Raw genomic sequence first — 57671 nt, forward strand, 5'->3', positions numbered from 1 at the left:
TCAAGGACGTGCGCGAGAAAATGGCTGACCTGGCGCGCATGGAGGCCGTGCTGTCTGAGTTGGTGTGCGCCTGCCATGCGCGAAGGGGGAACGTTTCCTGCCCGCTGATCGCGTCACTACAGGGTGGGGCAAGCTTGGCAGGTTCGGCTATGCCTTAGCGTGCTTTATTTTCCGTTTTCTGAGACGACCCCTGGTGGATCGAGGTGCACGGCAAAGGCGGCAAGACGCGCCTGGTGCCCGCCACCGATGAACTGATCGCGGAGCTGGCGCGCTATCGGCGCATCTGCGGCCTGCCGCCGTCACCGCAGATCGGCGAAACACGCCCTTTGCTGCTGCCCGTGATCGGCCCGGAAAAGCCGTTATCGCGCGCGGCGATTCACCTGATCGTCAAGGAGGTGTTCAAGCTCGCGGCCGACCGCGTGCGTGCACAGGGTCCCGAGTTTGGCGCGCAGGCTGACGTGCTCGCCAGCGCATCGTCCCACTGGCTGCGCCACACGGCCGGCTCGCACATGTCCGACCAACAGGTGGACCTGCGCTTCGTGCGTGACAACTTCGGCCATGCGTCGCTCGCCACGACGAGTGTCTACCTCCACGCGGAAGATGACGCACGCCACCAGGCAACGCAAGCCAGCCACCGGCTTGGCTGGAACTGAGCGTACCCAATTCTCGATGGCATGCTCCACGCGCGGCGGCTGCCGGCATCACCCACGAAAACGGGCAAATCGCCATGGCAGCCAGCGCATCGAAGGCGCCACCATGAGCTGGCCAACGAAGCGTGGCGACGCCTTCTACGTTGGCTTTCGGGCCGAATGGCTCGGCTAGTCGGCTGGGCTCAGGTGTTCCAGTGGCTCCAATGATTGGCGCATCCGCTCCAGTGCCGCGAGCCAGTCGCCAAGCTCCATCAGCACCGCGTCGACTTGTTCAACCAGTGTCGGTCCATCCGTGCTGTAGGCTAGGCTCGCGTCGTTAATCACGGTATGAGCCATGCCGTGCAGGCGCAGCAGATCGTCGCGCAACCCGTCCGGCGCGCATCGTGCTCGAATCCCATCGAGCAACTCCACCGCATGCAGAATGGTGCGGGTATCGAACGACTGCCGGAGCCCCTGCAATGCTTCGCTGTCGACATCCCCGTAGGGGGTCTTGGTCTCAGGCATGGCGAGCCCTGCGGACAGCGCGGGCGGGTCCCGCGAACAACCCATCGCGAATCCAGGCCTCCGGTACGCGCTCTAGGTGCAGCTTGTAGTCACCAAAGCGCTTGATGTTGTGGGTCAGATAAGGACTCAGGAATTCGATGTCGGCGACGTTCACTTTGATGCCCTCGCTGACCATCGTGCGTAGGGCCTGCATCAGGTCTGCGGTGTTCTGGAGGATCACGGCCGAGGCGATCAGGTCGTTGTAGCGCAGGCGTTTCTGCTGCTCCTCGGGCTCGTTTTCCGCGATCACGTCACCACCGAACGAGAACCACTTCGCAAAGCCGTTGTACGACTCGATCTTGTTGGTGGTGGCGGTCACTTCCTGGCGCAGCTCGCGACTGCCGACCCATTCGAGCAGGTACACGGTGCGCACGACGTTGCCCAGTTCTCGCGCGGCCAGGTAGAGGCGGTTCTTGCGGCTCTCCGAGCCCAATCTGCGCAGCAGCAGCGGCGAAGAGATGGTGCCGGCCTGGATCGACAGCGCCACCTGCATCAGGTCCTGCCAGTGAAAAGCGATCAGATCCCAGTCGACCACCGCCGAGAACAACGAATCGATGTGCTTGTATTTGACGCCGGCATCGGGCTTGTACAGATCCAGTTCCTTCCAGTTGCGAATGCGGGGCATCAGATTGATGCCAAGCAAGTGGGTGAAAGCGAAGACCGCCGCCGACTGCCCCTGCGTGTCGGCGTGCACGGTGTCGGCCTCGACGCTCAGGTTGGCCTTGAGCAGCCCTTCGATGACATAGATGGCTTCCCACACACCAGGCGGGATGAAGTGCCGAAACACCGCGATGTAATTGTCGGCCACATGCCGGTAAGCCACGGCGCCCATCTTGTGGTAACGAAAATGATAGCCGGCCAGCAGATTGTTGTCGTAGAAGTCGTATTGGGTACCGTCGGCGGCCACCGTTTTGCCGTCGCCCCAGTGTTTAGGCAAATCCAGGCGCAGGTACAGCTCGATCAGCTCGCGCTGCGCGGTCTCCAGCTTCTCCAGGCTCATGTGCCGCCGGTTGACTAACGACATCATATGGGGGGTGACGCGATCGCCCATATGGCGCGCAGCTTGAGTGGGTCCGAGATTGCAACCCATCGCGAAGATCGTCAGCAGATAGCGTTCGGCGGCGTTGCGGATCTTAGGATCGTTGCCGGAGAGCGGCCCGAAGTGCCGGGTGAACTGGGTCCAGTGCTCGATATTGGCCAGCACGTCGAGCAGGTTGCGCGTCGGCATGCGGCGGATCAGCGCCTGCTGCAAGGCAACGGCCGAGGGCGGAGTTTCGCGCGCAGCGGTGCGCTTGAGTAAGGGTTCGCCGTCAGCGCTGATGGTGACGTGCTGGCGCTTGTCCGGAAAACTTTTGTCCAGCGTCTGCGCGGCGTCGGCCAGCCACTGCTTGAGGTGCGCGACGAACTCCTGCGCGTTGGCCGGCAGATCCAGCTTGGCGCAGTACTCTGGCAAGCGCCGCTCGCACTCGCGCCACGGCAACAGGTGGCCCCGGTAGTCGGCAAAGGCGTCTGACCCCACCACGCACAGATCACCCGAGCGCAACTCGTTGACCATGTGGGACAGCACGCACAACTCCAAGTAGCGCCGGTTGGTGGGCGGACCCTCGTGGTGCGCTCGCCGGACCAGCTTGCGCCAGCGCTCGGAGGCAAAACTGAGATCGACTTCAGCAGCGATCCACTCCCGGTGCAGTGATTCGTTTTCCAGCGCGACCTCCAGCCCGGCTAACAACGTGCGTGATTGGCTGGTCGACTCCCACTCCAACACGCGGGCGAGGCGCAACATCACCGAACGGTGGGCGCGGAAGTGCCGCCACAACAGCGGCAGATAGTTGTTGCCGCTGAAAGCCCGCACTTCGGCGCAGCGCTCGCGCAGGGGCTCCAGGTCGCCATTGGGAGCCAACAGCTTGCGCACCTGCGCGCCGATTCGGGCATCGTCACCGCCATCGGCGACGATATCGACGACACCGTCCAGCACGGTGACAAGGCCTTCGAGCTTGGCGCGCTGGCGAGACTGGATGTATTCCAGTTCGTCCTGGGCCCGCTTGTGGATCGCGCCCATACGCCGGATAAACATTTCGGCGAGATCGTCGCGACTGCGCACGCGCATGTGAGCAAGCAAGGCCACGATCAACGTATAGCGCTTCTCAGGCAGCGTTTCCTTGAGGTTGGCTGCGTCCAGGCCCATGGCCTGGTTGGCCAGCGAACGTAGCTTGGTGGCAGGCACGCCTTCCAGGACGCCGGATAGGTCGCCAAAAGAATCCAACCACTCCAGATGCTCGATCAGCAGGTTCAGGTGTTTGCGCGAGGGCCGCCGGGCATGTCGCTTGATGTTGTTGTAGGCGGTCTGCCGGTTGGCGAATTCGCGCGTGAGAAGCTTGTCCAGGCGCTGCCGATCCTCTTCAGAGAGCCGGCGTGCGACCCGCCTGAACATTGCGTTTTGGGTGCGGGCATGGATTTGCTCGACGATGGTGTCGAGCGTTGAGAACGCAGGCAGTTCAACCTGCTGCAAGATCAGCGCATCAATAGTCGCGTTGATAATGTCCACCGGCTGATCCATCGTCTCGGCCGCTTCACGTGCAGCGCGGATGGTGACCTCATTGGCGTCGGTGCCAATGTAGGGTTGCACGCCGAGGAATTGCCGCACGACGACGTAATGCCGGAACAGCGTGGGAGAGACTTTGCGGTCGTAACCGAACGGCGTATCGGGGTCCAACCCCGCGCAAACTCGCACGTGATCGACTACGGCGGTGGGAATCGCATCAAGATAGGGGAAATAGTGCAGTTGCTGGAAGATCTTGAGCAGCACCAAGAGACCTAGGCGCGGACTCTGGCCGCGGGTCGAGCGGGTTGCCCAGTCCAACTCCTCAGCGGTCGGCGTGTAGCAGGCCTGCAGCTCTTTCGTGGAGAAGACCTTTGGGAAACGCGGGTAGGCAGTGCGCTCGACGGTGGCCATACAGGGATCTCCACAATCGCTGAAGGGCCGGCCAGTCTAGCCGACGGCAAAGGCGGAAATCCAGAGGCTCTTTATAACCAAGAGGCATGCATGCAAACTTCTACATAACTGGCGGGCTTATGATAGCGAATTGGCCTTATCTTGGCATGACCCCGTTTTGAGCCGCCGGTACAGCGTCCGCTCGCTCATGCCGAGATGTGCCGCCAGTTCGCTGCGCGTGCCGCGGAATTCGGCGGCGATGTTCGCAAGCGCCGCTGTCGACAAGTGACGAACCGCACTTGGCGTCAACGGGAACGGCGCCGGTGGAATGACGGCTATTTGGGCGCCGAACCCTTCCGGAAGGTGTTCGGGCCGGATGACGCCGTCATCGGTGAGAATGCTTGCTCGCTCGATCACGTTGCGCAGTTCACGGATATTGCCTGGCCATGGGTACGCTCTCATGAGCGCCAACGCCTCATCTGACAGAATCATCTTGCGAGAGACGTCCGGCCTGCCGGACGCCACGCGTTGCAAGATCGAGTCTGCAAGGATCGGCAAATCGTCGAGGCGCTCGCGTACCGGAGGCAAGTGGACCGGAAATGCGCTGATCCGGAAGTAGAGGTCGGCACGAAATGTGCCCTCCTCGATCATCTCCCGCAGCGGCTTGTGCGTCGCTGCGACGAGGCGAAAGTCGGCACGCTGTGTTTCCGTGCTTCCGACGCGCCGGAAGGTCCCCGTCTCAATGAGACGCAACAGCTTGACCTGGATCGCCAGCGGCACGTCCCCTATCTCGTCGAGAAACAGCGTCCCGCCCTGTGCCGTCTCGACCAGCCCATGCTTTCGCCCCGTGGCTCCCGTGAACGCGCCCTTCTCAAAGCCGAACAGCTCGCTCTCGAAAAGCGTCTCCGTAATTCCCGAACAGTCCACGATGACGAATGGCCCGTGAGCACGAGCACTGGCTTCATGCAGCGCGTGCGCGAAGAGTTCCTTGCCCGTTCCCGACTCGCCCAGCAACAGCACCGGGAGCATGGACGGGGCGACACGCTGTAGCGACAACATCGCTTCGTTGAACGCTTGCGATCGTCCGACCAGCCCGTCGGCGCTCGGTCGCGCAGAGGCGCCCCGAACCGTGGCGAGTCGCTCGACATAGGCCACGATCTGCGCATCCCGATCGAAAATGGGCCGCAGTTCGACGTCAACATGCTCCGGTCCCCGCGGCGTATGGTGAATGTGCAGAACGCGGTCAGCCCCTTGTGTCTCTGTCGCGCGCTTCATGGGGCAGTGCTCGCCGGCCTGATCGCAAGGCACTTCGTAATGGTGGGACACCTGGTAGCACTTGCGCCCGACATGCGCCTGGCCTTGCACGCCGTACTGACGCTGGTAAGCCCGGTTGGCCGCCAGAATCTCGTATTGCGGATTGAGCACGATGGCCGGCTGACGATCGTACTCGAGATACGACACCAGCGCGGCAACGTCTAGCGCGCTGTCCGGCGTGGACGATGTCGAGGCCGGCGACGATGACGAGGCTGGCGAGACTGGCGACGATGGCGACGATGGCGACGATGGCGACGATGGCGAATGGATCGAATTCATGGCAGTGGCGCTCCTTGCCGCAAGTGTACTCGCTGACTGCCATCACTGCCACATCTGCCATATCTGCCAATTGGCAGTCATTGCCAGTGGAGAAACCCATCGTCACGCTCGAAAGCGCCCTCTGAAACGAGAATAAAACCTATTAAAATCATCCGATTAGTAAGACATCGAACGCCAATGGATGATTTGGCACGAGTTATGCATGGATTCGTCTCACACAGATAGAAGATCGTGAGGAGATGGCAGCATGGACACTCGATTCGCCGTTGAGGGATTTTTTGACCCCGCGACCTGGACCGTCAGTTACCTTTTGATGGACACCGTCTCGCGGGACTGCGCACTGATTGACACCGTACTCGACTACGATCCGAAGTCTGGACGTACGAAGACCGATACGGCAGACCGGCTGGCGGAGCGCGTCGAATCGTTGGGCGCCCGAGTGCAGTGGATTCTGGAAACGCACGTCCATGCCGATCACCTCAGCGCCGCCCCTTATCTCAAGGCGCGACTCGGCGGTCAGGTTGCCATCGGGGCGGAAGTGACGCGCGTTCAGCACGTATTCGGCGATCTGTTCAATGTCGAGGCGGAGTTCCGCCGCGATGGCTCGCAGTTCGACCGGCTCTTCGTCGACGGCGACACTTTTCAGGTGGGCGGCGTCAATGTGCGCGTCATGCATACGCCCGGACACACCCCGGCGTGCGTGACGTATGTCGTGGATGACGGCAATCGCCAAGTCGCATTTGTTGGCGACACGCTGTTCATGCCCGATTACGGCACCGCACGATGCGATTTCCCCGGCGGCGACGCCTCCACCCTCTACCGGTCAATTCAGCGTGTGCTCTCGTTGCCGCCGGACACCCGCCTGTATATGTGCCATGACTATCAGCCTGGCGGCCGGCCGGTGCAGTTCGAGACGACGGTTGCGCAGGAGCGCGACCACAACGTTCACGTGCATACCGGCGTCGACGAAGCAGCATTTGTCGCGATGCGCCATGCGCGGGACGCCACGCTGGACATGCCCGTGCTGATCCTGCCTTCTGTGCAAGTCAACATGCGCGCCGGTCATCTTCCGCCCCCTGAGAGCAACGGCAAGTCCTACATCAAGATACCTGTCAATGCGCTTTAACCGAGCCCATCAGAACATTACGGATCAGCCATGAACATCAAACAGCTCTCGGATTCATTCAGCGTATCCCCGCAGGTGCTGGTCACGGACATTCCTGCCGTGGCCGAAATGGGCTTTCGCACGATCATTTGCAATCGTCCCGATGGAGAAGGACCGGATCAGCCGACCTTCGTTGAGCTCGCGGATATTGCGCAACGGCATGGGATCCAGGTCCACTACCTGCCGGTCGCGTCGGGTCAGGTCAGCGACGCGGACGTCAGCGCGTTCGGCGAGTGTCTGCAAAACGCGCCCCAACCCGTGCTCGCCTACTGCCGCACAGGCACGCGCTCGGCCACGCTCTGGGCACTCTCGGGTCTCTCCGGCCTGTCCGTCGTCGACCTGCTTGCCAAGGGCAAATCGGCCGGTCTGGACCTGAGCGGCCTGCTGCGCCGAATGGCAGGCCCGCAAACGGGGCCGGACGAACACCACGATATCGTGATCGTTGGCGCCGGTTCCGCCGGCATCGCAACGGCAGCGAGCCTGCTTGCGCGCGCGCCGGATCTGGACATCGCGATCATCGATGCGGCAGACGTCCACTATTACCAACCGGGATGGACCATGGTCGGCGCGGGCGTGTTTCAGCCGGAGACGACCGCACGGCCGATGCAAACCGTGCTGCCGAAACAGGTGAAATGGATCAAGGCGGCCGTCGCGGGTTTCGAGCCCGCAGGCAATGCCGTGATCCTCGAAGGTTGTCGCGCCGTCAAATATCGCCAGCTCATCGTTTGCCCGGGCCTGAAGCTCGACTGGAACGCCATCGAAGGATTGCCGCAAACGCTGGGGCGCAACGGCGTCACCTCAAATTATCGCTACGACCTCGCGCCCTACACCTGGGAACTGGTTCAAGGGCTCAAACGTGGTAAGGCGCTGTTCACCCAGCCCCCCATGCCCATCAAGTGCGCGGGCGCCCCCCAGAAGGCCATGTATCTCTCGTGCGATCACTGGCGCCGGATGGGCGTGCTCGATCAAATCGACGTCCAGTTCTTCAACGCAGGCGCAGTCCTGTTCGGCGTTGCCGATTACGTGCCCGCGTTGATGCAGTATGTGGAGCGCTACGGGATCGATTTGAATTTCGGCTTTAATCTGAGCGCCATCGACGGCAATGCGAAGACGGCGACGTTCACGCGTACGCTCGCAGACGGCGTCAAGGAGACGGTCGCGACCGATTTCGACATGATCCACGTCGTGCCGCCGCAGCGAGCCCCGGATTTCATTCGGGCCAGTTCGCTGTCGGACAGCGCGGGGTGGCTGGACGTCGATCAGGCGACCTTGCGGCACAAGACGCACGGGAACATTTTCGGCCTGGGAGACGCGACGAACACACCCAATGCCAAAACCGCTGCGGCGGCCCGCAAGCAAGCGCCCGTCGTTGCCCACAACGTGCTGGCAGCCCTTGGTCTCGCCAAAGGCGTTGCCAGCTATGACGGTTACGGCTCCTGTCCCCTCACCGTGGAGCGCGGGAAGATCGTCCTTGCGGAGTTTCTATACGGTGGGAAGGTCGCGCCAACGTTCCCTTCCTGGCTGGTCGACGGCACACAGCCATCGCGCCTTGCCTGGCTCCTCAAGGAGCGCGTCCTTCCGCCGCTCTATTGGCGCGGAATGCTCAAGGGGCATGAATGGCTGGCCCATCCCCAGATGGCCGATTGATCGAGGACCTTACCGGTAGCACGGTCGACAACGCACAATGATCCTCTCTCTTTTTCTTGGCGCAATGGTCGGGGCAATACTTGGCCTCACGGGCGCCGGCGGCGGCATTCTGGCCGTTCCCGCCCTTGTCTTTGGCATGAACTGGCCGATGCAGCAAGCAACGCCTGTGGCCTTGATCGCGGTGGCGGGAAGCGCCGCGATTGGCGCGCTCGAGGCGTTCCGCAAACGGTTGGTGCGGTATCGGGCAGCGCTTTTCATGGCCGCAGCAGGCGTGCCGACGACGGTCGTCGGCGCGTTTCTCGCCCGGTCGCTGCCGCAACGGCTCTTGCTCGGCCTGTTCGCTGCGGTCATGCTCATCGTGGCCGTCCGGCTGCTTCGGCAGACCGTGCGCGGCCGGACTGCCGCGCCCGTCCCGTCACACTTGTGCGTTGCCCGCTTGAATCCGGCCACCGGCCGCTTCGACTGGACATGGAAGACGGCGGTCGCTCTCGCTGCAACGGGCTCGCTCACGGGCCTGATGACAGGCATGCTCGGGGTGGGCGGCGGTTTCATCATCGTTCCGATGATGCGCAAGCTCACGGACGTGTCGATGCACGGAATTGTCGCGACCTCGCTGATGGTCATCGCCCTGGTGGGCAGTGGCGGGGTCGTTGCCACCACCCTGCATGGCGGCGCATTTCCGATCCAGATCGCCCTTTGGTTCACGGCGGCGACTGCGGTTGGCATGCTTGGCGGGCGTCTGGTTTCGCATCGCGTCGCGGCCCATCATGTGCAGATCGGCTTCGCCTGTACGCTGGTCTGCGTCGCAACGGGGCTGATGGCCAAGGCGGTCATTGCCTGAGGCACCATTCGGCCACGGCGCTTTCATCGCAAACGTTTGCCAGGCGCGCACCGCCAACGCGGTGCGGTCCGGTGCAGCGCGCGTCGATGGCGAGCGCCCGCCCCATTTCTCAACGACTGCGACACAAGTCGACTATTTCACCGAGACGACTTGCCCGTCTTTCGTCTGTACAGCCGGATAGGCGATTCCTGTGCCGGACGCTCGCATTGCGACGAGGCACAGGACGTGCAAGCGCCACATCCCGATGCGGCGGCCGAGACATCGCGCCACCGGCGAGGAATCGCAACGCCTCGTCGGACAAGCCAGTCCAGCAAGCGCTGCGTCACGCGACGCATCTGCTGCGGCAACATGTGCCTGGCCACGGCCAGCACGCTGGCCGCAACCACCGCACCGATAACGACGTTTTGAACAACATGAGACATCGTGCTACTCCAATAACTTAAAGCAGCCACAGCGCCAGCCGGTACGTGACGAACGACGCGGCGTAGGCGAGACCGAACATATAGCTGAACGAGATCAGTACGTAGCGCCACGATTGCGTTTCACGACGGATCACCGCCAGGGTCGACATACACTGCGGCGCGAACGCAAACCACGCCAGCAGCGAGAGCGCCGTGGCGAGCGAGACGCTTGACGATAGCGCTGCCGCGAGGCCTGCCGCGTCGTCGGCTCCGCCAGCGACCGAATAGACCGTTGCGAGCGCCGTGACCGCCGTCTCGCGTGCGGCAAATGCCGGCACCAGCGAAATGCTGATCTGCCAGTTGAAGCTGAGCGGCGCGAAAATCACTTCCAGTGCCCGCCCGATATAGCCTGCAAACGAAAAGTTGATCGCCGGCCCCGTTGCGCCGGCCGGCGGCGCAGGGAAGGTGGAAATGAACCACATGATGACGGTCAGTGCGAGGATCACGCCGCTCAGGCGCCGCACAAAGATCCAGCCTCGCTCCCAAAGCCCGAGCGCGAGATTGCGTACCTTTGGCATGCGGTAAGACGGCAGCTCCATGAGCAACGGCGGTTGCGAGCGCGCTCCGCGAAGGCGCTTGGCGACCCAGCCCACGGCCATCGCGCCCACGATCCCGCTCAGGTACATGGCAAAGAGCACCAGCCCGGGCAGCTTGAAGATGCCGAGTACGCGGCGATCCGGAATGAATGCGCCGATGAGCAGTGCATAGACCGGCAGGCGCGCCGAACAGGTCATGAGGGGCGCGACAAGAATCGTGGTGAGGCGCTGGCGCGGATCGGCAATGCTGCGCGTGCCCATGATGCCCGGGATCGCGCAGGCGAAGCTTGAGAGCAAGGGAATAAAGGAGCGTCCGGTCAGCCCCACCTTGACCATCAGCCGATCGAGCAAGAACGCGGCACGAGGTAAATAGCCAGATTCCTCCAGCACCAGGATGAAGAAAAACAACACCAGAATTTCGGGCAGAAATCCGAGTACGGTGCCCAGACCGCCGAAAATGCCATCGACAACCAGACTTCGCACGGGACCATCGGGTAGAAATGCGCTGGCCTGTGCACCGAGCCAACCGAAACCGTCGCCAATGGCGTCCGTCATCGGCTTACCGATGAAGTAGACCGCCTGAAAGATCAGGAACATGATCGCCGAGAGCACCAACATTCCGATCACCGGATGCAGCGCCAGCCGGTCCAGGCGCTCAGTGAGACTATCGGTCACGTCAGGCACGCTTACCGAAGCGCCCATGATGCGGCGTACGTCCGCGTGCAGATCCCGCTCGGCACGCACGGGCGCGAGCGGCACGGCGGAACCGTCGGCGCGCGCCCCAGCAGCGCCGGTCGCGTGGGCCATGGCGTCCAGCGTATCGATGAGCGCACGCACGCCGGTTCGCGCAATGGCGACTGTCTCGACAACGGGGATGCCCAATTCGCGCGCCAGCGCGGGGACATCGACCTGAATGCCCCGGCGACGCGCGGCGTCCGTCATGTTCAGCGCCAGCACCGTGGGGCGGCCCAGCGCGAGAATCTCAAGCACGAAACGCAAATGCAGGCGCAGATTGGTCGCATCGACCACACAGACGATCAACTCAGGCACGGACTCGCCGGCATAGAGGCCGTGAAGTACGTCATGCGTGACTTTTTCGTCCAGACTGGTGGCAGACAGACTGTAGGTGCCCGGGAGATCCAGCACGCGGATCGTTTTGCCTGCGGGCGTAACGAACGCGCCCTCTTTGCGCTCGACAGTCACACCTGCGTAGTTCGCCACCTTTTGGCGAGCGCCGGTCAACTGATTGAACAGTGCCGTTTTGCCGCAGTTCGGGTTGCCCACCAGCGCAATTCTCAAAGACGTCGCAACCATCCGATTTACCCCAACTTGACCTGAACACGCGCGGCTTCATCGCGTCTGAGCGCAAATCGGGTTGCGCCGACCTGAACGACCATCGGACTGCCGCCCCATAGGGCGAGCGCGACCACGCGCACCGGCTCGCCTGCCACGAACCCCAGTTCGCGCAGTCGATGAGCCACCGCATCGGGCTGCGTTTGATCGACGACCGAGACGACGGTCGCGGTGCTGCCCTTCTTCAACGCCGACAAGTGCATGGAAGACTCATAACGAGAACGATAATTATTCGTAGTGTACGTAGAGTCTGACATCTTCCCAAGCGCTGCACCTGCCATCCACACAGGTTCCGGTGCCCGGGGAATCCCGCAAAATCAATCCCAACGGGGAATTCAGGCCGCGTGACGTGCAAACGCCTGCGTCCAAATGCCGCATCCGTTTCCGCCAAGTCGGTGCGCTGGGTAATGCACCGGTCGCACGGAACAGCGCGTCGCGAACCGGGTATTCGGTCGGGTTCGGCGTCTGCCGATCGGATCGACAGGACCGTTTCCAACGCGTTCTCGCTGACTTCTCGCTGACGGGAAGCACACGTGCGAACATTGCGTTCGATTATCGAATCCGTCTCCAACGTGATACGATCCCGGCGAAATTCCGGCTTCGGCGATTCTGTCTGACGAGACTTCCGTCTTTCCCTATGCTCACCCGTTCACGCAAACGCTTCAGCGCATGGCTTGGCTTGACCGCCATGTGCCTTGCGCTTTGCGTTCCCGTCGTGAGTCAGTGGTTGGCAGCACACCGGGACAGTGTTTCTCAGATCGACGCGACGTTGTGCACCGTCGCCGGATTGACGCAATCGCTTGTGCCAACCGTCGCGTCGAGCGATTCGCGCGCGACCTCGCACCATTCGCAAGTGGCCGATCATGGCGATGCGTGCGGCTACTGTTCGCTGCTTGCGAATCATCCGCCGCTAGTGACGCCGCCACACGCGAGCGCTGTCGCATTCGTCTGGATCGCTCGGGCCGGCCCCGCCGCAGTCGCCACCGTTCAGACACGTTCTCTCGCCTACACACCGCCCGTCCGGGCACCGCCGTTCGTCTCCTGATACTCATTCGCGTCTGTTAAGCCATTGCGTTGCGATGGCCTGCCGGTTGTCATGCGCTCCCGCCTCGCACGCAGGATCGCGCGGGTCGATGGTGTTCACGAAAGCGATCGCACAGGTCGACGTCATCGACGCGAAATTCACCGACAAGCCGACGGCACGCCCGCAAGTCGGTAGTGGCGCGGACAACCTGCGCCACACGCGCTACTTCGTTTATCACCCATGCGCTGGCAGGACCTTCTTTATCGAAGGCAAGTTCGCTATCCGGGTGTTGCGACCAGGAGATTACGAATCATGGAAATACCTTACACACCTGCGCGCGAGACGCCATCGGCGCATGCCGCCGGCCGTTACCGCACGCTTTGGCGCTGGCATTTCTACGCCGGCTTGTTCGTCATGCCGTGGCTCATGGTGCTCGCCGTGACCGGGACGATCTACGTGTTTCAACCGCAGATCGAACCGTGGCTGTATCACGATCGCATGGTGATTGAAGCCTCGGACGCGCCGCGTCTGCCGCAGCAAATGCTCATGGAACGCGCAGGGGCGTCGTTGCCGCCAGGCGCGACGATCAGTTCGGTCGAGGTCAAGCGAGATCCGCAACGAAGCGCAGAGTTCATCTTCCGGCTCCCGGGCGGAGAGCGCGAGAGCGTGTACGTCAACCCCTACTCGGGCGACGTGTTGGGCACGCTCAGCGTCGAGCATCGATTGATGCAGCAGGTTCGTCAGTTGCATCGCGCACTCATGCTCGGCAAGCCGGGCGAGCTGCTCATGGAACTGGCGGGCTGCTGGACGCTGGTCATGCTCGCCACGGGCGTCGCACTTTGGTGGCCGCGCGGCCGCACGACGTGGGCGGGCGCGCTCAAACCGCGTCTGCAACTACGGGGCCGGCTACTATTGAGAAATCTGCATGGTGTCGCCGGCCTCTGGCTGGCGGCGGGCGGGCTCGCCTTCGTGCTCACGGGCCTGCCCTGGTCAGGTTCTTGGGGCAAGCAGTTCAAGGCCATCGCCACCCAGGCGGGCATGGGCTACCCAGCCGGCGCGTGGGGCGAAGCCCCGGTTCGCTCGCGCGTGCCCATGACCATGGACGACCTGCCGATTGCGCAAACACCTTGGGCCGTGGGCGATACCACCGTGCCAACGTCCACGACATTGCCGCACGCCTTGCACGGGGCTGGTGGTATGGAGGATATGGACGGCATGAAAGGCATGGAGGGCATGTCGCAAGCCGGTGTTTCGCACGTCGCCGGGGCACATGCGGGACATACCGGCGCAAGTGCAAAAGGCATGACGATCGCTCAGTTGCGCGCAGAAGGCGCGCTGTCCGTCGACCGCGTGATCGATATTGCGGCACGCCACGGGGTAAAGCGCGGCTACAGTCTGGTCGTGCCTTCTCGCCCCGAAGGTGTCTATACCGTCTCCTACTTCCCCGCCGATCCGCGCGACGAACGCACGCTGCACATCGACCAGTACAGCGGCGAGGTGCTGCGCGACATCGACTACGACGCCTATGGCCGCGTGGCCCAGGCGATCTCGTATGGAACGTCTCTGCACATGGGCCGATATTTCGGCGTGGCGAATCAGTGGCTATGCGCCTTGATCTCCATGGGCCTCTTCGCGATGGCGGCGACGGGGGCCGCGATGTGGTGGATTCGCCGCCCGTCGCGCAAACTCGGCGCGCCGGCACGCTTTCCGACGCGCGTTCCCATGCGCGGCTGGATCGTCACGATGGTCGCACTCGGGTGCGTGTTCCCCTTGATGGGGGGCACGATGCTCATCGTCTGGGCGCTCGACCGGGTGTTGTTCAAGGATTGACGTCCCGGCAATGATTGGCGGACGTGTCGGATACCGGACGGACAAGCGATGCGCCGCAGCGCATGATGAATTCCGTAACCGTCGCACCACGTCATGCGTGCGTTACGTCGAGTCGCGAGACAACCCTCGGCGTCGCACGCGCGAGTTCGGCGTCCGCCCCCCTTTTCTGGATACGATCATGAAACGCCACAAACAGTTGAGCAAACGTATGATTGCCCTTCACCTGATCATTCGGGAGGCACGACAGACTCAGTTCAGGCGGGTGCGCCGTCTCTATTGGACGGCCGTGCACGTCTGGGAGCAGGAAGGTGGCCGAGCGCCGCAGTAACGCGCGGCCGCGGGCAACGCGAATTTGACATTCCCATGCAGGTGGAGAAGAATTTACCTGTTGAGCACCGCCCCTCGATGGGGCAGAGACTCCGCTGGAGAACCCTGCCAGGCGGCGTCTCGCTCAATCGTGACAACGACGTCGATTCAATCGACCTACTCACTGCGCAGCGACCCAGCGCGCGTGTCCGATCTCAGGGCATGAAGGGGAAAAGAGATGATTGCGCAACCGAATAAAGGCGCCAATCATCTGCTGGCGGTCCTCCCGGACGCCGAATGGGGACGAATCGCACCCACGTTGACTTTGGTCGAAATGCCCCTTGGCAAGGTGATCTACGAGTCCGGCGATCAGTTGGATCACGTGTATTTCCCCACGACTGCAATCGTTTCCTTGCTCTATGTGATGGAAGACGGCTCGTCCGCCGAAATTGCGATTGTCGGCAAGGAGGGTGTGGTTGGCATTGCGTTGTTCATGGGCGGGGAAACAACGCCTAGCCGGGCAATCGTGCAAAGCGCCGGTTACGCCTATCGGTTGGGCGCGCAGGTGCTCAAAGCGGAGTTCAAGCGTGCCGGACCCGTGCAACGATTGCTATTGCGCTATACACAGGCATTGATTACGCAAATGGCGCAAACGGCAGTCTGCAATCGCCACCATTCGATTGACCAGCAATTGTGTCGATGGCTGTTGCTGAGTCTGGATCGCCTGCCGTCCAATGAACTGCGGATGACACAGGAATTGATCGCCAACATGTTGGGGGTACGCCGGTCCGGGGTCACAGAAGCCGCGTTGAAACTTCAAACGGCGGGACTCATCCGTTACAGCCACGGGCATATCGAAGTGCTGGACCGGTCGGGGCTCGAAAAGCGCGTCTGTGAATGCTATGGCGTAGTGAAGCGGGAGTTCGACCGATTGCTTCCCGATTTACAAGCCATTTGAAACCTTCATCCCCGAATGCTCGGGGATGAACTGCACCGCAACGCGAGACATGAATCGCATGGCTTTTTCGCCTCACCTGTCACGCCGCTGACTGTCATCGTGCTCGTAACCGTCATGACCATCATGACCGCCACGCCCATCGTGACCATCGTGACCATAACCGCCCTGGTTGTACCCACCTTGGTTGTACCCACCGCGATCGTACCCGGGCCCAGGTCCCCACCAACATCCGCCCAACGCCAGAACAAGCAGCATCGACAACAAACCTCGAATCGATTTCATTGCAATCCCCCTGCTGGGCAAACGTGACCCTCCGGTTCGCCCGGAGCACGTCGCCCGTGGATGACTCGACATCAAACGCTCGCCTCTCCGATTGGCCTATCGATCGCGAGTGAGATCCTCCCCGATTTCGCCGGCCTTCACTGACGTTGCTTCATCGCCCTTTTCTCGTGGTGTGTCGCGTTGTCTGGGCGCGACGCCCCAGAACTTTCCTGCAATACCGGCAAGCTTGTCTTCCAACTCCCGGATGCGATCTCTAATTTGGTCCTGGGTCATCACCGTCTCCCTGCGATTCATGTTGACGCTCGTGGCCGTCTTGCTGGCACCACTTGCAACAGCACTTTGCGCTTTTGCACCGGCGGGCGTCCGTCCGGTATCGCACAGGCCGGTCAAGAAAGTGTCTGCCGTTTGCGCGATAGCCATGACGACGCGTCGATCCGGAGCAATGTGGCGTGTGCCCCCGGTACGGCGCGCCGCTACGGATTGGTACGCTGTCGTACCGCGTCGGCATTGGCCCAGGTGTAACGTGATGGCGGTAATACAAACCGTCCATTCTTCATGCCCGAGGCGAATCGGCATTGACCGAGCGTGTCCCAGGCGTGATCGACTCACTGGGAGATCGATATGAAACATCAAAACCTGTTGCGATTATGCACAGCGATCGGGCTTGCACTGATGGCCAGCGCCGTCGTCTCGGCGGAATCTGCGCTACCCCCGACGCAACAATCGGGGTCGGTGACTTACCTCTCGGGCGGCATCGGACTGGAGCAATCGCTGGCCATCAAGAGCGAGATGCGCAACTATCCGCTCGTGCTCACTTTTGTCGGCAGAACAGCGAATAACGGCAACGAATACCTCTCCGACATCCCCGTGACAATTGCCGACCGTCGGGGACGCCTGCTTCTGGACGCAAGCTCCGACGGTCCGTTCTTGCTCGCGTCGCTCCCCAATGGCCGTTACACCGTTACCGCGAGCTACCAAGGCGTTACACAAAAGCATGTCGTCAACGTTTCGAGTCGCGGCCACGCGCGCCAGACATTTGTCTGGTCCCGCTGACGTCCCGCTGACGTCCCGACTGCGCCCACCCAAATTCCTCCGTCGAGGGTCCATGAAAGCCACTCAGAAATTGCAGGCACTTGGGCAGAGTCTCTGGCTCGACAACATCACAAGAGAAATGCTCAAGGACGGTACGCTGGCCCGATATCGCGACGAGTACAACGTTACCGGTTTGACCTCGAATCCAAGCATTTTTCTTAAGTCGATTCGTGAGACGACCGCATACGACAGCGATATCGCGACGCCCGCCGATTCATCTCGCTCCGACGAAGCGCTGTTCTTTTCGTTGGCGATCCAAGACCTCACCGAGGCTGCCGAGCTATTCAGTGAGGTGCACCAAAGCAGCCGGGGCATCGATGGATGGGTGTCGCTCGAAGTCTCGCCGTGGCTCGCTGACGACGCCGTGGGTACCGTCGCGGCGGCCAGGCACCTCCATGCGTTGGCCGGTTGTCCCAACCTTTTCATCAAGATTCCCGGCACGGCGAACGGTGTCGCCGCCATCGAGGAAGCGATCTTTGCCGGCGTACCGGTCAACGTCACGCTGCTCTTCTCGCGGGAGCAATACATCGCGGCGGCGAACGCCTATTGGCGAGGGCTGGCGCGCAGGCGCGAGGCGGGACTCGATTTGAACATCGCCTGCGTGGCGTCGATCTTCGTGAGCCGCTGGGACACGGCCGTCGCCGACGAGGTGCCGTTCGGTTTGCGCAATCGACTCGGCGTGGCCGTTGCCAAGCAAACGTACGGCGCCTATCGGCAACGCATGTCGCACCCGATGTGGCTGGAATTGTCCGAGGCTGGAGCGCAACCGCAACGGCTGTTATGGGCCAGTACCGGCGTCAAGAGCCACGAGCTGTCGCCGGGCTATTACGTTGAAGCGCTCGCTGCTGCGGACACGATCAACACGATGCCGGAAGCGACGCTGCTCGCATTTGCGGAACGAGGTGCATTGATCAGCGTTCTGCTCGCCGACGGCGGCAATGCCGAGCCGGTTCTCGCCGATTTTGCCCACGCGGGCATCGACGTTGCGGCGCTGGCTGCGCGTCTCCAGCGCGAAGGGGTAGCATCGTTTCGCCAGGCGTGGGATGAACTGATGCAGATCGTCGCCGCCAAGCGTATGCCCTCCACCGATTCGCCATCTCCCCCGCACTGACGGCTTCGCGCTAACTGCTTCGGGCTGACTGTCTTGGGCTAACTGTTTCGGGCTAACTTCTGCGAACCCTGCGGCGCTGGCGGGCGAGTCTGCGCCACCGGGGCCTGGATAGCTCTCCATCGTTTGGTGCGTCACCGGACAGACCTCGCTTCCCCGGCGTGTCACGATGACAGTGGAAACCTGCCCGCCATCGAGCTTTCGCGCGCGGGGCATGCCGGGACAGGCGTTTGCCGACCGATATTTACGCGTTTGCCGATTCCGGCATGAGGGGATTCAAATGAAAATCGCACATGTAACAGTTTTGAGTATGGTGATGGTGGCCGCGCTTCTGAGCGGATGCGCCGGAATGTCCCGACGAGGCACCGATACGGCGGTAGGCGCTGGCGTCGGCGGCGTGGCGGGTGCCGTGCTCACCGGCGGTAGTGCGGTGGGCACCGTCGGCGGCGCCGTGGGGGGGGGCGTCGTGGGCAATCATATCGGTAAGTAAGCTCGACGCCAAAGGGCTTTGCCGTTACGAACAAAAGGCTCGCCAACGGCGAGCCTTTTGTTCACTCCGGGTTCGGCACACACGCGCAAGACCTCACGCGCGGTGAGCGCAGGTCAGTCGCGCCTCATGACTCGCGGCGGCGTTCGCCCGCAAGCCTGAGACGCCTGGTATCGTCCCACGACGCATACGCTACGCCGGTCAGGAACAATAGTGTCGTGCAGAGGGCTACGATCCAACTGAGCATTGTCGACTCCTGCGTCATGCCGCCGCTTCGGGCGGCATGAACGTAACCCTACCTTTACTTCTTAAGGTCGTGGCGGGCATCGCCAAGCACGGACTGGACCTTGCCGACATTTTTCTTGACCTTGCCGTCAACTTCCATGCCCTTGTCGCCGATGACTTTACCGGTGACCTCTTTGATTTTGCCTGCGGCTTCCTTGACCCGGCCTTTCACTTGATCTTTGTTCATGATATTTGGCATTCTCGTCGGATGAAACATTGAGTGCCCTGACATCAGGGCTCCGGATGTCGCGCACTTGCGTGACGACGTGGCTGATGCGCCGATTGATCGCTTCGAGCTTGAATTGCGTGGCACGCTTCATATGCGTCCCATCAGGAGCAAAACGATCCCGACAACCAGCAGCAATCCCAGCACGCTGCTCGGTGCGTATCCCCAACCCGTGTTGTATGACCAGGCCGGGAACGCGCCTACCAGTAAAAGCGCTAACACAATCAGTACTACGGTTCCAATAGACATGGTTTGCTCCCCGTGTCGGCTGGGCGGAGGTTTCTCCACCCTCCCATTCAATTTAATCGCTCACAGAAAGAACGTCGGTCCGGTGCCGTACGGAGCCAGTGGGCGCGCATGCTTCGTTCGAGGATCACAGGGTCGGCGGGCGCAGCGACAGGTCGAGGTCGTCGTTTTTTGTTCGGTAGAGGACGGAAGTGCCGGTCAAACGCTCGTAGCATTCAACCATTGCGATACGGTGCGGTACCGTGCCTATGGTGCGATATGGCGCGATATGGCGCGGCTGCATCGATGTCGCTCGCACCACCGAATTCCCGTCACCCCTCGACCCTAGGGAGCAAACCATGCAACTCGGCGTGATTGGATTGGGACGCATGGGGGCCGATCTCGTGCGCCGCCTGGAACGGCACGGCCATCAATGCGTCGTCCACGATATCCTGCCGGCCGCGATCGAGGCGCTTGAGCAGGAGGGCGCGGTCGGCGCCAGCTCGATCGACGCGATGATGTCACGGTTGAAAGCGCCCAGAATCCTTTGGCTGATGTTGCCGGCCGCGGCCGTTGAAGCGGCACTCGGCGACCTCAAGCCGCGGCTTTCGCCCGGCGATATCGTCATTGACGGCGGCAACTCCTACTACCGCGACGACGTGCGGCGCAGTGTCGAATTGAGCGCCATGGGCGTCCATTTCATCGATGTCGGCACCAGTGGCGGCACGGCGGGTCTGGAACGCGGCTATTGCCTGATGATCGGTGGCGAAGAGGATGTCGTGGTGTACCTCGCACCGATCTTCTCGGCCCTGTCTACAGGGGCAAACGGCGCGTCGGAAGTCCAGGCCGGCGACACGTCGAGGGCGATCGGACATGCGGCAGACGTTGAAGGCTCGACCGCCGAGTTCGGGTATCTGTATTGCGGGCTTCACGGTGCCGGCCATTTCGTGAAGATGATCCACAACGGCATCGAGTACGGGATGATGGCGGCGTATGTGGAAGGCCTGAACATCCTGAAGGAAGCGAACATCGGCACACACCGCCACGACGCCGACGCCGACGCCGAAAGTACCCCGCTGCGGCATCCTGAGTACTATCAATACACATTTCCGCTTGCCGAGATCGCCGAAGTCTGGCGGCATGGCAGTGTGATCGAGTCCTGGCTGCTGGGACGGATCGCCGATGCGCTGCACGCCGATCCCACGCTGGCGGCGTTTGCCGGACGTGTCTCGGATTCGGGCGAGGGTCGCTGGTCGGTTCAGGCCGCGATCGACGAAGCGGTGCCGGTGCCCGTACTCAGCGCCGCGCTCTATGCGCGGTTCAGCTCCCGTGGACAGGCCGGCTTTGCGGATCAGTTGCTGTCGGCCATGCGCCACGAATTCGGCGGCCACGCGGAAGTGGCCGCACCGGTATCCCACCCCCCTCAAGCCGCCGTGCACGCGATCGACAAAGGCGAGCGGCACAGGCCGTTTCCCGACGGCGCCAACGATGACCGCGCAACCTGATGTCGTTGCCCTGCCCGATCTCGCGAATTCCCGAACAGGGCGCATAGCGATTCACCGTCGCACGATTCGATGGAGCCAATAGCGATGCTGCAAGCAGATCTCGATCAGTTGTGCATCAATACCCTGCGCACCCTGTCGATCGACGCCGTGCAAAAGGCGCAATCGGGACACCCCGGCACGCCAATGGGCGCGGCGCCCACACTGTATTGCCTGTGGCAACGGTTCTTGCGCTACGACCCGGCGCATCCGCATTGGCCGAATCGGGACCGCTTCGTGCTGTCCAACGGACATGCCTGCGCGTTGTTGTACAGCCTGTTGCACGTTTGCGGTGTCAAGGGAGACGACCCGGCCAGCCCGTCGTGGCTGACGCCCGATGGGCTGGCCGTGACCATGGACGACCTGAAGACCTTCCGGCAGGCCGGCAGCCGGTGCACCGGTCACCCGGAGTACGGATGGACCACCGGCGTCGAGACCACGACCGGCCCACTCGGACAAGGCATTGCCAACAGTGTCGGGATGGCGATCGCTCAGCAGTGGCTGTCGGCAACCTACGACCGCCCAGGATTCTCGCTGTTCACGTATAACGTGTACGCGCTTTGCGGCGATGGGGACATGATGGAGGGCATCGGCGCCGAGGCAGCCTCACTGGCCGGTCACCTGAAGCTGTCCCATCTGTGCTGGATCTACGACGACAACCACATCACGATCGAAGGCACCACGCGTCTGGCGTTTACCGAAGACGTAGGTGCCCGTTTTGAAGCGTATGGCTGGCATGTCGAGTATGTCGGCGACGCCAACGATCTGGCGCAACTCACCGGCGCATATCAGCGTTTTGTCGATACGGACGATGCCCCTACCCTCATCATCGTGCAGAGTCATATCGGTTACGGCGCGCCCCACCGGCAGGATACGCGCGAGGCTCATGGAGAACCGCTGGGTGTGGCCGAGGTGCGCTTGGCCAAGGAATTTTATGGCTGCGACCCGGACCGGCAGTTCGACGTGCCGGATGGCGTGGTAGCGCATTGGCGCGAACATTTTGGTCGACGTGGGCGAGAGGCTTATGCCGGTTGGCTGAATCGATTCGCCGCCTATCGCGCGCAGTACCCCGATCTGGCCGAAGCACTCGACCAAATGCAGGCCCGCGAGCTGCCCGACGGGTGGGATGCTGCCCTGCCCTCGTTCACTGCAACGTCAGGGGACGTTGCCACTCGCGCGGCATCGGGACAGGTCCTCAACGCCATTGCCGCGCATGTCCCGTGGCTGTTGGGGGGGGCGGCCGATCTATCGCCGTCCACGCTCACCCGGCTCACCGGCGATCTTGCCGGCGACTTCCAGTGCGCCGATGGCCCGATGGGTGGCAACTATCGCGGCCGGAATTTTCATTTCGGCGTGCGTGAGCACGCCATGCTCGCCATTGCCAACGGCATGAGCTTGTCGTCGCTGCGGCCATTCGTCGCCAGCTTCCTGATCTTCACCGATTATTGCCGCGCCGCGCTCCGGCTGGGCGCCATGATGGAGTTGCCGCTCATCACCGTCTGGACCCACGATTCCATTAGCCTCGGGGAAGACGGGCCGACGCACCAACCGATCGAGCAACTCGCGTCCTTGCGTGCCATGCCGGGCATGATCGTGATTCGCCCGGCCGACGCCGGCGAGGTGCTCGAAGCGTGGCGCGTCGTCATGGCGCTCAAGCACTCGCCCGTCTGTCTGGTACTGACACGTCAGGCGGTGCCAGTTCTGGACCGGAACCGCTACGGGAGTGCCGCTGGCGTTGCCCGGGGCGCCTACGTTCTGATCGATGCCTGCGACGAAACGCACATTGAAGACCGCATGCCGGACGTGCTTCTGTTGGCCACGGGCAGCGAAGTGGCGTTGTGTGCCGCCGCGTACGACGTGCTGAAACACGAAGGTATTCTTGCCCGAGTGATCAGCATGCCGTCGTGGGAGTTGTTCGAAGAGCAGTCGTTGGCCTATCGCGACCGCATCCTGCCACCTTCGGTCGCGGCGCGTGTTGCCGTGGAGGAGGCATCCACCTTCGGATGGGAACGCTACGCCGGCTGCGATGGCGCCATTCTCGGCCTGCACACCTGTGGCATGTCTGCGCCACGCGAAACCCTGGCGCGTCATTTCGGCTTCGACGTGGCGCATATCGTCACGGCCGCCAAGGCGCAAATCGTGCGTCACGGCGCTATGTTCCGCCCGCCCTCCCTCCCTATCCTCCCTATCGGAAATACGTCATGAGCGATGCCCGAGCGCCTGCGTCCAGTCACGCGGCTGTCAGCCCGCTAGCCGGACATGTTCTGCCACAGGACGATCGCGTCAATGTCGCCCGCCTGGTGACGGCGTACTACTGCAACACGCCCGATCCGGGCGACGTCGCGCAACGTGTTTCGTTCGGCACCTCAGGGCATCGCGGTTCGTCGCTCCTGATGACGTTCAACGAAGCCCATATCCTGGCCATCGCACAGGCCATTTGCCGTTACCGCCAGCGGCATGGCATCGACGGTCCGATGTTCGTCGGCATCGATACGCATGCCCTGTCGGAACCGGCCTTCGCGACGGCCATGGAGGTGTTCGCCGGCAACGGCATCGACGTGATGATGGCGGCCGGTGGCGAGTACACGCCGACCCCCGCCGTGTCTCACGCCATCCTGGCATACAACCGCAGTCGCACGGCGGGCTTCGCCGATGGCGTAGTTATCACGCCTTCGCACAATCCGCCCGACAACGGCGGCATCAAGTACAACCCGCCGCACGGCGGGCCGGCAGAGTCCGAGGTCACGCAATGGATCGAAGCGCACGCCAACGACTTGCTGACCTGCGGTCTGCGCACAATGACCCGCGTCAGTTTCGAACAGGCGATGCGCGCATCGACAACGCACCGCTACGATTTTCTGAACACGTATGTGGACGACCTGCATCAGGTCATCGACATGGACTTGCTGCGTGAGGCAGGCATTCACATGGGGGTCGACCCCTTGGGGGGCGCCGGCGTGCACTACTGGCCAGCGATCGCCGAGCGCTACCACCTGAATCTCACGGTGACGCGCACGAGCGTCGATCCGACGTTCGGCTTCATGACGGCCGATTGGGACGGCCAGATTCGCATGGACCCCTCGTCGCCCTATGCGATGCAGGCGCTGATCGCACAGAAGGACCAGTTCGACATCGCATTCGCTTGCGACACCGACCATGACCGTCACGGCATCGTCACGCCGAGCGCGGGCTTGCTGCCGCCCAACCACTACTTCGCGGCGAGCGTCGACTACCTGTTCGGACATCGTCCGGCATGGCCGCATGATGCCGCGATCGGCAAAACGGTGGTGGGCAGCCAATTGATCGATCGACTGGCCTCGAAGCTCGGACGACGGCTCTACGAGGTGCCCGTCGGATTCAAGTGGTTCGCGTCCGGCCTGCTCGACGGTTCGTTGGCTGTCGCCGGGGAGGAAAGCGCAGGCAGCAGTTTCCTGAGGCGCGACGGCACTGTCTGGACCACCGACAAGGACGGCCTGATCCCCGCATTGTTGGCTGCCGAGATGACGGCGCGTACCGGACGCGACCCCGGCGAGCTATATCGGGCACTGACGGACGCGTTGGGCGCACCGGTCGAAGCGCGGCGCGAAGCCAGCGCGACGCCTGAGCAAAAGGTGGCGCTGGCCCGGCTTGGTGCCGACAAAGTACGCTCGAAGCGACTTGCCGGAGAGCCGATCAACGCGATTCTGACCCAGGCACCCGGCAACGACGCTCCGATCGGCGGCCTGAAAGTGATTGCCGATCATGGCTGGTTCGCCGCGCGCCCATCAGGTACCGAGAGCATCTACAAGCTATATGGCGAGAGCTTTTGGGGCGACCGTCACTTGCAGCAACTGATGACACAAGCCCAATCGATTGTCGACGAGGCGCTGCGCGACGCTGCGTCATCTGACGACGACGGGTCGGCGCCACTTGTTCGGCCTCCACTCAGTGACTCAGTCGCGCGCTATCGAAACTGAAGCGGCAGAAAGAGGCTGATGCCTGGCGATACCGGAGGTGCGTACACGACCGGTGGCGGGCCATACACATATTCGCCAGAACGATACCCGTCGTAACCGCGATAGTCGTTGTAGCTGTTGTAGCCGTTGTAACCTCGATAGCCGTGATAGCCGTTGTGGCCGCGTTGTGCGTCACGACGATTGCCGTGCGGCTTGTTGTGCGGATCGTGCCGCGGATCAGCGCGCATGTCATGGCGCGCGCCCTGATCGCCTGGGTACCCCGGTTGAGCGCGCAGCGCGGACGGCGCAAGCGTGCACGTGACGGCAAGCGCAAGCGCGAGTGCGCCGAGGGGCACCGTGCCCGGCGTTCGCATGGTTGAGGTTTTCATTATTGGCTCCTGTGCGCCCGGCTCTTGCGGCCCATATGATGACCCTCGTTACGGAAAATCAGGTCGGCATTGCGTTTCTGTATGTCGGACATGCTGTCGTACAGCGCCTGGAATGCTGGCGTCAGCCGTCTAATGCCCTCGGCATGCGCGTCGGCGACCTGACCGTACGAACGCAGATCGTCGGTCGCGCTCATCTGGCTCGCGCTATCGTTGCGCGCGCGCATCAGCGCCTGAATCGTGTTGGCGTTATCGCGCATGATCTGCGCGACGGGTTGCCATAACGACTCTTGCGCGGCAGTGATCTGAAGCCTCGTGTGCAAACTGGTAATGCGGGTTTCGATCGGCGTACGCGCCACCGTCCTCATGGCGTGACCAGCCCTGGGGCTGTCCGTGGCAGGCGCTGCCACGCAAGGCGTGCCAAGGGCGGTCAGACCGGCGATGGCGAATGCGGCAACAGTACGCGTGACGCTCAGTTGCGTCGGCAAGGTGGCGAATTTCATAGTGTTTCTCGGAAAGCGTGATCGGGAGACAACTCGAGCACTCAGCCCATGATCGGCCGCAACGACGCTCGATTCGTGAATCACTTATCGCGCGACGCCTGCGCAGTGTCTGTTCGGTGCCGAACCCTCCCGCGCCGATTTCCTCGCAACGCGACTGTTCGCTATCGGACAGACGCAACGCACGCGCTCCACTAGCCTCTGACTGTCCCTGCCGACGACACCGGTTCGGCACGGCAACATATTCCCCCGTCGGCGGATGGCTTAGCCGCACTTGAGTTCACTGGTGAAGCCGTGTCGTCGACCCCATACGGAGAGGCTCATGTTCACATGCAGAACCTGCGGCGAGTTGAGTGACTTTCCGGACACGCGTCCCGACGTCAACGATCTCGGCTTTTTCTTCGATTGCCCCGATTGCGGCGCGAGAAACAAACTCATCAACGTTGCGACGCCTGGCGAGACGGCAACGCTAGTGCAGCTTGCGGACGAGTAAATCGCCCTGGCGAGAATGATCTGGCGCACTGAGAGTGGAGCTCGCGCCACGCACGACAAAGATCGCGATACGAACGGAATGGACAAGCCGTGCGAAGCAACTTGTCCGGCCCCGCGCCGTAGCGCTGTCTTCATTACCCATTTTTCATCGGATCGTTATCCGATATAAATTCCGAGGTAAGTCATGAGATATTCACATCTCGTTTTTGCCGCATTGGCGACACTCGCCTTTGCTGCGTGTACGGGTCCCGCAGGACCGCAAGGTGCTACGGGTAATACTGGCAACACAGGCTATACAGGCGATACAGGCGCCACCGGACGCACAGGCGCGACCGGCGAAACCGGGTCTGTAGGCGACACCGGGGCCACCGGCGCGATGGGCGACACTGGTAATACCGGCGCTCGCGGTGGTTCGGGCCCGCGAGGCACGAATGCGACGGGCACTATCGTCGTCGTTCCGGCCCGATGATTTCATCGACGCACAGCGTCAGAGGCTCCGTCTTCGGGGTCTCTGCGCCGACGCTCGATACCGTTGTGTCGACCGACGGCCACCGGTGCGCTAGCCGAGGAAGAACATGGACAGGGCGGCAGCGGTCATGACGGCCGTTGCGATCGACGCAAGGACGATGACGGGGCGACTCGAGGTGAAATCGCCCATGATCGATTTCTTCGACACCAGCAGTATGATTACCACCATTAACGGCACGGCGACAAATCCGTTGATCACGGCGCTCCAGAACAGTGCCTTCATCGGGCTGATCGGTGAATACTGAATGCCGAGTCCGGCCAGCACGCTGACCGCGATAATGCTGTAGAAGCCGGTTGCGTCCGAGAACTTGCGCTCCAATCCTTCCTTCCAGCCCATCGCTTCCGCGAGCGCATAGGCCCCCGATCCCGCCAGGACCGGCACGCCGATCAGGCCGACGCCGAGAATGCCCAATGCAAACAGCGTGTAAGCGAAATCGCCGGCCAGTGGCCGCAGCGCACTTGCAGCTTGTGCCGCCGTGGTGATATCGGTCACGCCCGCGACATGCAACGTGACCGCCGTCGCCAGGATGATGAAATACGCCGCGACGTTGGAGTAAAGCATGCCGCTCCAGGTGTCCCAACGAATACGTCGAAGCTCGGTGCTGGCTGGCCGCGCGTCGCGCAGCAGCGATTCGCTGTGGTGATTCGCCTGCATCTCCTCGACTTCCTCCGAGGCCTGCCAGAAGAACAGATACGGGCTGATCGTGGTGCCGAAGATCGCGACCACCACGGCAGCGGCACTGGCACTCGGCGTGAAGCGGGGCCAGACCGTGTGCATCACAACCTGCTCCCACGGTACGTGAACCGTGAACAACACGGCCGCGTAGGCCAGCAGGGAGAGCGTCAACCACTTCAGAAAGAATACATATCGGTGATACGGAACGAAGACTTGCAGCAGCAGCGTGCCGAAGACAACAACTGCCGTCATCAAATGACGATTCACGCCCGAGACGAGTTCCGCGACCTCCCCCATGGCGGCGACGTCGGCAGCAATGTTGAGCGTGTTAGCCACCAGCAGCAGCGCAACAACGACATAGAGCACGATGGGCGGGAACGCGATCTTGATGTTGGCCGCGAGGCCCCGTCCGGTGACGCGTCCGAGGTTGGCGCACATCGATTGCACCGCTGCCATCAAAGGAAAGGTGAGCGGCATCGTCCACAGCATGTTCAGACCGAATTGCGCACCAGCCTGCGAGTAGGTGGCAATGCCGCTGGGGTCGTCGTCGGCGGCGCCGGTGATCACGCCCGGTCCGAGCCGCGCCAGCGGATGTTTTTTGAGCCGTGTCCACAGCGCCCGGAGGCCGTTGGATCGAAGCGCGGCATTGAAGTCCATGTGCTTATCTCACTCTGAATCGTGGTGTTTCGATGCAACTTCCGGCAAGCCGCAAGTCATTGCGTGCAAGCGCCGGTCGGGACCCCTCGGAAATCGGGGCGCTATCGGGCGCAACTTCCCAAGACGATAGGTGAAGCGTCGACGCGTGTCGGTCCGGTAGCCGACGTACAGGCGTGGCGGTCGCCACCATTTCTCCGTTCGGCCGGAATCGATTGATTTGGGGCGTCGCACGGCGTATAAAGAATACATCGGCTGGAAAGCCCGCCTGCGTCCACCCCTCCTTCCAGGACGCGCTCGACCGCCCCACCCACCTTCTTCTCCACTTGCGCGTTACCGACGTAACGCCCTTGGCAGCCTACGGCGCACGACCGCGTCGCGACTTGTCTTGCGCCGTCTTCGACTTAGGAAGGTCATATGAAACACGCGTCCTCTGACCGCTGGGATTCCCATCGTCATCACAAGCCTCTCGATCCGGAAAAAGTCGTGCCGTTGCTCAAACGGCTCAAAACGGAAGACGAAATCCGCTCGAACGTCCGACGTGAGAATGCTACGCAAATCGATTCGAACCAGGGGAAATGGAAGTATGTCCCCATTTCTCGCCCCGTAAAGCAGGATTGAGCTTCGCGCCTCGGGGTACCCGCTGTCGCTTGGCGTGCCGCCAACCCACGCCAGGGGCCGCCGTGGTCTGGTGACTTGCATGGCCGACGCGGACACCCGGGAGAAAGTCCAAATGTCGCCGGTCCCCCTTCTCGTTGGGGCCGGGCCGAGGAAACGGTGGGGGATCTGTTCGGTAGAGGACAGATTTCTGCGGCAGTTTTCCCTACGCTCATAGATCGACACGCCTCGTCGCGACGACGGCACGCCCAGCTCAACCCAACGAAATTCACCGATCAGGAGACACCGGCATGCTGGGGATCCCACGCAGTTCAAGTTTCCTTGGATCTACCCGCACGGCGAACGACTTCGGCCCCATGGAGGCGCCGATCCGAGCGGAATTGTTCAGTCGGGACCGGTTGGAGCAGCACGCCACGAGTCTTGCCCGTGCCCAGCGGATCTCGGCGCACACGCTATCTGCCCGCACTTTGCCCGCGCGGGCGGCAGATAACGAGCGTGTACTGCGCAAGTGTTATGACGCCACCGCACAAGCGACCTTGCAGCGCCGCTCGATCACGCCGGCCGCAGAATGGTTGCTCGACAATTTTCGCGCCGTGTCCGGCCAATTCCGGGAGGTTCGTCACGGCGTGGGCGAGCGCTCGTATCGCGCGCTGCCTCAGTTGCTCGAAGGCCCCTTGCGGGGTTATCCGCGCATCTATGGGGTGATGTGGGCATTCGTCGCCCACACCGACAGTCGCTTCGATCCGAGCCTGCTGCGCTGCTTTCTCCTGGCCTACCAAAAGGTCGAGCCACTGACGATGGCCGAACTCTGGGCCATGCCGCTGACGTTGCGCTGCGTGATGATCGAGAATCTTCGACGCCTGTGTGCACACGTCGCCCAGACGCAGGCGAGTCGGCAAGCGGCAGACAGGTACGCCGACGACCTGCTGGCGCTCAGCGCCTATGCGCCGACGTTCGCGAGTGGCGCGACGCCCACGCGCGCGCGCATCGTGGAGCCGCTCGAGCCTGCCTTCGCCGTGCAGTTGATCCAGCGATTGCGGTATCAGGACATCTCGTTGCAATGGTTGAACGATCAATTGGCACGGCAAGGGCAGTCTTCCGACGACGTGGTCCAGGCGGAGCACGCCAGTCAGGCCGCCGCCAATATGACCGTGCGCAATATCATCACCAGCTTGCGCGACATGCGCGCATTCGACTGGCAACCCTTGTTCGAGGATGTCAGCCTGGTCGACGCGCACTTGCGCCTCAACCTCGGCTATGCGGAGATGGACTTCGCAACGCGCGATCAGTACCGCCATGAGATCGAGAAGCTCGCGGCGAGGTCGCCATCCACCGAACTGGAAGTCACCGACGCCCTGAACAGCAAGGCTGCGGCAGCGGCGGCAAGTTTCGACGCGTCCACTCAGCCCGACGTCCTGCGCCGTCGCGCGGATCCCGGTTATTACCTGCTGTCGGCCGGACGCCGGGCGTTCGAACGCGACATCGGCTACCGCGTGCCGCTCGCGCACCGATGCCTGCGCGCCTACACATCGCATGGCGCCGCGCTATACGTCACGTCGATTTGCCTGCTGAGCGTATTGATCATTGCGCCCCCCCTGTGGCTTAGCGTGAAGATGGGGGTGGGGGTCGTCGGTCTCGTCTTGCTGGCCATTTGTGGCGCCTTCCCGGCATCGGACCTGGCCGTCATGATCATCGATCAGACGCTGTCCAAGCTGATTTCGCCACGCCACCTGGCGCGCATCGAGCTTGCACAAGGCATTCCGCCAGCATTGAGAACGTTCGTCGTGGTCCCAACGTTGCTGACCACCGAGGCAGGCATCAAGGAGCAGGTCGATCAGTTGGAAGTGCACTACCTCGCCAACCCCAGGGGCGATGTGAGGTTTGCGCTGCTCTCGGATTGGCAGGACGCCGACACCGAGCATCTGGACAGCGACGTGCCGCTGTTGACGGCGGCGAGCGCGCGCGTGGCGGCCCTCAATGCCCGTTATCCCAGCGCAGACGGCGATACGCCGCGATTCTTCCTGTTTCATCGCAGGCGCTTGTGGAACGAAGCCCAGCGCAAATGGCTCTCGTGGGAGCGCAAGCGCGGCAAGCTGCATGAGTTCAACCGGCTGCTGCGCGGCGCAACGGACACCTCGTTCGTCGACATCGATGGCTGTGCGCCGCAGGCACCGTCAGGCGTGCGCTACGTCATCACGCTCGATAGCGACACGCGTCTGCCCATCGATGCCGTGCGCCAGCTTGTCGGGACGGCGGCCCACCCGCTGAATCGTCCGGCCATCGATCCCGTGTCACGGCGCGTCGTCGAGGGCTATGGCATTCTCCAGCCGCGCATCACGCCAACGCTGCCCACGATGCGCGAAGGGTCTGTCTATCACCAGTTGTTCTCCGGACCCTGCGGCATCGATCCGTATGCGGCGGCGGTGTCCAACGTCTACCAGGATCTTCTCGGCGAGGGAAGTTACATCGGCAAGGGCCTATATGACGTGGACGCCTTCGAAACCGCCCTCGCCGGCCGCATCCCTGAGAACACGATCCTCAGCCACGATCTCTTCGAGGGCATCTTCGCGCGTTGCGGACTGGTCTCGGATATCGAACTGTTCGAGGATTTTCCGTCCCACGCACAGGTCGCGGCCACTCGGCTGCATCGCTGGATACGAGGCGACTGGCAACTGTTGCCGTGGCTCGTCGGTATGGCCGGCGGCGCGATTCCGGCGGCGGGACGCTGGAAAATGTTCGACAATTTGCGGCGTTCGCTTACCGCACCCGCCGCGCTGGCGACGCTCCTGTGTGCCTGGGTACTGGCAGGGGCGCCTGCCGGCGCCTGGACGAGTCTGGTGCTGCTCTCCATCGCCGCACCCGCGATCATCATGATTGCGGCGGGTCTGGTACCGTCGCAACGCGGCATCTCGATGCGCAGTCATTGTCGCGCGGTCGGCCGGGACATCCGCATGGGCGTTGGCCACACGGCGATCGTCATCGCCCTGCTGGCCAACCATGCGTGGCTGGCGATCGACGCCATTGCGCGCACCCTGTTCCGCGTGCTGGTGTCGCGGCGGCGATTGCTTGAGTGGGTCACGGCGGCACAGACCAAGCTGCAAGCCGGACGCTCGGTCAGCAACTTCCTTTGGTCGTTGCGTGGCGCGGTGATTATCGCGGGGCTCTGCGCCGCCATGGTCGCCTACTGGCGGCCGCACAGCCTGCTCATCGCCCTGCCATTCCTGGCGTTGTGGGGACTCTCGCCACTCATCGCGCAATGGATCAGCCGCTCACCCGAGCTTGCCCCGCCGACCCGCTTTGCGGCTGGCGACGTACCGTCGCTGCGCATGGCCGGTCGACGCATCTGGCGTTTTTTCTCGACCTTTGTCGGCGCCGACGACCATTATCTTCCCCCCGATAACTTCCAGGAAGACCCGCAGCCGGTTGTGGCGCATCGCAGCTCGCCGACCAACTTCGGGCTTTATCTGCTGTCCGTGCTGTCGGCGCGCGACTTCGGCTGGATCGGCATGACGGAGACCGTCGAGCGCCTGGAAGCGACGCTGGCGACGATGTCGTGTCTGGCGCGCCATCAAGGACATTTCTTCAATTGGTACGACACACGGGACCTGAGTCCGCTGATGCCGCAATACGTGTCGTCCGTGGACAGCGGCAATCTCGCCGGCCACCTGCTGGCCGTGGCAAGTGGATGCACGGAGATCGCCCGGCAGCCGGTGTACTCGTCCTCACAGTTGAACGGCATTCTGGATGCCGTTGCACTGCTGCGTGATGCCATTGCGAACGAACGTGACGACCGGCGCACGCTCACCGTCAACCGCAGTCAATTGCAGGAAGGGCTGGACGCACTGACGCTCGCCCTGCAATCGCCGATGTCGTCGGACGCGCCCACCGATCGGCCGGACAATTGGCGCCAGCGCTGGCAATCGATCGACCTGCTGGCCACCACGTTGCTCGATCTGGCGCAAACCTTCGTCGAGGAGCGCGGCGACGTGGCCCACAGCGAGGTGCTCGCCTGGGCCCGCGCGATCCGCGACGACGTCAGCAGTCATTTGCGCGACCTGCCGCTGTACGAGCCGCCAGGGACCGAACCGCCGCCGGCGTCACCGCCATCACCGCCATCACCGCCATCACCGACGTCACAGCCGTTACCCGCCCCGCCTGCCGGGAGCGAGGCGCAAAGGGCGCTCGTCGCACGATTCGATGCGGTGGCCGCCACGGCACGCACGCTGTTCGACGAGATGAACTTCCGCTTCCTGTTCGAACCCGATCGTCGCCTTTTCTCGATCGGCTATCGTGTCAAGGAGGCCGAACTCGACAATTCCTACTACGATTTGCTCGCGTCGGAGGCGCGTCTGACGAGCTTTATCGCGATTGCCAAAGGCGATGTTCCCGCCACGCACTGGTTCCGGCTGGGCCGCACCATGACGCCGCACGGCAAGGCCGCCGTGCTGATGTCCTGGTCGGGGTCGATGTTCGAGTATCTGATGCCCTCGCTGGTGATGCAGTACCCGCGTCATAGCCTGCTCGATCTGACCTGCGAGCTGGCCGTGGATTGCCAGGTGGCCTACGGCCGCGAGCGCAACGTTCCCTGGGGGGTATCCGAATCGGCCTTCAACGTACGCGATCGCGCGTTGACCTATCAGTACGCCGATTTCGGGGTGCCTGGACTGGCCTTGAAGCGCGGCCTGGCACAGCAACTGGTGATCGCGCCCTACGCGACCGCGCTTGCTGCGATGTACGACGCGCAGGTTGCCATCGACAATTTCAAGCGGCTCGACGCCGTTGGCGGACGCGGCATCTTCGGCTACTACGACGCGGTCGATTACACGCCCGTGCGTTTGCCGCAAAACTGCACCGCCGTACCGGTACGCGCCTACATGGCACACCATCAGGGCATGTCGCTGGTGGCACTGGGCAATGTGTTGTTCAACGGCGTGATGCGTCGGCGCTTTCATCGACAACCGATCGTGCATGCGGCCGAATTGCTGCTGCACGAGGCCAACCCGCGCGAAATCGGTGGCGCCGATCTCACGCCGGACGTTGCCGATACCGTGCGAGGTGTCAAAACCGCTGTACCTGTGCTGCGTCGCTTTCACTCCGCCCGGCAACCCGTTCCCGCAACCCATCTGTTATCGAACGGCGAGTATTCGGTGATGGTGACGACGGCCGGTTCGGGCTACAGCACATGCCGCGGGCTGGCGGTCACGCGCTGGCGCGAAGATCCGACCTGCGACGCCTGGGGCAGCTACGTCTTCTTGCGCGATACCGCGAGCGGCGACGTCTGGTCGGCCGCCTACCAACCGCTGGGCATCGAGCCCGATCGCTACGAAGTTGCCTTCTCGGAGGACCGGGCCAGTATGGTGCGCTACGACGGTACGCTCATCACGACCCTGGAGATCATGGTGTCGCCGGAGGACAACGCAGAGATCCGGCGGATATCGATCACCAATGCGGGCACGCATGCACGCGAGATCGAGGTGACGTCGTACGCCGAAGTGGTGTTGGCGCCCATGGCCACCGACGCGGCGCATCCGGCGTTCTCGAACTTGTTCATCCAGACCGAATATCTGCCGGACTTGCACGGCCTGGTCGCCATGCGTCGGCCGCGCAGCGATGCCGATACCCCCGTCTGGGCCGCCCACGTGCTGGCCAGCGCCACGCATGGCGACACCGTGGGATACGAGACCGATCGGGCGCGTTTTCTCGGGCGCGGTCGCCAGATTCGCAACCCGGTGGCCATCATGGACGGTCGTCCGCTTTCCAATACGGTGGGCTCGGTCCTCGACCCGATTCTGAGCTTGCGCAAGCGCGTTAGCGTCGCGCCGGGCGCGACCGAACATATTGTGTTTGCCACCGTGATGGCGACCACGCGAGAGGCCATCCTGAATCTCGCGGACAAGTATCACGATCCGGCCAGCTTCGAACGTATTTCGACGCTCGCCTGGATACAAGGCCAGGTCAATCTGCATCACCTGGGGATCACCGCAGAGGAAGCCCATCTGTTTCAGTATCTTGCCAATCGCGTCCTGTATTCCGATCCGGTCACGCGTCCCGGCAGTGACCTGCTCAAGCGCAACGCGTTGAGTGCCCAGACCCTGTGGCGATTCAGTATTTCCGGCGATCTGCCGATCGTGCTGGTTCGCGTGGACGACGCCGACGATCGCGATACGGTCCGGCAGTTGCTGCGTGCACACGACTACTGGCAAGGCAAGGGGCTGCCTGTCGATCTGGTCATCCTCAACGAGCGAAAGACCTCTTATGTGCAAGACCTGCAAACGTCATTTCAGACCATGGTGAGCGGCACGCAGGTCACGCCGGTACCGGGGTCTCGGCATGGCGAGATCTTCGTGATTCGCGCCGACACGCTCGAAGCGAACGAGCTGACCTTGTTGCTGAGCGCGGCCCGGGTGGTGCTGGCCGGCGCCAAGCAAGGCAGTCTGGAGGAGCAAGTGGTCCGCATGCGCCGGATCGAGTCCCGGCCTGCGGCGTTCGTCGAGCGTCCCCCCGCCGGACATATTCACGAGGCTGACGCCCCTGCCCTGGCGCCGCCACCGCTCGAGTACTTCAACGGCTTGGGCGGCTTTGCGGCGCAGGGTCAGGAGTATGTGACCGTGCTCGGGCAGGATCAACGTACGCCGGCGCCATGGATCAATGTGATTGCCAATCCCGATTTCGGCTTCCAGGTGTCGGAGTCGGGCGCGGGCTACACATGGTCCTTGAATAGCCACGAGAATCAACTGACGGTCTGGTCGAACGATCCGGTCGGCACGCCCTGCAGTGAAGTGTTCTATCTGCACGACGAAGAGTCGGGCGATCTGTGGACGCCGACCGCGTTGCCGATCCGGCTGGAAAACACCCGCTACATTGCCGCGCATGGTCACGGATACAGTCGCTTCGAGCACGCCGCGCACGGCATCAAGACCGAGCTGGTGCAGTTCGTGAGCTGGCGAGACCCGATCAAGTATTCCACGTTGTCGGTCGAAAACCGTTCGAAAAGACCGCGCAAGCTCTCGGTGACAGGCTATGTCGAATGGGTCCTCGGCAGCGATCGTGCCCGCAACGCCCCCTTCATCGTCACCGAGATGGACCCGACGACGGGCGCCATGTTTGCGAGCAATCCCTGGAATGCCGAGTTCGGACAGCGGATCGCGTTTATCCGCTGGTGTGGCGAGCAATCCGCCTGGACCGGCGATCGCACGGAATTCATCGGCCGTAACGGCGATCTGGCGTATCCCGCGTCGCTCACGTCCGCCGAGCTGCTCAGCAATCGCACCGGGGCCGGGTTCGATCCGTGCGGTGCGCTGCTCACGCGTATCTCGCTGGCGCCGGGCGAGCGCGTCGAGCTCACCTTCATCCTGGGTCAGGCAACCGATCGCGATGCCGCGCGGGAGTGGGTGACCCGCTGTCGCGCGAGCGCGCCGTCCGACGTGCTGGCCGAAGTCAAGCTGCAGTGGCACGAAACGCTGACGCAGCTTCAAGTGGAGACGCCGGACCGCGCCACCGATTTGATGCTCAACGGGTGGCTGCTGTATCAAGTCATCGCTTGCCGTTTGTGGGCGCGCTCCGCCTTTTATCAGGCCAGCGGGGCGTTCGGCTTTCGGGATCAGCTCCAGGATTGCATGGCGTTGACCATGACGCGCCCCGATCTGGCACGCGAGCATTTGCTGCGGGCGGCGGCGCACCAGTTTGTCGAAGGCGACGTCCAGCATTGGTGGCACCCGCCGACGGGCCGGGGGGTGCGCACGCATATTTCCGACGACCGCCTTTGGCTGCCGTACGTGGTGACGCACTACGTCAATGTCACAGGCGACTCGGCGGTGCTAGAAGAAATGGTGCCTTATCTATCAGGACCGCTTGTCCCGCAAGATCAGGAGAACGCTTATTTCGCGCCGACGGTCGCACCTCAGGCAGGCACGCTGTTCGAGCATTGCCAGCGCGCGATCGACTGTAGCCTCGAGACAGGCGCCCATCACCTGCCGCTCATCGGGGGCGGAGACTGGAACGACGGCCTCAATCGCGTGGGCCATGCGGGCAAAGGCGAGAGCATATGGCTGGGCTGGTTCCTGTACGCGACGTTGATGCCCTTCGCCGCGCTCGCCGATGAACGCGGAGAGCCGGAAATGGCGGAGATGGCCGATCGCTGGCGAGCACACGCGCAACGCTTGCGGGCGGCCTTGAACAACGGCGCATGGGACGGAGCCTGGTACCTGCGCGCATACTTCGACGACGGCACCCCGTTGGGCAGCGCGAGTGACGCGGAATGCCGCATCGACTCGATTGCGCAAAGCTGGAGCGTGATGTCAGGTGCGGGCGATGCCGATCGTCAACGCCGGGCGATGGAATCCGTCGAGCATTACCTGGTGCTTCCCGGGGACGATCTGGTGTTGTTGCTCACGCCGCCGTTTGACAAAATGCCGCTCGATCCAGGCTACATCAAGGGCTACTTGCCCGGCGTGCGTGAAAATGGTGGACAGTACACGCATGCGGCGGCTTGGTGCATGATCGCGTACGCAATGTTGGGCGATGGCGAGCGCGCGGGCGACATGCTGACGATGCTCAACCCCATTCATCACGCCGCCACGAGAGCCGGCGTACACGCCTACAAGGTCGAGCCCTATGTGATGGCCGGTGACGTTTATGCGGCGCCGGCGCATGTGCGCCGTGGCGGATGGACTTGGTACACGGGGGCGGCCGGATGGATGTATCGTGGCGCGGTCGAGTCCATCCTGGGTCTGCACAAGCAAGGGGAGGCGTTGACGTTCGATCCATGCGTTCCCCGCGATTGGCGCAATTTCCGCTTGAATTATCGACATGGCACGTCGCGCTATCTGGTGTCGGTCGTGAATCCACACGGCGTTTCCAAGGGCGTCGCGTCAATCGAGCTGGACGGCCAACGCTTGCCGCCGGGCGAGCACGGCGTAAAGTTGGTGGATGACGGGAGCGTCCATCGCGTTCATGTCACGATGGGCACGCCGCTATAAGGCGGCGTGCGAGGGCGGTGTAGGCGGCGGCGTCGGCGATGCGTCGTCCCAATAGCCCGGACGACCGTAGTGTTTGTGGATGCGGATCTCCTCTCGGCGATCGAGCATGGCCTTCGAATCGTACGACGGTGCCGTCTTCACGGTGTCGCGCGTCACAGCCAGTGAGACTGTCGCGTCCAACCAGTTCACATGCTCGATCAACGTGACGGGCACGGCGACTTGATGCCCCATCCACCAGTTGCTGGTGTTGGCGATGATGTAGCGTAGCGCCCAAGTGCGCACATCGACGAGCAATCCCTCCACGTGGCCGATGTCGCCATTGCTCGCATGGATGTGATAGTCCGCCACGGCGTCTGCGCTGCGCAGATGCGGGTCGGCCGGCTGCCGATTGGCCATCTCATCATGCGAATGCGCGGCCTCGCGGGCCAGGCGAAATGCATCCTGCTCCGACCGGCTGCCGCTGGCAAGGCTGCTCGGAAATGCGCCCTCCCCCCATCCATCGATGCCTCCCCAGTAATCGGGGTAGCCGTAGTAGGCAAGATAGTCTGCCTCGTGCTGCCGAGACACCGGCTTGTGCGTATCGATATCCGGACTGTGTTTCACCTGATCCTGGGTGATCGTGACGGGAATGATGTCGTCCAGCCATTCGCTTCGGCCAATCGAAATCGGCGAGATCAGCACCCGTCGGTTGGCAAGCCACGTTCCGGTTTTCACCACGAGATACCGAACGATCCACGTCTGGTCATCGAAGTAGAGATCTTTCACCAGACCGACATCTCCGTCCGGCGCGCGAATGGTACAGCCCTCCAATTGTTCTAGCGTGCGCAACATGGCAAACCTCCTGCAAACTGTCCGTCGTTGATGGCATGTGTTCCCCAGCGCCCCGCAAAGACAGCATGGCGGCGGCCCGATGCCGAAGTCGTCTCCACCCTACGTGAGTGCTCCGGTCAAGTCGGTTCGGTATCGAACCGACTGTGTGCATAACGATCTGCAGATCGGTCACGCCCGACGCTCCATCGCCGGAGACCCCAAACCGGACGAGCGAACGAGCGAACGCGCTGCCGTTCGAGCCTGGCGGTCTGCCCGAACGGAACCCGTTCTCCGGTGCCGCGCTGTCCTGTCTCCTGCTCCCGCAGTCGTATCATGTGTAAAGTTAGGTAAACCCAGATCCCGTCTACCAATGAAGTCTTCCCCAGAAACGTTGCCCCTTAGCGATGACTCGCCCGCCTACTGGCGCGAGCAGGAAATGCTCTTGCTGCAGAGCGTCATGGCGCTCGTGGGCAAGACGCTGTCGCCGGACACGGCATTGCGCGAGATTCTGCATCTGATGTCGGAGCTGTTGGGCTTGAATCGTGGCCGGATCGTTTTGAAGGACGCCACCGGCGAGCTTTGCCGAATTCGATACGCCTACGGCCTCACGAAGTCCGAGGTCGAACGTGGGTGCTACCGGCTGGATGAGGGGGTGACAGGCCACGTCCTGACGCAGGGGCAATTGGTGATCGTTCAGGATATCGATGGCGACGACGCCTTTCTCGCACGCGCCGTCCATCGAGAAAACCTGCCCCCTGGCCCCGTATCGTTCATTGCGCTCCCGGTTCGCATTGAAGATCGGACGGTCGGGGTGCTGGCGTGTCATCGCATCCGCCATCGAAATCGCGCGTTGGCCAGCGACGTGTCCATCCTGCGAATTCTGGCGACGCTTGCGGGACAAATGTTGCAGCTCCAATCCATGCTCGAGGCAAGGACACGTGCATTGGAGGAGAAGAACCGTATCCTGGTGCAGGCGCTGGAGCATGAGACCGCCCGATACGGCATTATCGGAACCTCCGGCCCGTTGCTTCGGGCCATCTCCGAACTTGAGCGTGTATCCGATTCGACCGCCAGTGTGTTGTTGCTCGGCGAGTCCGGCACCGGCAAGGAGCTGTTCGCACGCGCGCTGCATCTGGCCAGTCCTCGGCGCGATCGCCCGTTCATCAAAGTCAACTGCGCAGCCATTCCCGACACGCTGTTCGAATCGGAACTCTTCGGCTACGAAAAAGGCGCGTTCACTGGCGCTGCCGCGACTCGGCAAGGATTGTTCGAGCAAGCTTCGTCCGGCACGATCTTCCTGGATGAAATTGGCGAGATGCCGCTCTCCATGCAAAGCAAGCTCTTGCGCACGCTTCAGGAAGGTGTCATCACTCGGCTGGGCGGAAAGCGTGAACTGCGCGTTGACGTCAGGCTGGTCGCGGCGACGAATCGCTCGCTGGAGAGCGAGGTGGCCAAAGGCAGGTTCAGGCAAGACTTGTTCTACCGACTCAACGTGATTCCCATTCACTTGCCTTCGCTGGCCGAGCGTCAGGGCGACATTCGCGCGTTGGCATTGCACTTCCTGAGCCGTTTCAACCAGGCCAATCAGCGCAACGTGAATTTGTCGCCGCACGCCTATGCACGTCTCGAGGCTTACGCTTGGCCGGGCAATATTCGCGAACTTTCCAATTTGATAGAACGCGTGGTCTTGCTTGCGGAAACGCCCGTCGTGGATGCCACCGACATCGAGCGATTCATGCCGACCGCGCAGGCAACGCATGCTGCTGCGCCTGTTCCGGAGCCAATGCCGCGTGCCATGCTGCCGGTCCTCGCAGCGCGCCCCTATATGCCGAATGACTCTCACACGGCAACCGAGCTGCGGGATGCGGTCGCGGCCGCAGGGGGCAACAAGACCCGCGCAGCGCAGATCCTGGGAATGACCCCTCGTCAGCTTTCTTACCGGTGGCACAAGATTTTCGGTGAGTAGCCCCGTGCGCTAAATGACCTACGGGGTCAATGCGCCTTGAGTGTTGCGTACGTGCGCGTCCGTAGGCGTCGACGGGTCTCCGGCGACGCCTTTTTCTTGTCATTTCCCCGGTCTGAGCGTGGTCTGCGCGAGCGCATCGCCCGCCACCGACAATGTCGACATTTACGACATTGTCAACATTGTCGATGCCTGTTCGTGGGCCGACATGGCCGACACTCATTGACCGGAAGTCTCGGTTAAATCCAATAAAATCAATCGGTTAAATTAATTTCGACGCTTCTGGCACGGTTCTTGAGTAGAAGGCTATGTGATCGTAACTCGGTCCTTCCAACGCCCCACCTTGGGGTTCACTGCCAGGAGATTGCTTTGACTGCTACCAACGAAACCGCCACGACCTATCTGCGCCCGATCGATCGCGACGGACTGCTCAAATTTGCCGCAGCAGGCCGCGACAACCCCGAGCGAAAAGGCGTCAACAAGGTTCATACCGTGATGCAGGGGATGTTCCGCTCGTGGAGCTATGTCGGCACGCACAATCCGGTGGTGGTAGATGAGCCGCTTCACCTGTTCGGCGAAAACACGGTTCCGGCCCCGGGGGAAATCGCACTCTCGGCACTGGGCGGCTGCCTGAGCGTCGGCATCACGGCGGTGGCGACTTACCGTCAGGTGAAGCTCTCGCGACTGGAGATCTTCCTGGACGCCGATATCGGGAATACGGCGGCATGGGGGGCCGGCGGAGCCGATCGGGAACCGTCGCAAATGGGCTTCCAGGCGATCCGCGTCAAGGTTCTGATCGAGGGCGATGCGCCGCGTGAAGCGCTGGACGCCATTGTCCAGCACGCGAATTTCTTCTCGCCAGTGGCCAACACGATGCGAAATCCGGTGCCGTTCAGCATTTCGCTGGCCGATTGAGCCCGCGTCGTTTCGACTTCCCGATTCACGAGACCCATGCACCATGAATTCAGTTGAAAAATCTGTCGGCTTGCTCGATGCAACGTGGCCTTCTCAGACGATCATCGAGGACGTGACGCACATTGCCGATGGCGTGCTCGCCCAGGCGGCGCACCGCATCGACCATGAGGGCTACTACCCGCTCGACATCATGGAGTCGCTTGGCGCGGCGGGCGCATTCGCTGCGCACCTCCAACGAGGCGGCAATCGCGTGGGTCTCGCCATCGACGCGATGCGTGCCATCAGCCGCCGCTGCGGTGCCACCGGGTTCATGTCTTGGTGTCACGACGTTTGCGGCCTCTATATGGAGCAGTCGGGCAACCCCGCGTTGATGGGAGATGTGCTGGACCAGCACATGATGGCACGCACGTTCGGGGGCACGGCGCTTTCGAATCCGATGAAGGCGTTGGCCGGCATCGAAAAGATGACGCTTCGGGCACACAAGGCGCCGGGGGGCTATCGAGTCAGCGGCGCGTTGCCCTGGGTCAGCCACATTGGCCCAGGCCAGCATTTTGGCGCGATGGCCGGCGTCTATCGCGACGACGGCTCGCTCTCGCACGAGATCATGTTTCTGGCTCGCTGTACCGACGCCGTCGTGCTGCGCCAATGCCCCGAATTTTCGGGGATGGAGGGCACAAGTACCTGGGGCGTGCGGTTCGAGAACTATTTCGTCGGCGAAGACGCGATGATCGCCGATCCGGCACGCCCGTTCGTGGCGCGCATCCGCGCCGTATTCATCTTGATGCAAGCGGGAATGGCGATCGGCGTTGCGCAAGGCGCGATCGATTCGATTCGTGAGGTCGAACCCGCGCTCGGGCACGTGAACCGCTTCCTGGATAACCGCCCCGACGAACTTCAGGCGGAGTACGACGACCTCGGCGAGCGCGTCGCCAAGCTGGCGCAAACGCCGTATGACGGCAGCAAGGACTATCTCCTCGACGTTCTCGATGCGCGCGTACAGGGCGCAGAGTTCGCGCTTCGCGCGACTCAGTCCGCGCTGCTGCATCAGGGGGCGCGAGGCTACCTGGCGCAGGCAGCACCGCAGCGTCGCGTTCGCGAGGCTCAGTTCGTGGCCATTGTGACCCCCGCCATCAAGCACTTGCGCTGGGAGATGCATCGTCTATCAGAGGAGGAGATGCCGCTGTGAGCCCACTCGATACCCGCCCCTGGCGCCAATACCTTTGCCGCGCGTGCGGCCTCATCTACGACGAAGCGCAAGGCGACCCGGATAGCGGACTGGCCCCCGGGACGCGCTTCGAGGACATCCCCGACGACTGGGTCTGCCCTTTGTGCGGTGTCGTGAAGGCCGACTTCGAGCCGTACGAGGCGACCTGCGCGGCACCTGTGCGCCCGGGCGACGGCGACACGCCAAGCGCCCAACCCGCCGCCCGCGACGGCGTCGTCATCGTCGGCGCGGGGATTGCCGGATGGAGCGTCGCCGAAGCGGTTCGTGCGGTGGACGCCGATGTCGCCATCACGGTCGTCACGGCATGCAGCGGCGATCGCTACCACAAGCCTGAAATTTCCGTCGCGCTTGGGCGTCGAGTCACGCCCGAGAAGATGATTCGAGAAACCGCGACGCAGGCGGCACGTCGCCTGCGCGTCCGGCTGTTGGCCGAGACCCATGTGGTCGGGTTGAGTCCCGGGCTGCGTCAACTGCGCACGACGCGCGGCACCTTGCGCTACACGCGTCTGGTGCTTGCGCACGGTTCGCGCCCTGCGCTTCCCGCCACGCTGCCGGCCCGTCTGTGCTGGCGCGTCAATGACCTTGCCGGCTGGTCGGGGCTGCATGCTCGGCTCGATACGCACCTGCAGCGTGTCGCCATCGTGGGGGCCGGCATGGTCGGCGTAGAGCTGGCGGAAGACTTCGCTGCGGCCGGCCACGCGGTCACGCTGATCGACGTCAACGAATACCCGCTTTCGGGACTCGTGCCTGTGCCCATCGCGCAACAATTATGTGGGGCGCTCGAGACACTGGGCGTGCGTTTTCTCGGCGGAACCCGCGTGACGGCAGTGGATGGAACAGTCGATGGTGTCAAACGACTGACCTTTCACGCCGGCGCTTCGCTGGAAGTCGACGAAGTCGTGGCGGCAACGGGGTTGGCCACCGAATCACGTCTCGCGATGCGGGCAGGACTCGCGTTCGACAACGGTGTCGCGGTCGATCCGAAGACACTCCAGACGAGCGACGACGCTATTTATGCGGTGGGCGATTGCGTGAGCATTGAGGGACGCCCATGCCGCTTCATCGAGCCGATCGCCCGCCAAGCCCATGTGCTGGCCCATCACATGCTGGGGCGTGCCTGTGCCGAGTACGAACATGGCACCCCGGTGATCCGGCTCAAAGGTAAGGCATTTCCGATCGTGGTTCATGGCGTACCCCGCCAAGGAGGTGTCTGGGAAACCCAGCACCAGGGGGGAGGCGTTTACGTGGCAAGGCAATGGCTGGACGGACAAGTCGTTGCCCGCTTGGAAGCCCGCCGCACGACCCTGCGCTACGTCGCTTGACCAGACACGATCAGAACGTTGTTGCTTCCGAAGGTTTCTCCTGCACAGGTGATGCGATATGACTTCCGAAAACCAGTTTCGCCCGTACGACGTCGATGCCTCGATGAGCGGCTGCTCGTGTGGCCTGCACGCCAATGAGCAAGCGCACAATGCCGCCGATCTGGCAACGCGCAACGCGCGCAGCCAAGATGCCGAATTGCTCCTGCTCGACACCGTCGAGGCAGCGGCCGTGCGAGCGCTTTTCCCGAACGACACACTGCGCCGCACGTTCCTGAAGGCCGTCGGCGTTGGCGCCGCACGCGCCGCAATCGCCAGTGTGTTGCCGATCGCCAGTTTGCAGGCGATGGCGGCAGACTCGCCGAAGGGCCTCGAAAAGAAGGACCTGAAAATCGGCTTCATCCCGATCAATTGCGCAACGCCATTGATCATGGCCGATCCACTTGGCTTCTATCAGGCTCAGGGGCTAAAAGTGACGCTGAGCAAAACGGCCGGCTGGGCATTGGTGCGCGACCAAATGCTCAACAAGCAGCTCGATGCGTCGCACTTTCTCGCGCCCATGCCGCTCGCCATTTCGATGGGGCTCGGTTCGTCGCCGCAGCCGATGCGCGTGGCTGCGATTCAGAACGTCAACGGACAGGCCATCACGCTTGCGCTGAAACACAAGGACAACCGGAATCCACGCAATTGGAAGGGCTTTCGCTTTGCGATTCCTTTCGAGTACTCGATGCACAACTTCTTGCTTCGATACTACCTTGCCGAACATGGGATTGATCCGGACCGCGACGTGCAACTGCGTGTGACACCGCCCGCCGAAATGATCGCCAATCTGCGAGCGGGCAACATCGACGGATTCCTGGGACCCGATCCATTCAATCAGCGCGCCGTCTACGACCAGATTGGCTTCATTCACCTGCTCTCCAAGGAGATCTGGAACGGGCACCCGTGCTGTGCGTTCGGTGTGTCGCAAGAGTTCATCACGCAGAATCCGAACACGTTCGCCGCACTCTTTCGCGCCATCCTGAATGCGTCGGCCAGCGCGCACAAGCAGGAAAACCGACCCGCCATTGCCAAGGCCATTTCTACGCCGAACTACCTGAACCAACCTGAAACGGTCGTGTTGCAGGCGTTGAGCGGCCACTATGCGGATGGCCTGGGACAGGTCAAGACCGATCCGGACCGCGCGGACTTCAATCCGATTCCCTGGTATTCGATGGCGACCTGGATGCTCACGCAAATGCGACGCTGGGGCTACGTCAAAAGCGATGTCGACTACAACGCGCTGGCGCAGCAAGTATTCCTGCTGACAGACGCGAAGGCGAAGATGAAGTCGCTTGGCATGTGGTCCGACGCGGACGCGTCGCAAGGCGGCTACCGCAAGTTCACGATCATGGGACGTGAGTACGACCCGGCAAATCCCAAGCAGTACCTGGCGAGCTTCTCCATCAAGCGAACCTAATAGGCCACCCATATGAAATCTTCACTCGGCGCTCGAGCCGCCCTGGTGTCACTGTTCGTGTTGGGCTTGATTCTTGCGTGCTGGCAGATCGCTACGCTGCCGAAGCGGGAGGCCAGCCACACGACCATGACTGCGGAACAAATCGAGTATGCAAAGCTCATGGGGCAGCCTACGCCGGATCAACGCGCGACCCAGCGGCACGACGGCTTCCCCACCCCGTCGCAGTTCTTTGCCGTGGCGGCCGACAACCTCGCGCATCCGTTCTATGACCGCGGGCCGAACGACAAGGGGATTGGTATCCAACTGGGATGGTCGCTGCTGCGCGTGAGCGGAGGCTACTTGCTTGCCGCCCTCTTCGCGATTCCGTTTGGGTTCTTGATCGGTATGTCGCCGCTGCTGTATCGGGCGTTCGATCCGTTCATCCAACTTCTGAAGCCGATCTCGCCGCTCGCCTGGATGCCCATTGCGCTATACACGATCAAGGACGCGTCCACCTCCGCGATATTTGTGATTTTCATCTGCTCGGTATGGCCGATGTTGATCAACACGGCCTTCGGGGTCGCAAACGTGCGCAAGGACTGGCTCAATGTTGCTCGCACGCTGGAGGTGGCGCCGCTGCGAAAGGCCTTTCAGATTGTCCTTCCTGCGGCAGCGCCCACGATTCTGACCGGGATGCGCATCTCGATGGGCATCGCCTGGCTGGTGATCGTGGCGGCCGAGATGCTGGTCGGAGGAACAGGTATCGGCTATTTCGTGTGGAATCAGTGGAACAATCTTTCGCTGCCCAACGTGATCTTTGCCGTGCTCCTGATCGGTGTTGTCGGCATGCTGCTCGACCTCATGTTTGCCCGCATTCAACGAAAGGTGACGTATGCAGAGTAACGACATCCGGATGGACGCCGGCGTGTCCAACCCGGGGCCGAGTTTTGTCGAGGTGGACGCGCTGGCCAAGCGCTATCGGGCCGATCTCCCCAATGTATTCGAGGACGTTACGTTTCGCATCGATCGCGGCGAATTCATCTGCGTGATCGGCCATTCCGGGTGCGGGAAGAGCACGATTCTCAACGTGCTGGCCGGCCTGGAGCAAGCCAGCAGTGGCGTGGCGATCATGGCCGGCCGGGAGATCGCCGGGCCGAGTCTGGACAGGGGTGTCGTGTTTCAGGGGCACGCCTTGCTCCCGTGGCTCACCGCCCAGCAGAATGTTGCATTTGCTGTGCGCTCCCGACACCCGGATTGGTCGCGCGCGCAGATCAACGAGCACGCGACGCGTTATCTGGAGATGGTAGGGCTCGGCCGATCGGGCGACCGAAAGCCTGCTGAGCTGTCCGGCGGCATGAAACAACGCGTCGGGATTGCGCGGGCGTTCTCGGTAGCGCCCAAGATGCTCATGATGGACGAGCCGTTCGGCGCGCTGGACGCACTGACCCGCGGGGTGATTCAGGATGAACTGCTCAAAATCTGCGCGGCGACGCAGCAGACCGTCTTCATGATTACGCATGACGTAGACGAGGCGATTCTGCTGGCCGACCGCATTTTCCTCATGAGCAACGGACCGCAAGCCCGTCTCGCCGAGATCGTGGTCAACACATTGCCGCGCGACCGTACGCGGGAGTCGATGCTGCACGATCCTCAGTTCTATCGGATTCGCAACTATCTGATCGACTTCCTGGTGCGTCGATCCGCCGAGATCCAGGCGGAGGTCGAGAGGTATCGCGACGCGCATACCACACCCAAGGTCGTTCACCCGGGGCGGGCGGTAGAAAGCGTCGCTACCCAGAACGTCACGCGTCTTGCCCGAGTTGGGCTTCCAGGCTAATTCCACCTTGTTGTCTGATCCACACTTAATTGGAGAGAAGCATGATTTCCAGTCGTACACAAGTTACCGAAATGATTCTGTCGGCCAAGGTCCGCAAGGGCACCAAGTGGGCCGATGTGGCCGAGCAAGTGGGCGAATCCAAGGAATGGGTGACCGCCGCTTGCCTGGGCCAGATGACGCTCGACAAGAAGCAGGCAGAGATCGTGGGCACGATTTTCGAACTGTCCGACGAGGCGATCGCCTGGTTGCAGATCGTTCCTTACAAGGGTTCACTGCCGACGGCCGTGCCGACCGATCCGCTGATCTACCGCTGGTACGAAATCGTGAGCGTCTATGGCTCCACGATCAAGGAACTGATTCACGAGGAATTCGGCGACGGTATCATGAGCGCGATCGACTTCTCGATGGACATCCAGCGCCAGGCGGACCCCAAGGGTGATCGCGTCAACGTCGTGCTGTCCGGCAAATTCCTGCCCTACAAGACGTACTGATCAACCTGCGGCGGCAGAGCACCGTGTATATGCCGCAATCGCCGTGGGACAACGAATCGCGCGGCTGCGGTGCGTTGTGGGCGCGGGAGGATGCGCCGGCAGCCGCCCGCGCTTGTTTTGCCGTTTGAAATAGCGATGCCTCAAGCCGCACCGGGTGCGCGAATCGGTGTTTCGGCCACGGGGGTGATCGGTGATTGGTGATTGACGCACGCCGCATCCGGGGTCAGGGGGCGGGCAGCGAGCGATCGGTCTTGCAGCGTTTCAGCGAAAGCGGTTTGGCTGAATAGATTCGCAGGACCGTGCCGGCCCCCCTGTCCACTTCCATCTCCATGCACGCGCAGCCATAACCGTGGCTTCCCGCGTTGGTGACAACCCAGCCCTTTGTCGACATGTCGGGAATCTCGTCGAACCCCGGAACCGGCGGCTCGCCCATCACGGAAAGCGTCCAACTGCCGTCCTTGTCGTCGAGCCACCAGTTGCCAGGCGTCGGGTTCTGCAACCATCCACAGCGATTTTCGCGGGTGCCCGAAACAGCATGGGCACTGAGCGCCATCAAAATGCAAAGGGCAAGCGCGGGTGCCGCGCGACGGGAACGAATGATTTTCATGTGAAAGACTTTCCGATCCAGGTACACCCTGGGCAAGGCAATTGTCGAAACGTTCGGCGACACAAACGCCATCAATGTCGCCACGCCTGCGGTATTCCGAACAATCTTACCTGCTCGCACGCGACCCTGGCCCTGAATGCGCGTCATGTCCACGCCCGAAACCGTTCAGTCTATGAGCGAAAACACCGGCAGACGTTTGCGTGTGCCATCGATAGAGTGTCTGCCATCTGACGGCACTGCGTAATCTGGCCGTGAAGCGTCGCCGTGCGCGTCGATCATTCGACGCTCTGCGGTGGGCTCGCTGTCCACGGCTTGCGAACGTCGTGCATTCGTCTCAAATTCAACCTCTTGCCCCCCATTGCCAGTCCCGGAGGTAGTCGTGCAACGTTTTACCCTGAATACCAAATTATTGCTGGCCTTGGGCCTGATGTGGATTAGCCTCCTGGTCATTTGCGCTTGGGGCTCATTCCACACGCGTCAGACCATGATCGATGAACGTGAGCTCGGCCTCAAAAGCGTTGTGGATTCGGCCACCAGCGTGATTAAAAGATATGCAGACGCGGTAGACAAGGGCACGCTCACGAAAGCCGACGCTCAACGGGATGCCCTTGCACAAGTGCGCGCCATGCGTTTCGGCGAAAGCGGCTATCTCTCGGTTTCCGACACGCACAATAACGTCGTGATGCATCCGATCAAGCCCGAACTGGACGGCAAGAACCTCGCCGGATTCAAAGACCCGGCGGGCAACTACGTGTTCCGGGAAATCTCGAAAATCGGCCGCACAGGCGGCGGGTACTTCACGTACCTGTGGCCGAAGCCCGGCCACGATAAGCCGGTTGGCAAGATCAGCCGCGTCGGATACTTCGCGCCGTGGGACTGGTGCGTCACGGGGGGCGTCTATACGGACGACATCAACGATGCCTTCTATCGGTCGCTGGCCCAGTGGGCCGGGCTCCTGGTAGTTCTCGGCGGCATCGTATCCGCGGCGATGCTGCTCATCATTCGCAACATCAAAAAGAGCCTGGGCGGAGAGCCTCACTATGCCGTCGAGATCGCCAGCCGCATTGCCGAGGGCGATCTCACGATGCGGGTCGACGTCAAGCCCGGAGACACCGCCAGCCTGCTCGCCGCCATGCGCCGCATGCAGGAAAGTCTCTCGTCTACCGTTGAGCGCATTCGCGGCGGCACCGAGTCGATCACGTCTGCCGCTCGCGAGATCGCAGCAGGCAATACCGATCTGTCGGCACGCACGGAAGAGCAAGCCGCCTCGCTGGAGGAAACGGCATCGTCCATGGAACAGCTCACGGCCACCGTCAAGCAGAATGCGGACAACGCGCGGCAGGCCAGCGCGATGGCGGTCAATGCATCCGAGATCGCAGCGCGTGGCGGAAGCGTCGTCGGACAAGTGGTCGGCACGATGCAGGACATCGCGTCCAGCTCCAGCAAGGTCGTCGACATCATTAGCGTGATTGACGGCATTGCGTTCCAGACCAACATCCTGGCCTTGAACGCGGCGGTTGAAGCCGCGCGCGCCGGCGAGCAAGGTCGCGGCTTCGCCGTGGTGGCTGGCGAGGTCCGGACGCTCGCACAGCGCAGCGCGGCGGCCGCGAAGGAAATCAAGGCATTGATCGAGAGTTCGGCGCAACAAGTTCGGGCCGGCTCCACGCTGGTCGAGCAAGCGGGCAAAACGATGGAGGACATCGTTCAGGCGGTTCAGCGCGTCACCGACATCATGGGCGAGATATCCGCAGCGTCGAGTGAGCAAAGTCATGGCATCGAGCAGGTCAATCGTGCCGTGACGCAGATGGACGAGGTCACGCAACAGAATGCCGCGTTGGTCGAAGAAGCGGCCGCAGCCGCCGCATCGATGGAAGAACAGGCGACGCGGCTGCAAGGTGCCGTAACCTCGTTCCAGATTGCCTCCGCACCGGCCGCAGAGGTGCGAATCACCGAGCGCCCCTACTTGGTCAGCGGTAAAAGACTCGCCGCCTGAGATGACCTGACGGCCCAGTTCGTCTCACTCACGGCTGGGTTGGGCATGTCGATGTCCGAACCGGCGAGGCCCGTCCCCTGGGCCTCGCCTACCCCACCCTGCCCTGGCTTAGTTTGCCGCCTGTAACATGCCGATTCGGTACTGGATCATCAACTGGTCGGCGTAGGACGAGTGCGAGCGCCCCTTGCTCTTCGTCCGATACGCCTGTGAGGCTTCCTTGCCACACCAGGGCAGGAAGACGGAAGGATCCGAAGGATGCTGGGGCACGTAGCGGGTGAAGTCGTAGACCTGACCACGAATCGCCATCCAGCAGTCGTTGCGGGTGTCATGGCGGGCGACTTCCGAGAGTGTGTAGTGTGTCTGGCGCGCGGGCGCTGCCTGGGGGGTGGGCGCTGCCTGGGGAGTGGGCGCTGCCTGAGGGTTGGGCGCTCCGGACGCCGCAGGCGCCTCGGGCAACCAGACGCTGGCCGCCCAGAACCCTCCCATGGCGAGGAAGAAAAGCATCGTGGAGAGAATGAAAAGTCGGCGCATTATCGGAAGTCGAAGCTCTCATATTGGATGGATTGGGCAGGCTGACCGAGTTCGCGCAGTCTCGCCGTGACAGCCTCTACCAGCCCTTTTGGGCCACAGATCTGCACCTGCCTTTGTCCGAGGCGAGTCACGCGGGACAATAGGGCCGGCACATCGGGAAGCGACTCGCCGCTGGCTTCGGCGATCAGCTCGAAAGTTGGGTCGACGTCGGCACGAGACTGCAACTCGTCGAGAAAGGCCGCTTCGCGTGCGTCACGGTATAGGTAGATCAGTGTCGTTGTCGGCGGAAGCTGCCCGCGACGGATCGCGGCCATGAATGGCGTGATGCCAATACCGCCCGCAATCCAGAGCTGAGGCTTTTCGACGTTGTCTGCCAGAAATCGCCCGAAGGGGCCTTGCAGCCGCACCAGCGTGCCTGGCTCGAGCGACTGGATGCGCCGGGTGCACGGCCCGAGGGCTTTGACGCCGACCGTGAGCACGCCGCCTGAACCGATTCCGCTTACTGAGAAGGGATGGAACTCCCCGCAGCCGCGATAGATGGGGCCATCGCCAAAGGCCGCGAGCACGAATTGCCCGGGCTTGACCGGGAACGCACCGCCGCACGGCGCGAGCGCTGCCTCGATCGTATCCGCTGCCTTCGGCGTCACGTGTGTGACCCGGTAGGGATGCGCGCTCAGCCCGCGATCCGTTGCCAGCAGACGCCAGGCGAGCGCTATCGTTGCCAGTCCGATGAATGCGAGAAAGGCGCCGGCTTCGCCCAGGATCACGAAGACATGCGCCAGCCCGCTGATCGCCCCCAGCGCAGTGAGGTAATGCAGCGCCCTCCAGCGCCGGTAGCCGATGCGTCGGCTGAACGTCGTTGCAAGTCCCGCCGTGAGCAGCAGCAGCCCGAACCATCCGAGCCATTCAGGCCAACTCAGATACCAGGGCGCAATGGCCTGCCATGCGGTACGGGGCGACGCCTCTAGCCCTGCCATCCCCAACGCCAAGGGATGGCATAGCAGCAGCACGTAGCCGATGACGCCGCCGCGATGATGCCAGCGGTACATGGTGTCCAGCCCGCCCAGCAAGCCGGACCAGCGGGGTTCGCGCACCATCAGCGCGAGGCTCCCCACCAACAGACCGGTGCCGGCCCAGCCGACGATGACTGCGATGGCACGCCAGATCGGCAAATTTTCCGGGAAGGCCCACGCCACGCCAGCGAGGCTGAGCGCGACGAGGAAGATCGGCGCGACCAGATCATGTGCCCTGCGACGCCCGCGCCGGGCGTTCATTGCAAGCGTCCCGTCGCCCGCAGCCGTTCGCACACTGCGTTGCGACCTGGCTCGACCATCGCGCCCGCCGGACGGGCGCGCGCGGCCATCAAGGCATGATGCGCTGCCTGGCAGGCATTGCATTCATCGTAGGAGCGAGCGCTGCGCACACAGCGCGGGTGCTCGATGGCGACGCAATCCACGCGCGTGCGCGTATGCCTACGCCACCACTCGCCTTCGTTTCGAGCGAACGTCACAGCATCTCAAGGGCGAGCGCAATCCCCTGGCCACCTCCGATGCATAGCGTCACGATGCCGCGTCGAGTGCCGCCCCGCCGCATCTGATGCAAGAGACGGGTGGTCAGGACCGCCCCGCTCGCGCCAATGGGGTGTCCATGTGCAATCGCACCGCCTTCCACATTGACGATGTCCTCCGCGAAGCCCAGTTCGCGCAGACATGCCAGCGCGATCGCTGCGAACGCCTCGTTGATTTCGACACGGTCTACGTCGCTCGTCGACCAGCCCGCGCGGTCCATGGCCTGTCGCACGGCCGGAATAGGTCCCAGTCCGAAGAAGTCGGGCGCGACGGCCCCAACGCCGTAGCTCACGATCCGTGCCATCGGCACCAGACTGTTGCGCTCCGCCCAGTCACGCCCGGCAACGATCATCGCGGCGGCGCCGCTGTTCAGGCCAGGCGCATTGCCCGCCGTGATCGTGCCGTCTTTGCGAAACGCCGGTTTAAGCGCAGCGAGCGAGGCGGCGGTGGTGTCGGGCCGATTGTGTTCGTCCCGGGCAAAGACGGTCGGTCCCTTGCGACCGGGGACTTCGACCGGCGCGATCTCGGCGTCGAACAGACCGGCCGCCTGCGCCTGGGAAAAGCGCTGCTGTGAGCGCAATGCCCAGCGGTCCTGATCTTCCCGCGAGATCCCGCACTTCGTCACGAGGTCCTCGGTATGCCACCCGGAATGCTGGCCGCTGAAGGCATCGTTAAGCCCGTCCATCAGCATGCTGTCGAACAGGGTCACGTCACCCATGCGCGCGCCCCAGCGCCCCTGCGGCAACAGGTACGGCGCGCGATCCATATTCTCCATGCCGCCAGCGATGGCGCAATCGATCATGCCGGCCCAGATCTCGGTGACTGCGCTCGCGATCGCCTGTGCGCCGGAGCCACAGACCCGGTTGACGGTGAGCGCAGGCACGTCGACCGGCAAGCCGCCCGCAATACCGGCCTGCCGTGACGGGTTCATCTTGACACCGGCCTGAATCACGTTGCCCATGACGAGCGATTGAACCTTGTCTGCCGACAGTCCCGAACGCGCCAGACTCTCGCGGACCGCCGCCGCGCCGAGCGCGGGCGCCGGCACATCCTTGAGCGCCCCGCCGTACGTGCCTATCGCAGTGCGGACCGGACTACACAAGACGACCTCTATGTTTTTCATGGACTTGCTCCTGACGGAAATGGCACGCAAGTCGCATCGCGCGCCGGATCGAGGTGGACCGTGCGGCACCTGAGGCGACGCGTACGCACCGATCGCGTGCGTGGTCAGCCGCCATGCCCCCCGGATTGCGCGAATCGATGCGAACGCCTGACTGGCGCGATCGCGCGCCGATGCCACACCAGTGTTCGCCATTCGACGCGTTATCCGGCCTAGCTTGGTGATATTCCAGAGATGGGTCCGAGCCCGAGGTCCACTGCCGTCTACACCTTAACGTACATGCTGTGGCCCGTGCGGACAGCACGAGATGCCTTGATGCAAGTCAATCATGTATCGCGCATGCGCCGGGTGATCGCGTGATCGGGCGATCCGCAAAAAGGAGCGGTCATTCGATTGAACGATGCCCCCGATCAATCAAAGTCCGTCAATGGGAAGCGCGGGTGCGGCGCTGAACCGCACCCGCGAATGCAGGGTCAGTGTCCGAGGAAGTCGACCACCATCCGGTTGAATGCCTGCGCATGCTCCCACTGCGCCCAGTGACCACACCGGCTGAAGACATGCATCTGCGCGTTCGGCAGGCCCGCCAGCAGCCGCAGCCCGACGTCCATCGGAACGAACCGGTCTTCCCGGCCCCAGACAATGAGCGTCGGCGCGGCGATTTCGCTCAGCCGGGCACCGTAGTCCGTGAATTGTTTCGGATTGGCTGCCAGGCTCTTCACAAAGTTCTCGAGATGGTCGCGGCGCGCGAGCATGTTATCGAGCCGGGCCTGCATGAGGTCGTCCGTGAGTGCGCTGGCGTCGAACACGAACACGTTCATCATCCGTTTCAGGTTCTCTATCGTCGGCGTCTTGTAGAGCCCGTTGAGCAACTTGATGCCTTCGGTCGGCATCGGCACGAACTGGCTCGGGCCACCGGTGCCGCCGCCCATCAGGATCAGCTTGCCGACGCGCTGAGGGTTCGCCAGCGCGAATGCCACGGCGCTGTGGCCGCCCATCGAATTGCCGATGATGTGCGTGCGCCCGATATCGAGGGCGTCGAGCACCCCCTTGAGCACCCTGGCATTGAGTTCCGAGCGCGAACCCGTGTTGACCACCGCGTCGCTCTTGCCCCAGCCCGGACAGTCGACCAGCAGCACGCGGTAACCCATGTCCACCAATGGCTCGATATTGCGGCTGAAATTCGCCCAGCCGGTTGCCCCGGGACCCGAGCCGTGCAACATCACGACCGTCTCGGCGCCGTTGCCGACATCGTTGTAATGAATGCGGAATGCGGTCTCACCGTCCTTGATGGAGACGAACCGGCTCGTTGAAACTTCCGTGATGGCCGTGTCGGCCGGATGAATTGCAGTCATGTTGCCTTCTTTCGCTACGAACATTGGAAAACGACGATGCGCAACGCGGCGTGCGCATCGCCCGTCACATCAGCGGCCGGGCTGCATGGCCGCACCGACGACGCGCGGCGCAAGCGTGCTCACCACCGTCAACGCAGCGGCGGCCGCGACCAGGATCAGCGGAATACTCGACGACACCAGCATCGATGCACTCTGTCCCAGCGCGAAGAGTTGCCCTGCGATCAGCGGTCCAAGCACCGATCCCAACCGACCCACGGCCACCGCCGCCCCCACGCCCGTACCCCGGACTTCCGTCGGATACGCCTGACCGGCCATCGAATACAGCACCGACTGACCACCGACGAGGAACAGACCGCAGAAGAAGGCTCCACAGGCCATCGTCACGGCGCCGATCGCGCCGGACAGTCCCGCGAGCGCCAGTGCGATACCGACGTACATACCGAGCACCGTAAGACGCGGCGAGCACCGATCCATCACGTTGGCGATGGCAATGGCACCGATACCTCCGCCCACGTTGAACATCATGATGGCTACGCCCGCTTCAGTGCGCGAGAGTCCGTTGGCCACCACCATCGACGGCAGCCAGTTCATCAAAAAATACAGCACGATCAGCGTGCCGAGATAACTGATCCAAAGCGCGATAGTCGTGCGGCGACGCCCTTCGCGCCACAGCGCGTGCGTGATGCTCGGTGCCTGGACCTTCGCTGTCACACCCAAGACCTGGACGGCCTTCGCCGCGACGAACTGTGCCGACTCGCGCAGGAAGAGGCCCAGCAGCGGCACCATCAGCAACGGGCCGAAGCCGCCGACATAGAACACGTGGCGCCAGCCCTCGGCGCTCGGGCTCACGATCCCGATCACCGCCGCAAGCGCAGCACCGAACGGCATGCCGCAGTACATCGCGCCGACGGCGGTATTGCGGTGAGCGTCCGGCGCGGCCTCCGCGCACAGGGCAATCAGGTTAGGCATGGCCGCACCAAGACCGAGGCCGGTCAGAAATCGAGCGCCCAGCAACGTTTCGAAGTTCCACACGAGCGTGGTCGCCAGCGAAAAGATGCCGAACATTGCGACGCAAAGCATCAGCACGTGCTTGCGCCCCCAGCGATCGGCGAGTCGCCCGCCGAGCGCCGCGCCCGGAAGCAGTCCAATGGCGCCAGCGCTGAACGCCCAGCCCATTTGCGCCACGCTCAGTCCGAATTCCTTTGCGATGCGCGGGGCAGCCACGCCTGCCGACTGAAGGTCAAGACCCTCGAGCAGTGCGATCGCCAGGCATAGTCCGATCGTGGCATACCGGCCTCGCGACGCCTCTGCGCCGCCTTGGGTTGTTGCGTTCATGGCTAATGTCTCCAGGTTTAAAGGTTGCCGCTCTTACTGGCGGCGAATCGTTTTTGAAACTGCGAATGAGGACCGCTCGATATGACTCGGCCCCCGATCCGACACACCACCCGACACACGACAGGACACTCGGCCCAGCGGGGCGGGACAGTCATTGGGGCTCAGGCGAACGTGGCGCGCACGTCGCCCAAGCCTTCGATTTGCGCGACAAATGTGCCCGCTTCGGTCACCGGCACCATCGGGCCGAGTGCGCCGGTCAATACGATGTCGCCCGCGCGCAGCGGCGTGCCAAGTTGCACCATGCGATCCGCGAGCCAGACAGCCGCGTTGAGCGGGTTGCCGAGGCAGGCCGCGCCGTTGCCGCGCGAGAGCACTTCGCCATCGCGCGAAAGCGTCATGGCGCACGCGCTCACGTCGAGCGCCGAGAGTCTCACCGGACGGCTGCCCAGCACGAACCGCGCGCTGGACGCGTTGTCGGCAACGGTGTCGACGAAGCGGATGTTCCATTGCTCGATGCGGCTGTCGACGACTTCCACGGCCGCCACGGCATAGGCGGTGGCGCGAATGATGTCGGCGAACGTATGCTTGCCGTGCGTCAAATCGTGTTCCAGCACCAGCGCAACTTCCGCCTCGACCTTCGGCTGGATGAACTGGCTGAGCGGCATCGGCTGCGCATCGCCGCAGGCCATGCCGGCGAATAGCGCGCCAAAGTCGGGCTGGTCCACACCGAGCTGCTTTTGCACGGCGAGCGAAGTCAGACCGATCTTGCGGCCGACGATACGTTCTCCGTTCGCGAGGCGCGCATCGACGTTGGTCTGTTGCACCGCGTAGGCGCTCGCCATGTCGTCGAGCGCAATTTCGCCGCGAATTGGCGCGACGCTCTGACGCGTTGCCTCGGCCTCGCGCAGACGCGCGGCGAGGGCCTGAATAACGTTCTGATTCGACATCGATGTCTCCTGCTGCATTACGCCGCCGCAGCCAGCGCCCGTTGTGGCGAGGCATGCATCGCGGCAAAGCCGGCGATCCACTCGGGAATCGGGCGGTAGTAGTCGATCGCGGCGTGGTACTGGCCGTACACGGCAAGCATCGAGAACGCCGCCAGCCAACTGCGGATCTCATGCGCCGACTTGCCGCCGTCGCGGGTGATCGCCGCGTTTGTCATGGCGTCGAGCGCGCTCAGCTCACCGCTCGACAGACGTTGCAGGAATGCACGGTCCCATGCCGGATTGAGCGGGTGCATCGCGCTCTGCCCTGCCGTGAACGACTTGGCTGCGGCCACGGTACGTGCCTGGCGGGCCGCGCGCGAATCGGGCGA

At 62.8% G+C, this 57671-nt stretch carries 46 protein-coding genes and 2 pseudogenes (1 of these 48 running past the window's edge); 27 read left to right on the forward strand and 21 right to left on the reverse strand.

The window, feature by feature from the left end; genetic code table 11:
- Positions 1-158: pseudogene (locus ACE3UG_RS00005) on the forward strand (MerR family transcriptional regulator); the annotation flags it as partial.
- Positions 159-191: 33 nt separating this feature from the next.
- Positions 192-653: pseudogene (locus ACE3UG_RS00010) on the forward strand (tyrosine-type recombinase/integrase); the annotation flags it as partial.
- Between the two features lie 165 nt (positions 654-818).
- Here ACE3UG_RS00010 and tnpC read toward each other — a convergent pair.
- The 3 genes from tnpC to ACE3UG_RS00025 form a co-directional block, all read right to left on the reverse strand.
- Positions 819-1154, reverse strand: coding sequence for a Tn3 family transposase post-transcriptional regulator TnpC (tnpC, locus tag ACE3UG_RS00015; protein ID WP_012430353.1), 336 nt, complete (start codon positions 1152-1154; stop codon positions 819-821).
- On the reverse strand, positions 1147-4146 hold the full coding sequence (locus ACE3UG_RS00020; RefSeq protein WP_374618163.1) for a Tn3 family transposase: 3000 nt from the start codon (positions 4144-4146) through the stop codon (positions 1147-1149). The genes tnpC and ACE3UG_RS00020 overlap by 8 nt, the downstream gene beginning before the upstream one ends.
- Before the next feature lie 117 nt (positions 4147-4263).
- Positions 4264-5589: a sigma-54 interaction domain-containing protein gene (locus ACE3UG_RS00025; RefSeq protein WP_374618623.1), complete on the reverse strand. Its 1326-nt coding sequence runs from the start codon at positions 5587-5589 to the stop codon at positions 4264-4266.
- Positions 5590-5965: 376 nt separating this feature from the next.
- Here ACE3UG_RS00025 and ACE3UG_RS00030 point away from each other — a divergent pair, with 376 nt between their 5' ends.
- The 3 genes from ACE3UG_RS00030 to ACE3UG_RS00040 are packed head-to-tail and all read left to right on the forward strand — an operon-like array spanning position 5966 to position 9371.
- Complete coding sequence (locus tag ACE3UG_RS00030) at positions 5966-6844, forward strand: MBL fold metallo-hydrolase (protein WP_374618165.1); 879 nt, start codon at positions 5966-5968, stop codon at positions 6842-6844.
- Positions 6845-6874: 30 nt separating this feature from the next.
- Positions 6875-8530: a TIGR01244 family sulfur transferase gene (locus ACE3UG_RS00035; protein WP_374618167.1), complete on the forward strand. Its 1656-nt coding sequence runs from the start codon at positions 6875-6877 to the stop codon at positions 8528-8530.
- A 37-nt stretch (positions 8531-8567) separates the two neighbouring features.
- Entirely contained in the window at positions 8568-9371 is an 804-nt protein-coding gene (locus tag ACE3UG_RS00040) for a sulfite exporter TauE/SafE family protein (protein WP_374618168.1), read from the forward strand.
- Between the two features lie 137 nt (positions 9372-9508).
- Here ACE3UG_RS00040 and ACE3UG_RS00045 read toward each other — a convergent pair whose 3' ends face one another.
- Genes ACE3UG_RS00045 through ACE3UG_RS00055 form a run of 3 tightly spaced genes read right to left on the reverse strand, consistent with a single transcriptional unit; the run spans position 9509 to position 11924 of the window.
- Positions 9509-9793, reverse strand: a complete 285-nt coding sequence (locus ACE3UG_RS00045; RefSeq protein WP_374618170.1) for a DUF6587 family protein — start codon at positions 9791-9793, stop codon at positions 9509-9511.
- A gap of 17 nt (positions 9794-9810) precedes the next feature.
- Complete coding sequence (locus ACE3UG_RS00050) at positions 9811-11682, reverse strand: ferrous iron transporter B (RefSeq protein WP_374618171.1); 1872 nt, start codon at positions 11680-11682, stop codon at positions 9811-9813.
- A gap of 5 nt (positions 11683-11687) precedes the next feature.
- Positions 11688-11924 carry a ferrous iron transport protein A gene (locus ACE3UG_RS00055; protein WP_374618173.1) on the reverse strand — a complete coding sequence of 79 codons (237 nt, stop codon included), beginning with the start codon at positions 11922-11924 and terminating at the stop codon, positions 11688-11690.
- A gap of 485 nt (positions 11925-12409) precedes the next feature.
- Between ACE3UG_RS00055 and ACE3UG_RS00060 the strand changes: the two genes are divergently transcribed.
- From ACE3UG_RS00060 to ACE3UG_RS00075, 4 genes are all read left to right on the forward strand, one after another.
- Entirely contained in the window at positions 12410-12766 is a 357-nt protein-coding gene (locus ACE3UG_RS00060; RefSeq protein ID WP_374618626.1) for a DUF2946 family protein, read from the forward strand.
- A gap of 291 nt (positions 12767-13057) precedes the next feature.
- A complete protein-coding gene (locus ACE3UG_RS00065) occupies positions 13058-14575 on the forward strand; it encodes a PepSY-associated TM helix domain-containing protein (protein WP_374618175.1) in 1518 nt (505 codons plus the stop codon).
- Positions 14576-14753: 178 nt separating this feature from the next.
- On the forward strand, positions 14754-14903 hold the full coding sequence (locus ACE3UG_RS00070; protein WP_374618177.1) for a hypothetical protein: 150 nt from the start codon (positions 14754-14756) through the stop codon (positions 14901-14903).
- Positions 14904-15119: 216 nt separating this feature from the next.
- Positions 15120-15839, forward strand: coding sequence for a Crp/Fnr family transcriptional regulator (locus ACE3UG_RS00075; RefSeq protein ID WP_374618179.1), 720 nt, complete (start codon positions 15120-15122; stop codon positions 15837-15839).
- Positions 15840-16217: 378 nt separating this feature from the next.
- Here the strand turns inward: ACE3UG_RS00075 and ACE3UG_RS00080 are convergent, their stop codons facing one another.
- Positions 16218-16541, reverse strand: coding sequence for a hypothetical protein (locus tag ACE3UG_RS00080; protein ID WP_374618181.1), 324 nt, complete (start codon positions 16539-16541; stop codon positions 16218-16220).
- Positions 16542-16742: 201 nt separating this feature from the next.
- On the opposite strand from ACE3UG_RS00080, the gene ACE3UG_RS00085 reads away from it, so the two are divergent.
- The 3 genes from ACE3UG_RS00085 to ACE3UG_RS00095 all read left to right on the forward strand — a co-directional run bounded on the left by ACE3UG_RS00085 (position 16743) and on the right by ACE3UG_RS00095 (position 18811).
- Positions 16743-17174, forward strand: coding sequence for a carboxypeptidase regulatory-like domain-containing protein (locus ACE3UG_RS00085; protein WP_374618182.1), 432 nt, complete (start codon positions 16743-16745; stop codon positions 17172-17174).
- 52 nt (positions 17175-17226) lie between these two features.
- Positions 17227-18324, forward strand: a complete 1098-nt coding sequence (gene tal, locus ACE3UG_RS00090; protein WP_374618184.1) for a transaldolase — start codon at positions 17227-17229, stop codon at positions 18322-18324.
- A 346-nt stretch (positions 18325-18670) separates the two neighbouring features.
- On the forward strand, positions 18671-18811 hold the full coding sequence (locus ACE3UG_RS00095; RefSeq protein ID WP_374618186.1) for a glycine zipper 2TM domain-containing protein: 141 nt from the start codon (positions 18671-18673) through the stop codon (positions 18809-18811).
- Positions 18812-19109: 298 nt separating this feature from the next.
- Here ACE3UG_RS00095 and ACE3UG_RS00100 read toward each other — a convergent pair whose 3' ends face one another.
- Positions 19110-19280 carry a CsbD family protein gene (locus ACE3UG_RS00100; RefSeq protein ID WP_374618188.1) on the reverse strand — a complete coding sequence of 57 codons (171 nt, stop codon included), beginning with the start codon at positions 19278-19280 and terminating at the stop codon, positions 19110-19112.
- A 129-nt stretch (positions 19281-19409) separates the two neighbouring features.
- On the reverse strand, positions 19410-19568 hold the full coding sequence (locus tag ACE3UG_RS00105) for a DUF3309 family protein (protein ID WP_374618189.1): 159 nt from the start codon (positions 19566-19568) through the stop codon (positions 19410-19412).
- Positions 19569-19903: 335 nt separating this feature from the next.
- On the opposite strand from ACE3UG_RS00105, the gene gnd reads away from it, so the two are divergent.
- The 3 genes from gnd to pgm all read left to right on the forward strand — a co-directional run bounded on the left by gnd (position 19904) and on the right by pgm (position 25041).
- Positions 19904-21049: a phosphogluconate dehydrogenase (NAD(+)-dependent, decarboxylating) gene (gnd, locus tag ACE3UG_RS00110; protein ID WP_374618191.1), complete on the forward strand. Its 1146-nt coding sequence runs from the start codon at positions 19904-19906 to the stop codon at positions 21047-21049.
- A gap of 87 nt (positions 21050-21136) precedes the next feature.
- Positions 21137-23290: a transketolase gene (tkt, locus tag ACE3UG_RS00115; RefSeq protein ID WP_374618629.1), complete on the forward strand. Its 2154-nt coding sequence runs from the start codon at positions 21137-21139 to the stop codon at positions 23288-23290.
- Positions 23287-25041, forward strand: a complete 1755-nt coding sequence (gene pgm / locus ACE3UG_RS00120) for a phosphoglucomutase (alpha-D-glucose-1,6-bisphosphate-dependent) (RefSeq protein ID WP_374618193.1) — start codon at positions 23287-23289, stop codon at positions 25039-25041. Before tkt ends, pgm begins: the two co-directional genes overlap by 4 nt.
- On the opposite strand, the gene ACE3UG_RS00125 is transcribed toward pgm, so the two are convergent.
- Positions 25029-25409 (reverse strand): hypothetical protein, encoded by a 381-nt coding sequence (locus tag ACE3UG_RS00125; protein WP_374618195.1) that lies wholly within the window; start codon positions 25407-25409, stop codon positions 25029-25031. The genes pgm and ACE3UG_RS00125 overlap by 13 nt on opposite strands.
- Complete coding sequence (locus ACE3UG_RS00130) at positions 25409-25909, reverse strand: Spy/CpxP family protein refolding chaperone (RefSeq protein ID WP_374618197.1); 501 nt, start codon at positions 25907-25909, stop codon at positions 25409-25411. Before ACE3UG_RS00130 ends, ACE3UG_RS00125 begins: the two co-directional genes overlap by 1 nt.
- Before the next feature lie 319 nt (positions 25910-26228).
- Between ACE3UG_RS00130 and ACE3UG_RS00135 the strand changes: the two genes are divergently transcribed.
- Complete coding sequence (locus ACE3UG_RS00135; RefSeq protein ID WP_374618199.1) at positions 26229-26399, forward strand: hypothetical protein; 171 nt, start codon at positions 26229-26231, stop codon at positions 26397-26399.
- 558 nt (positions 26400-26957) lie between these two features.
- Here the strand turns inward: ACE3UG_RS00135 and ACE3UG_RS00140 are convergent.
- Positions 26958-28259, reverse strand: a complete 1302-nt coding sequence (locus ACE3UG_RS00140) for an NRAMP family divalent metal transporter (protein WP_374618200.1) — start codon at positions 28257-28259, stop codon at positions 26958-26960.
- Between the two features lie 414 nt (positions 28260-28673).
- Here ACE3UG_RS00140 and ACE3UG_RS00145 point away from each other — a divergent pair, with 414 nt between their 5' ends.
- Both ACE3UG_RS00145 and ACE3UG_RS00150 read left to right on the forward strand, forming a co-directional pair.
- Positions 28674-28877, forward strand: a complete 204-nt coding sequence (locus ACE3UG_RS00145) for a hypothetical protein (RefSeq protein WP_374618202.1) — start codon at positions 28674-28676, stop codon at positions 28875-28877.
- Between the two features lie 287 nt (positions 28878-29164).
- Positions 29165-37852 (forward strand): GH36-type glycosyl hydrolase domain-containing protein, encoded by an 8688-nt coding sequence (locus ACE3UG_RS00150; RefSeq protein ID WP_374618204.1) that lies wholly within the window; start codon positions 29165-29167, stop codon positions 37850-37852.
- On the opposite strand, the gene ACE3UG_RS00155 is transcribed toward ACE3UG_RS00150, so the two are convergent.
- Positions 37847-38683, reverse strand: coding sequence for a PRC-barrel domain-containing protein (locus ACE3UG_RS00155; protein WP_374618206.1), 837 nt, complete (start codon positions 38681-38683; stop codon positions 37847-37849). The genes ACE3UG_RS00150 and ACE3UG_RS00155 overlap by 6 nt on opposite strands.
- Before the next feature lie 349 nt (positions 38684-39032).
- Here ACE3UG_RS00155 and ACE3UG_RS00160 point away from each other — a divergent pair, with 349 nt between their 5' ends.
- From ACE3UG_RS00160 to cynS, 8 genes are all read left to right on the forward strand, one after another.
- Positions 39033-40628 (forward strand): sigma 54-interacting transcriptional regulator, encoded by a 1596-nt coding sequence (locus tag ACE3UG_RS00160; RefSeq protein ID WP_374618208.1) that lies wholly within the window; start codon positions 39033-39035, stop codon positions 40626-40628.
- Between the two features lie 366 nt (positions 40629-40994).
- The gene (locus ACE3UG_RS00165) at positions 40995-41540 is read left to right on the forward strand and encodes an OsmC family protein (RefSeq protein ID WP_374618210.1); all 546 of its coding nucleotides are present in this window, start codon (positions 40995-40997) and stop codon (positions 41538-41540) included.
- A gap of 43 nt (positions 41541-41583) precedes the next feature.
- Positions 41584-42726, forward strand: coding sequence for an acyl-CoA dehydrogenase family protein (locus ACE3UG_RS00170; RefSeq protein ID WP_374618212.1), 1143 nt, complete (start codon positions 41584-41586; stop codon positions 42724-42726).
- Positions 42723-44087 carry a rubredoxin gene (rd, locus tag ACE3UG_RS00175; protein WP_374618214.1) on the forward strand — a complete coding sequence of 455 codons (1365 nt, stop codon included), beginning with the start codon at positions 42723-42725 and terminating at the stop codon, positions 44085-44087. Before ACE3UG_RS00170 ends, rd begins: the two co-directional genes overlap by 4 nt.
- Before the next feature lie 58 nt (positions 44088-44145).
- On the forward strand, positions 44146-45543 hold the full coding sequence (locus ACE3UG_RS00180; RefSeq protein WP_374618216.1) for a CmpA/NrtA family ABC transporter substrate-binding protein: 1398 nt from the start codon (positions 44146-44148) through the stop codon (positions 45541-45543).
- A gap of 12 nt (positions 45544-45555) precedes the next feature.
- Positions 45556-46425 (forward strand): nitrate ABC transporter permease, encoded by an 870-nt coding sequence (ntrB, locus tag ACE3UG_RS00185; protein WP_374618217.1) that lies wholly within the window; start codon positions 45556-45558, stop codon positions 46423-46425.
- On the forward strand, positions 46415-47359 hold the full coding sequence (locus tag ACE3UG_RS00190) for an ABC transporter ATP-binding protein (RefSeq protein ID WP_374618219.1): 945 nt from the start codon (positions 46415-46417) through the stop codon (positions 47357-47359). The genes ntrB and ACE3UG_RS00190 overlap by 11 nt, the downstream gene beginning before the upstream one ends.
- A gap of 41 nt (positions 47360-47400) precedes the next feature.
- Positions 47401-47850: a cyanase gene (cynS, locus tag ACE3UG_RS00195; protein ID WP_374618221.1), complete on the forward strand. Its 450-nt coding sequence runs from the start codon at positions 47401-47403 to the stop codon at positions 47848-47850.
- 223 nt (positions 47851-48073) lie between these two features.
- On the opposite strand, the gene ACE3UG_RS00200 is transcribed toward cynS, so the two are convergent.
- Positions 48074-48604, reverse strand: a complete 531-nt coding sequence (locus tag ACE3UG_RS00200; protein WP_374618222.1) for a DUF4087 domain-containing protein — start codon at positions 48602-48604, stop codon at positions 48074-48076.
- A gap of 232 nt (positions 48605-48836) precedes the next feature.
- Between ACE3UG_RS00200 and ACE3UG_RS00205 the strand changes: the two genes are divergently transcribed.
- Positions 48837-50450, forward strand: a complete 1614-nt coding sequence (locus ACE3UG_RS00205) for a methyl-accepting chemotaxis protein (protein ID WP_374618632.1) — start codon at positions 48837-48839, stop codon at positions 50448-50450.
- A 108-nt stretch (positions 50451-50558) separates the two neighbouring features.
- Here ACE3UG_RS00205 and ACE3UG_RS00210 read toward each other — a convergent pair whose 3' ends face one another.
- The 7 genes from ACE3UG_RS00210 to ACE3UG_RS00240 all read right to left on the reverse strand — a co-directional run.
- On the reverse strand, positions 50559-50981 hold the full coding sequence (locus ACE3UG_RS00210) for a cytochrome b5 domain-containing protein (protein ID WP_374618224.1): 423 nt from the start codon (positions 50979-50981) through the stop codon (positions 50559-50561).
- Positions 50981-52255, reverse strand: a complete 1275-nt coding sequence (locus ACE3UG_RS00215) for a ferric reductase-like transmembrane domain-containing protein (RefSeq protein WP_374618226.1) — start codon at positions 52253-52255, stop codon at positions 50981-50983. The genes ACE3UG_RS00210 and ACE3UG_RS00215 overlap by 1 nt, the downstream gene beginning before the upstream one ends.
- A 232-nt stretch (positions 52256-52487) precedes the next feature.
- Positions 52488-53672, reverse strand: a complete 1185-nt coding sequence (locus tag ACE3UG_RS00220; RefSeq protein WP_374618227.1) for an acetyl-CoA C-acyltransferase — start codon at positions 53670-53672, stop codon at positions 52488-52490.
- Positions 53673-54142: 470 nt separating this feature from the next.
- Positions 54143-55021: an alpha/beta fold hydrolase gene (locus ACE3UG_RS00225; RefSeq protein WP_374618229.1), complete on the reverse strand. Its 879-nt coding sequence runs from the start codon at positions 55019-55021 to the stop codon at positions 54143-54145.
- Between the two features lie 69 nt (positions 55022-55090).
- Entirely contained in the window at positions 55091-56356 is a 1266-nt protein-coding gene (gene mhpT, locus ACE3UG_RS00230) for a 3-(3-hydroxy-phenyl)propionate transporter MhpT (RefSeq protein WP_374618231.1), read from the reverse strand.
- Between the two features lie 161 nt (positions 56357-56517).
- Entirely contained in the window at positions 56518-57303 is a 786-nt protein-coding gene (mhpD, locus tag ACE3UG_RS00235) for a 2-keto-4-pentenoate hydratase (protein ID WP_374618233.1), read from the reverse strand.
- A gap of 17 nt (positions 57304-57320) precedes the next feature.
- Positions 57321-57671, reverse strand: the 3' portion of a protein-coding gene (locus tag ACE3UG_RS00240) for a 3-carboxyethylcatechol 2,3-dioxygenase (RefSeq protein ID WP_374618234.1). Its footprint extends 609 nt past the window's final position; only the last 351 of its 960 coding nucleotides appear in the window; its start codon lies off the right edge, out of view — the gene reads right to left on this strand; the stop codon is at positions 57321-57323.

Origin of the sequence: Pandoraea sp. (assembly GCF_041919235.1) — a bacterium.
In the GTDB taxonomy this organism is placed as follows: Bacteria; Pseudomonadota; Gammaproteobacteria; order Burkholderiales; family Burkholderiaceae; genus Pandoraea.

What these genes read in the sequence shown, in the direction of transcription:
- tnpC (WP_012430353.1), bottom strand. Translation starts at nt 1,154, where the DNA reads ATGCCTGAGACCAAGACCCCCTACGGGGATGTCGACAGCGAAGCATTG.
- ACE3UG_RS00020 (WP_374618163.1), bottom strand. Translation starts at nt 4,146, where the DNA reads ATGGCCACCGTCGAGCGCACTGCCTACCCGCGTTTCCCAAAGGTCTTC.
- ACE3UG_RS00030 (WP_374618165.1), top strand. Translation starts at nt 5,966, where the DNA reads ATGGACACTCGATTCGCCGTTGAGGGATTTTTTGACCCCGCGACCTGG.
- ACE3UG_RS00035 (WP_374618167.1), top strand. Translation starts at nt 6,875, where the DNA reads ATGAACATCAAACAGCTCTCGGATTCATTCAGCGTATCCCCGCAGGTG.
- ACE3UG_RS00040 (WP_374618168.1), top strand. Translation starts at nt 8,568, where the DNA reads ATGATCCTCTCTCTTTTTCTTGGCGCAATGGTCGGGGCAATACTTGGC.
- ACE3UG_RS00045 (WP_374618170.1), bottom strand. Translation starts at nt 9,793, where the DNA reads ATGTCTCATGTTGTTCAAAACGTCGTTATCGGTGCGGTGGTTGCGGCC.
- ACE3UG_RS00050 (WP_374618171.1), bottom strand. Translation starts at nt 11,682, where the DNA reads ATGGTTGCGACGTCTTTGAGAATTGCGCTGGTGGGCAACCCGAACTGC.
- ACE3UG_RS00055 (WP_374618173.1), bottom strand. Translation starts at nt 11,924, where the DNA reads ATGCACTTGTCGGCGTTGAAGAAGGGCAGCACCGCGACCGTCGTCTCG.
- ACE3UG_RS00060 (WP_374618626.1), top strand. Translation starts at nt 12,410, where the DNA reads ATGTGCCTTGCGCTTTGCGTTCCCGTCGTGAGTCAGTGGTTGGCAGCA.
- ACE3UG_RS00065 (WP_374618175.1), top strand. Translation starts at nt 13,058, where the DNA reads ATGGAAATACCTTACACACCTGCGCGCGAGACGCCATCGGCGCATGCC.
- ACE3UG_RS00070 (WP_374618177.1), top strand. Translation starts at nt 14,754, where the DNA reads ATGAAACGCCACAAACAGTTGAGCAAACGTATGATTGCCCTTCACCTG.
- ACE3UG_RS00075 (WP_374618179.1), top strand. Translation starts at nt 15,120, where the DNA reads ATGATTGCGCAACCGAATAAAGGCGCCAATCATCTGCTGGCGGTCCTC.
- ACE3UG_RS00080 (WP_374618181.1), bottom strand. Translation starts at nt 16,541, where the DNA reads ATGGCTATCGCGCAAACGGCAGACACTTTCTTGACCGGCCTGTGCGAT.
- ACE3UG_RS00085 (WP_374618182.1), top strand. Translation starts at nt 16,743, where the DNA reads ATGAAACATCAAAACCTGTTGCGATTATGCACAGCGATCGGGCTTGCA.
- tal (WP_374618184.1), top strand. Translation starts at nt 17,227, where the DNA reads ATGAAAGCCACTCAGAAATTGCAGGCACTTGGGCAGAGTCTCTGGCTC.
- ACE3UG_RS00095 (WP_374618186.1), top strand. Translation starts at nt 18,671, where the DNA reads ATGTCCCGACGAGGCACCGATACGGCGGTAGGCGCTGGCGTCGGCGGC.
- ACE3UG_RS00100 (WP_374618188.1), bottom strand. Translation starts at nt 19,280, where the DNA reads ATGAACAAAGATCAAGTGAAAGGCCGGGTCAAGGAAGCCGCAGGCAAA.
- ACE3UG_RS00105 (WP_374618189.1), bottom strand. Translation starts at nt 19,568, where the DNA reads ATGTCTATTGGAACCGTAGTACTGATTGTGTTAGCGCTTTTACTGGTA.
- gnd (WP_374618191.1), top strand. Translation starts at nt 19,904, where the DNA reads ATGCAACTCGGCGTGATTGGATTGGGACGCATGGGGGCCGATCTCGTG.
- pgm (WP_374618193.1), top strand. Translation starts at nt 23,287, where the DNA reads ATGAGCGATGCCCGAGCGCCTGCGTCCAGTCACGCGGCTGTCAGCCCG.
- ACE3UG_RS00125 (WP_374618195.1), bottom strand. Translation starts at nt 25,409, where the DNA reads ATGAAAACCTCAACCATGCGAACGCCGGGCACGGTGCCCCTCGGCGCA.
- ACE3UG_RS00130 (WP_374618197.1), bottom strand. Translation starts at nt 25,909, where the DNA reads ATGAAATTCGCCACCTTGCCGACGCAACTGAGCGTCACGCGTACTGTT.
- ACE3UG_RS00135 (WP_374618199.1), top strand. Translation starts at nt 26,229, where the DNA reads ATGTTCACATGCAGAACCTGCGGCGAGTTGAGTGACTTTCCGGACACG.
- ACE3UG_RS00140 (WP_374618200.1), bottom strand. Translation starts at nt 28,259, where the DNA reads ATGGACTTCAATGCCGCGCTTCGATCCAACGGCCTCCGGGCGCTGTGG.
- ACE3UG_RS00145 (WP_374618202.1), top strand. Translation starts at nt 28,674, where the DNA reads ATGAAACACGCGTCCTCTGACCGCTGGGATTCCCATCGTCATCACAAG.
- ACE3UG_RS00150 (WP_374618204.1), top strand. Translation starts at nt 29,165, where the DNA reads ATGCTGGGGATCCCACGCAGTTCAAGTTTCCTTGGATCTACCCGCACG.
- ACE3UG_RS00155 (WP_374618206.1), bottom strand. Translation starts at nt 38,683, where the DNA reads ATGTTGCGCACGCTAGAACAATTGGAGGGCTGTACCATTCGCGCGCCG.
- ACE3UG_RS00160 (WP_374618208.1), top strand. Translation starts at nt 39,033, where the DNA reads ATGAAGTCTTCCCCAGAAACGTTGCCCCTTAGCGATGACTCGCCCGCC.
- ACE3UG_RS00170 (WP_374618212.1), top strand. Translation starts at nt 41,584, where the DNA reads ATGAATTCAGTTGAAAAATCTGTCGGCTTGCTCGATGCAACGTGGCCT.
- ACE3UG_RS00180 (WP_374618216.1), top strand. Translation starts at nt 44,146, where the DNA reads ATGACTTCCGAAAACCAGTTTCGCCCGTACGACGTCGATGCCTCGATG.
- ntrB (WP_374618217.1), top strand. Translation starts at nt 45,556, where the DNA reads ATGAAATCTTCACTCGGCGCTCGAGCCGCCCTGGTGTCACTGTTCGTG.
- ACE3UG_RS00190 (WP_374618219.1), top strand. Translation starts at nt 46,415, where the DNA reads ATGCAGAGTAACGACATCCGGATGGACGCCGGCGTGTCCAACCCGGGG.
- cynS (WP_374618221.1), top strand. Translation starts at nt 47,401, where the DNA reads ATGATTTCCAGTCGTACACAAGTTACCGAAATGATTCTGTCGGCCAAG.
- ACE3UG_RS00200 (WP_374618222.1), bottom strand. Translation starts at nt 48,604, where the DNA reads ATGACGCGCATTCAGGGCCAGGGTCGCGTGCGAGCAGGTAAGATTGTT.
- ACE3UG_RS00210 (WP_374618224.1), bottom strand. Translation starts at nt 50,981, where the DNA reads ATGCGCCGACTTTTCATTCTCTCCACGATGCTTTTCTTCCTCGCCATG.
- ACE3UG_RS00215 (WP_374618226.1), bottom strand. Translation starts at nt 52,255, where the DNA reads ATGAACGCCCGGCGCGGGCGTCGCAGGGCACATGATCTGGTCGCGCCG.
- ACE3UG_RS00220 (WP_374618227.1), bottom strand. Translation starts at nt 53,672, where the DNA reads ATGAAAAACATAGAGGTCGTCTTGTGTAGTCCGGTCCGCACTGCGATA.
- ACE3UG_RS00225 (WP_374618229.1), bottom strand. Translation starts at nt 55,021, where the DNA reads ATGACTGCAATTCATCCGGCCGACACGGCCATCACGGAAGTTTCAACG.
- mhpT (WP_374618231.1), bottom strand. Translation starts at nt 56,356, where the DNA reads ATGAACGCAACAACCCAAGGCGGCGCAGAGGCGTCGCGAGGCCGGTAT.
- mhpD (WP_374618233.1), bottom strand. Translation starts at nt 57,303, where the DNA reads ATGTCGAATCAGAACGTTATTCAGGCCCTCGCCGCGCGTCTGCGCGAG.